The sequence below is a fragment of the Thermocatellispora tengchongensis genome (assembly GCF_014202315.1).
In the GTDB taxonomy this organism is placed as follows: domain Bacteria; phylum Actinomycetota; class Actinomycetes; order Streptosporangiales; family Streptosporangiaceae; genus Thermocatellispora; species Thermocatellispora tengchongensis.
This window is the reverse complement of the sequence record NZ_JACHGN010000017.1, coordinates 226,326-281,850: the sequence shown is the minus strand read 5'-3', so window position 1 is coordinate 281,850 and position 55,525 is coordinate 226,326. Positions and strand designations below refer to the sequence as shown.

Annotated in this window: 55 protein-coding genes, 2 pseudogenes and 1 CRISPR repeat array (2 of these 58 only partly in view); of the genes and pseudogenes, 31 read left to right on the top strand and 26 right to left on the bottom strand. The window is 70.9% G+C overall.

Features of this window, described 5'->3' with window-relative positions:
* The 5 genes in view from HNP84_RS35155 to kduI are tightly spaced (at most 35 nt apart) and all read right to left on the bottom strand, a layout consistent with a single transcriptional unit that may run on beyond the window.
* A protein-coding gene (locus tag HNP84_RS35155) for a sugar ABC transporter ATP-binding protein (RefSeq protein ID WP_185054354.1) crosses the window boundary here: on the bottom strand, positions 1–1,208 show its 5' portion. 274 nt of this gene lie to the left of the window's left edge; 1,208 of the gene's 1,482 nt are visible here — the first part of the coding sequence; it begins with the start codon at positions 1,206–1,208; its stop codon lies off the left edge, out of view.
* On the bottom strand, positions 1,205–2,158 hold the full coding sequence (locus HNP84_RS35150) for an ABC transporter permease (protein WP_185054353.1): 954 nt from the start codon (positions 2,156–2,158) through the stop codon (positions 1,205–1,207). The genes HNP84_RS35155 and HNP84_RS35150 overlap by 4 nt, the downstream gene beginning before the upstream one ends.
* Positions 2,151–3,239: a sugar ABC transporter substrate-binding protein gene (locus HNP84_RS35145; protein WP_185054352.1), complete on the bottom strand. Its 1,089-nt coding sequence runs from the start codon at positions 3,237–3,239 to the stop codon at positions 2,151–2,153. The genes HNP84_RS35150 and HNP84_RS35145 overlap by 8 nt, the downstream gene beginning before the upstream one ends.
* Positions 3,240–3,274: 35 nt before the next feature.
* Positions 3,275–4,033, bottom strand: coding sequence for an SDR family oxidoreductase (locus HNP84_RS35140; RefSeq protein ID WP_312926470.1), 759 nt, complete (start codon positions 4,031–4,033; stop codon positions 3,275–3,277).
* On the bottom strand, positions 4,030–4,842 hold the full coding sequence (gene kduI / locus HNP84_RS35135; protein ID WP_185054350.1) for a 5-dehydro-4-deoxy-D-glucuronate isomerase: 813 nt from the start codon (positions 4,840–4,842) through the stop codon (positions 4,030–4,032). Before kduI ends, HNP84_RS35140 begins: the two co-directional genes overlap by 4 nt.
* Positions 4,843–4,953: 111 nt before the next feature.
* Here kduI and HNP84_RS35130 point away from each other — a divergent pair, with 111 nt between their 5' ends.
* The 4 genes and pseudogenes from HNP84_RS35130 to HNP84_RS35115 form a co-directional block, all read left to right on the top strand.
* Positions 4,954–5,724: an IclR family transcriptional regulator gene (locus HNP84_RS35130; RefSeq protein WP_185054349.1), complete on the top strand. Its 771-nt coding sequence runs from the start codon at positions 4,954–4,956 to the stop codon at positions 5,722–5,724.
* A gap of 20 nt (positions 5,725–5,744) precedes the next feature.
* Entirely contained in the window at positions 5,745–5,969 is a 225-nt protein-coding gene (locus HNP84_RS35125) for a tautomerase family protein (RefSeq protein ID WP_185054348.1), read from the top strand.
* A gap of 285 nt (positions 5,970–6,254) precedes the next feature.
* Entirely contained in the window at positions 6,255–8,651 is a 2,397-nt protein-coding gene (locus tag HNP84_RS35120) for a galactose oxidase early set domain-containing protein (RefSeq protein ID WP_185054347.1), read from the top strand.
* A gap of 420 nt (positions 8,652–9,071) precedes the next feature.
* Positions 9,072–9,206 (top strand): annotated as a pseudogene (locus HNP84_RS35115) (transposase); the annotation flags it as partial.
* A gap of 1,392 nt (positions 9,207–10,598) precedes the next feature.
* Positions 10,599–11,237: a CRISPR direct-repeat array (repeat unit 29 nt; unit sequence CGGATCACCCCCACGGGCGTGGGGAGCAG).
* A 318-nt stretch (positions 11,238–11,555) separates the two neighbouring features.
* On the opposite strand, the gene HNP84_RS35110 reads toward HNP84_RS35115, so the two are convergent.
* Both HNP84_RS35110 and HNP84_RS35105 read right to left on the bottom strand, forming a co-directional pair.
* Positions 11,556–12,491 carry an NAD(P)/FAD-dependent oxidoreductase gene (locus HNP84_RS35110; protein ID WP_185054346.1) on the bottom strand — a complete coding sequence of 312 codons (936 nt, stop codon included), beginning with the start codon at positions 12,489–12,491 and terminating at the stop codon, positions 11,556–11,558.
* Between the two features lie 81 nt (positions 12,492–12,572).
* A complete protein-coding gene (locus HNP84_RS35105) occupies positions 12,573–12,905 on the bottom strand; it encodes a hypothetical protein (protein WP_185054345.1) in 333 nt (110 codons plus the stop codon).
* Positions 12,906–13,050: 145 nt separating this feature from the next.
* Here HNP84_RS35105 and HNP84_RS51530 point away from each other — a divergent pair, with 145 nt between their 5' ends.
* From HNP84_RS51530 to HNP84_RS35085, 5 genes are all read left to right on the top strand, one after another.
* Entirely contained in the window at positions 13,051–13,614 is a 564-nt protein-coding gene (locus HNP84_RS51530; protein ID WP_221337160.1) for an MFS transporter, read from the top strand.
* A gap of 14 nt (positions 13,615–13,628) precedes the next feature.
* Positions 13,629–14,102 carry an MFS transporter gene (locus HNP84_RS51525; protein ID WP_221337159.1) on the top strand — a complete coding sequence of 158 codons (474 nt, stop codon included), beginning with the start codon at positions 13,629–13,631 and terminating at the stop codon, positions 14,100–14,102.
* 22 nt (positions 14,103–14,124) lie between these two features.
* Positions 14,125–14,355, top strand: a complete 231-nt coding sequence (locus HNP84_RS35095; protein ID WP_185054344.1) for a hypothetical protein — start codon at positions 14,125–14,127, stop codon at positions 14,353–14,355.
* Complete coding sequence (locus HNP84_RS35090; protein ID WP_185054343.1) at positions 14,352–14,918, top strand: hypothetical protein; 567 nt, start codon at positions 14,352–14,354, stop codon at positions 14,916–14,918. Before HNP84_RS35095 ends, HNP84_RS35090 begins: the two co-directional genes overlap by 4 nt.
* Positions 14,919–14,988: 70 nt before the next feature.
* Entirely contained in the window at positions 14,989–15,507 is a 519-nt protein-coding gene (locus HNP84_RS35085; RefSeq protein WP_185054342.1) for a hypothetical protein, read from the top strand.
* A gap of 199 nt (positions 15,508–15,706) precedes the next feature.
* Here the strand turns inward: HNP84_RS35085 and HNP84_RS35080 are convergent, their stop codons facing one another.
* Positions 15,707–16,588 carry an SAM-dependent methyltransferase gene (locus HNP84_RS35080; RefSeq protein ID WP_185054341.1) on the bottom strand — a complete coding sequence of 294 codons (882 nt, stop codon included), beginning with the start codon at positions 16,586–16,588 and terminating at the stop codon, positions 15,707–15,709.
* 249 nt (positions 16,589–16,837) lie between these two features.
* Entirely contained in the window at positions 16,838–17,284 is a 447-nt protein-coding gene (locus HNP84_RS35075) for a GbsR/MarR family transcriptional regulator (protein ID WP_185054340.1), read from the bottom strand.
* Between the two features lie 288 nt (positions 17,285–17,572).
* Here HNP84_RS35075 and HNP84_RS55465 point away from each other — a divergent pair, with 288 nt between their 5' ends.
* The 6 genes from HNP84_RS55465 to HNP84_RS35045 all read left to right on the top strand — a co-directional run bounded on the left by HNP84_RS55465 (position 17,573) and on the right by HNP84_RS35045 (position 22,293).
* A complete protein-coding gene (locus HNP84_RS55465) occupies positions 17,573–18,016 on the top strand; it encodes a CBS domain-containing protein (RefSeq protein WP_185054339.1) in 444 nt (147 codons plus the stop codon).
* Positions 18,013–19,302: an ArsB/NhaD family transporter gene (locus HNP84_RS35065; RefSeq protein WP_185054338.1), complete on the top strand. Its 1,290-nt coding sequence runs from the start codon at positions 18,013–18,015 to the stop codon at positions 19,300–19,302. Before HNP84_RS55465 ends, HNP84_RS35065 begins: the two co-directional genes overlap by 4 nt.
* Positions 19,303–19,334: 32 nt before the next feature.
* Positions 19,335–19,865, top strand: coding sequence for a potassium transporter TrkG (locus HNP84_RS35060; protein WP_185054379.1), 531 nt, complete (start codon positions 19,335–19,337; stop codon positions 19,863–19,865).
* 156 nt (positions 19,866–20,021) lie between these two features.
* Positions 20,022–20,960, top strand: a complete 939-nt coding sequence (locus HNP84_RS35055) for an ABC transporter ATP-binding protein (RefSeq protein WP_185054337.1) — start codon at positions 20,022–20,024, stop codon at positions 20,958–20,960.
* A complete protein-coding gene (locus HNP84_RS35050; RefSeq protein WP_185054336.1) occupies positions 20,953–21,732 on the top strand; it encodes an ABC transporter permease in 780 nt (259 codons plus the stop codon). The genes HNP84_RS35055 and HNP84_RS35050 overlap by 8 nt, the downstream gene beginning before the upstream one ends.
* 63 nt (positions 21,733–21,795) lie before the next feature.
* A complete protein-coding gene (locus HNP84_RS35045; protein ID WP_185054335.1) occupies positions 21,796–22,293 on the top strand; it encodes a hypothetical protein in 498 nt (165 codons plus the stop codon).
* 15 nt (positions 22,294–22,308) lie between these two features.
* On the opposite strand, the gene HNP84_RS35040 is transcribed toward HNP84_RS35045, so the two are convergent.
* On the bottom strand, positions 22,309–22,968 hold the full coding sequence (locus HNP84_RS35040) for an arsenate reductase ArsC (protein WP_185054334.1): 660 nt from the start codon (positions 22,966–22,968) through the stop codon (positions 22,309–22,311).
* Positions 22,969–23,413: 445 nt separating this feature from the next.
* Here HNP84_RS35040 and HNP84_RS35035 point away from each other — a divergent pair, with 445 nt between their 5' ends.
* The 3 genes from HNP84_RS35035 to HNP84_RS35025 all read left to right on the top strand — a co-directional run bounded on the left by HNP84_RS35035 (position 23,414) and on the right by HNP84_RS35025 (position 26,900).
* Positions 23,414–24,211, top strand: a complete 798-nt coding sequence (locus HNP84_RS35035) for a hemerythrin domain-containing protein (protein ID WP_312926464.1) — start codon at positions 23,414–23,416, stop codon at positions 24,209–24,211.
* A gap of 96 nt (positions 24,212–24,307) precedes the next feature.
* Positions 24,308–25,594, top strand: a complete 1,287-nt coding sequence (locus HNP84_RS35030; RefSeq protein WP_185054333.1) for a flavin-dependent oxidoreductase — start codon at positions 24,308–24,310, stop codon at positions 25,592–25,594.
* Positions 25,595–25,691: 97 nt separating this feature from the next.
* Positions 25,692–26,900, top strand: a complete 1,209-nt coding sequence (locus tag HNP84_RS35025; protein WP_221337157.1) for a 2,5-dihydroxypyridine 5,6-dioxygenase NicX family protein — start codon at positions 25,692–25,694, stop codon at positions 26,898–26,900.
* Positions 26,901–27,104: 204 nt separating this feature from the next.
* On the opposite strand, the gene HNP84_RS35020 is transcribed toward HNP84_RS35025, so the two are convergent.
* The 3 genes and pseudogenes from HNP84_RS35020 to HNP84_RS35010 form a co-directional block, all read right to left on the bottom strand.
* Positions 27,105–28,091: an efflux permease Rv1217c-related protein gene (locus tag HNP84_RS35020; protein ID WP_185054332.1), complete on the bottom strand. Its 987-nt coding sequence runs from the start codon at positions 28,089–28,091 to the stop codon at positions 27,105–27,107.
* Positions 28,091–28,980 (bottom strand): annotated as a pseudogene (locus HNP84_RS35015) (ABC transporter ATP-binding protein). Before HNP84_RS35015 ends, HNP84_RS35020 begins: the two are co-directional and overlap by 1 nt.
* The gene (locus HNP84_RS35010; protein ID WP_185054331.1) at positions 28,973–29,638 is read right to left on the bottom strand and encodes a TetR/AcrR family transcriptional regulator; all 666 of its coding nucleotides are present in this window, start codon (positions 29,636–29,638) and stop codon (positions 28,973–28,975) included. The pseudogene HNP84_RS35015 and the gene HNP84_RS35010 overlap by 8 nt, the downstream one beginning before the upstream one ends.
* Before the next feature lie 101 nt (positions 29,639–29,739).
* Between HNP84_RS35010 and HNP84_RS35005 the strand changes: the two genes are divergently transcribed.
* Positions 29,740–30,621: an alpha/beta fold hydrolase gene (locus HNP84_RS35005; RefSeq protein ID WP_185054330.1), complete on the top strand. Its 882-nt coding sequence runs from the start codon at positions 29,740–29,742 to the stop codon at positions 30,619–30,621.
* Between the two features lie 144 nt (positions 30,622–30,765).
* Here HNP84_RS35005 and HNP84_RS35000 read toward each other — a convergent pair whose 3' ends face one another.
* The 3 genes from HNP84_RS35000 to HNP84_RS34990 all read right to left on the bottom strand — a co-directional run bounded on the left by HNP84_RS35000 (position 30,766) and on the right by HNP84_RS34990 (position 33,742).
* Positions 30,766–31,167, bottom strand: a complete 402-nt coding sequence (locus HNP84_RS35000; RefSeq protein ID WP_185054329.1) for a hypothetical protein — start codon at positions 31,165–31,167, stop codon at positions 30,766–30,768.
* 539 nt (positions 31,168–31,706) lie between these two features.
* Positions 31,707–32,759, bottom strand: coding sequence for a winged helix DNA-binding domain-containing protein (locus HNP84_RS34995; protein ID WP_185054328.1), 1,053 nt, complete (start codon positions 32,757–32,759; stop codon positions 31,707–31,709).
* Entirely contained in the window at positions 32,756–33,742 is a 987-nt protein-coding gene (locus HNP84_RS34990; RefSeq protein WP_185054376.1) for an MDR family NADP-dependent oxidoreductase, read from the bottom strand. Before HNP84_RS34990 ends, HNP84_RS34995 begins: the two co-directional genes overlap by 4 nt.
* Positions 33,743–33,806: 64 nt before the next feature.
* On the opposite strand from HNP84_RS34990, the gene HNP84_RS34985 reads away from it, so the two are divergent.
* Positions 33,807–34,802, top strand: coding sequence for a helix-turn-helix transcriptional regulator (locus tag HNP84_RS34985; protein WP_185054327.1), 996 nt, complete (start codon positions 33,807–33,809; stop codon positions 34,800–34,802).
* Positions 34,803–35,051: 249 nt separating this feature from the next.
* Here HNP84_RS34985 and HNP84_RS34980 read toward each other — a convergent pair whose 3' ends face one another.
* The 3 genes from HNP84_RS34980 to HNP84_RS34970 all read right to left on the bottom strand — a co-directional run bounded on the left by HNP84_RS34980 (position 35,052) and on the right by HNP84_RS34970 (position 38,107).
* On the bottom strand, positions 35,052–36,311 hold the full coding sequence (locus HNP84_RS34980; RefSeq protein WP_185054326.1) for a glycosyltransferase: 1,260 nt from the start codon (positions 36,309–36,311) through the stop codon (positions 35,052–35,054).
* On the bottom strand, positions 36,308–36,934 hold the full coding sequence (locus HNP84_RS55460) for a TetR/AcrR family transcriptional regulator (protein ID WP_185054325.1): 627 nt from the start codon (positions 36,932–36,934) through the stop codon (positions 36,308–36,310). The genes HNP84_RS34980 and HNP84_RS55460 overlap by 4 nt, the downstream gene beginning before the upstream one ends.
* Before the next feature lie 183 nt (positions 36,935–37,117).
* Positions 37,118–38,107 carry a helix-turn-helix transcriptional regulator gene (locus HNP84_RS34970; RefSeq protein WP_185054324.1) on the bottom strand — a complete coding sequence of 330 codons (990 nt, stop codon included), beginning with the start codon at positions 38,105–38,107 and terminating at the stop codon, positions 37,118–37,120.
* A gap of 93 nt (positions 38,108–38,200) precedes the next feature.
* Here HNP84_RS34970 and HNP84_RS34965 point away from each other — a divergent pair, with 93 nt between their 5' ends.
* The 5 genes from HNP84_RS34965 (at position 38,201) to HNP84_RS34945 (ending at position 42,750) form a co-directional block, all read left to right on the top strand.
* A complete protein-coding gene (locus tag HNP84_RS34965; protein WP_185054323.1) occupies positions 38,201–38,599 on the top strand; it encodes a VOC family protein in 399 nt (132 codons plus the stop codon).
* Positions 38,600–38,603: 4 nt separating this feature from the next.
* The gene (locus HNP84_RS34960) at positions 38,604–38,813 is read left to right on the top strand and encodes a helix-turn-helix domain-containing protein (RefSeq protein WP_185054322.1); all 210 of its coding nucleotides are present in this window, start codon (positions 38,604–38,606) and stop codon (positions 38,811–38,813) included.
* Positions 38,814–39,131: 318 nt separating this feature from the next.
* Positions 39,132–40,358, top strand: a complete 1,227-nt coding sequence (locus HNP84_RS34955; RefSeq protein WP_185054321.1) for a cation:proton antiporter — start codon at positions 39,132–39,134, stop codon at positions 40,356–40,358.
* A 238-nt stretch (positions 40,359–40,596) separates the two neighbouring features.
* Positions 40,597–41,967 carry an NfeD family protein gene (locus HNP84_RS56380; protein WP_221337155.1) on the top strand — a complete coding sequence of 457 codons (1,371 nt, stop codon included), beginning with the start codon at positions 40,597–40,599 and terminating at the stop codon, positions 41,965–41,967.
* A gap of 15 nt (positions 41,968–41,982) precedes the next feature.
* The gene (locus HNP84_RS34945; protein ID WP_185054320.1) at positions 41,983–42,750 is read left to right on the top strand and encodes a slipin family protein; all 768 of its coding nucleotides are present in this window, start codon (positions 41,983–41,985) and stop codon (positions 42,748–42,750) included.
* 185 nt (positions 42,751–42,935) lie between these two features.
* Here HNP84_RS34945 and nhaA read toward each other — a convergent pair whose 3' ends face one another.
* Together nhaA and HNP84_RS34935 are read right to left on the bottom strand one after the other, a co-directional pair.
* Positions 42,936–44,231, bottom strand: a complete 1,296-nt coding sequence (gene nhaA, locus HNP84_RS34940) for a Na+/H+ antiporter NhaA (RefSeq protein ID WP_185054319.1) — start codon at positions 44,229–44,231, stop codon at positions 42,936–42,938.
* 543 nt (positions 44,232–44,774) lie between these two features.
* On the bottom strand, positions 44,775–46,151 hold the full coding sequence (locus HNP84_RS34935; RefSeq protein WP_185054318.1) for a TrkH family potassium uptake protein: 1,377 nt from the start codon (positions 46,149–46,151) through the stop codon (positions 44,775–44,777).
* 211 nt (positions 46,152–46,362) lie between these two features.
* Between HNP84_RS34935 and HNP84_RS51520 the strand changes: the two genes are divergently transcribed.
* The gene (locus HNP84_RS51520) at positions 46,363–46,617 is read left to right on the top strand and encodes an amidohydrolase family protein (protein WP_221337154.1); all 255 of its coding nucleotides are present in this window, start codon (positions 46,363–46,365) and stop codon (positions 46,615–46,617) included.
* Entirely contained in the window at positions 46,593–46,862 is a 270-nt protein-coding gene (locus HNP84_RS51515; protein ID WP_221337153.1) for a hypothetical protein, read from the top strand. Before HNP84_RS51520 ends, HNP84_RS51515 begins: the two co-directional genes overlap by 25 nt.
* 200 nt (positions 46,863–47,062) lie before the next feature.
* Here the strand turns inward: HNP84_RS51515 and HNP84_RS34925 are convergent, their stop codons facing one another.
* Positions 47,063–48,175: a DUF1648 domain-containing protein gene (locus HNP84_RS34925; protein ID WP_221337152.1), complete on the bottom strand. Its 1,113-nt coding sequence runs from the start codon at positions 48,173–48,175 to the stop codon at positions 47,063–47,065.
* Positions 48,172–48,579, bottom strand: coding sequence for a GntR family transcriptional regulator (locus tag HNP84_RS34920; protein ID WP_185054317.1), 408 nt, complete (start codon positions 48,577–48,579; stop codon positions 48,172–48,174). The genes HNP84_RS34925 and HNP84_RS34920 overlap by 4 nt, the downstream gene beginning before the upstream one ends.
* Positions 48,580–48,655: 76 nt before the next feature.
* Between HNP84_RS34920 and HNP84_RS34915 the strand changes: the two genes are divergently transcribed.
* Positions 48,656–49,021 carry a hypothetical protein gene (locus tag HNP84_RS34915; RefSeq protein WP_185054316.1) on the top strand — a complete coding sequence of 122 codons (366 nt, stop codon included), beginning with the start codon at positions 48,656–48,658 and terminating at the stop codon, positions 49,019–49,021.
* 24 nt (positions 49,022–49,045) lie between these two features.
* A complete protein-coding gene (locus HNP84_RS34910; RefSeq protein ID WP_185054315.1) occupies positions 49,046–50,914 on the top strand; it encodes an alpha/beta fold hydrolase in 1,869 nt (622 codons plus the stop codon).
* A gap of 557 nt (positions 50,915–51,471) precedes the next feature.
* On the opposite strand, the gene HNP84_RS34905 is transcribed toward HNP84_RS34910, so the two are convergent.
* The 3 genes from HNP84_RS34905 to HNP84_RS34895 form a co-directional block, all read right to left on the bottom strand.
* Positions 51,472–51,822 (bottom strand): hypothetical protein, encoded by a 351-nt coding sequence (locus HNP84_RS34905; protein ID WP_185054314.1) that lies wholly within the window; start codon positions 51,820–51,822, stop codon positions 51,472–51,474.
* Positions 51,823–52,106: 284 nt separating this feature from the next.
* Positions 52,107–52,838 carry a hypothetical protein gene (locus tag HNP84_RS34900; protein ID WP_185054313.1) on the bottom strand — a complete coding sequence of 244 codons (732 nt, stop codon included), beginning with the start codon at positions 52,836–52,838 and terminating at the stop codon, positions 52,107–52,109.
* Between the two features lie 46 nt (positions 52,839–52,884).
* The gene (locus HNP84_RS34895; RefSeq protein ID WP_185054312.1) at positions 52,885–54,099 is read right to left on the bottom strand and encodes a pyridoxal phosphate-dependent aminotransferase; all 1,215 of its coding nucleotides are present in this window, start codon (positions 54,097–54,099) and stop codon (positions 52,885–52,887) included.
* Positions 54,100–54,191: 92 nt separating this feature from the next.
* Here HNP84_RS34895 and HNP84_RS34890 point away from each other — a divergent pair, with 92 nt between their 5' ends.
* Positions 54,192–54,887: a winged helix-turn-helix transcriptional regulator gene (locus tag HNP84_RS34890; protein ID WP_185054311.1), complete on the top strand. Its 696-nt coding sequence runs from the start codon at positions 54,192–54,194 to the stop codon at positions 54,885–54,887.
* A 62-nt stretch (positions 54,888–54,949) separates the two neighbouring features.
* Positions 54,950–55,525, top strand: the 5' portion of a protein-coding gene (locus HNP84_RS34885; protein WP_185054310.1) for an SAM-dependent methyltransferase. It continues 228 nt past the right edge of the window; only the first 576 of its 804 coding nucleotides appear in the window; it begins with the start codon at positions 54,950–54,952; its stop codon lies beyond the right edge, outside the window.

Here is a 55,525-nt window from a genome sequence, read left to right as displayed (position 1 = left end):
AGCACCACCTTCTGCTGGTTGCCGCCCGACAGCGTTCCGATGGCCGTGTGCCGGTCGGGCGTCTTGATGCGCAGCCGCTCGATCCACTCCTCCACCGCCTGCGCCTCGCGCGCCAGCGCGCCGGTGTGCGGCAGCGCCATGTTCTCGGCCACCGACATGGCGGCGACGATGCCCTCCACCTTGCGCTCGGACGGCACGTATCCCAGCCCCGCCCGTACGGCATCGCGCGGGCTGGACAGCCTGACCGTCTCCCCGTCGAGCTCGACCTGCCCGGCGGTGATGGCCCGGCCGCCGAACAGCGCGCGGCACAGCTCCTCGCGCCCGGAGCCGTGCACGCCCGCCACGGCCACCACCTCGCCCCTGGCCAGGTCGAAGGAGACGTCGGAGAAGCCGTCGCCGCACAGGCCGCGCACGCTCAGCCGTACCGACTCACGCTCGGGCGGCGTGTGCAGGTCGTCGTGGTAATGGCTGCCGGTGGCCTCGGTGCCGATCATCATCCGGTGCAGGTCGGCGGCGTCGGCGGTGGCCGGGTCGATCTCTCCCGCGACCTGTCCGCCGCGCAGCACGTAGACCCGGTCGCAGACCTGGAGCACCTCGTCCAGCCGGTGGGAGACGAAGACCACCGAGGCGTGCTTGCGCAGCCGCTCGATCTGCGCGAACAGGGTCTCGATCTCCTCGGTCTCCAGCACCGAGGTGGGCTCGTCGAGCAGCACCACGGGCGGCTCCTTGGTGCGCTCCTCGATGGCCAGCACCTTGGCGATCTCCACCATCTGCCGCTCGGCGAAGCTCAGCGTCTCGGTGCGGGCCATCGGGTCCACGCGTGATCCGATCTTGTCGAGCTGCGCCTGGGCCAGCTCGCGCAGCCGCCGCCACCGGTAGACCCCCAGCCGTACGCCCGAGCCCTCGCAGCCGAGCAGGATGTTCTCGGCGGCGGTGAGGTTGGGCACCAGCGACTGCTCCTGGAAGACCATGCCGATGCCGTGGGCCGCGGCCTCGGCCACACCGCGCAGCCGTACCTGGCGCCCGCGAACCGAGATGGTGCCCTCGTCGGGCCGCACCAGCCCGACCAGCGCTTTGAGCAGCGTGGACTTGCCGGCGCCGTTCTCCCCGGCCAGGCCCACGACCTCGCCGGGGCGGATCTGCAGGCTCACGCCGTCCAGGGCCACCACGCCCGGGTATGCCTTGCGCAGCCCGCTCACCTCGATCACTTGACCACCTCCAGGCGGTGGCGCAACGGCCAGAGGGTGGCACCCACCGCGAAGACCACGATCACGCCCTGGACGGCCCGCTGGGCGTAAGGGCTGACGCCGATGAGGACCAGGCCGTTGGCCAGTACGGTGAGGATGAGCACGCCGACCATGGAGTGGGCGACACCGCCCCGGCCCCCGGCCAGTTGGGTGCCGCCGACCACGGCGGCGGTGATCGCGGCGAAGCTCAGCCCTGCCCCGGCCTGCACGATGCCGGAGCCGAGCTGGGCGGTGATCATCACGGCGGCCAGGCCGTAGCAGGCGCCGGCCAGGGTGAAGGCCGCCACCTTGTACCTGCCGACCCGGATGCCCGACAGGCGCAGGATGTCCTCGCCGCCGCCGATCGCCAGGGCGTAGCGGCCCAGCCGCGTGTAGCGCTGCACGAGCCAGGCCAGCGCCACCGTGGCCAGCGCCAGGTAGGTGAGGCGGGTGAAGCCCAGCCAGCGCCCGCTGGCCCACTGCAGCAGCCACGGGTCGGAGACGGTCGGCTGCACGCCCGCGAACAGCACGGTCGCGACGCCGAGCCCGATCGCCGAGACGCCCAGCGTGGTCATGAACGAGGGCACCTTCAGCCCGACCGACAGCACGCCGCTGAGGCAGCCGAACGCCGCGCCGAGTGCCACGACCAGCAGGACGCCGAGCGGGCCCAGATCCAGGGCGGTGCGGCTGTTGGCCACCAGCAGCGACACCGCCAGCGCGCAGGCGCCCATCACTCCCGCCGCCGACAGGTCGATGCAGCCCAGGATCAGTACGTAGGTGGCGCCGATGGTCACCACCGCCAGCACCGCGCCCGCGTCGAGCAGGTTCTGCAGGTTGCCCAGCGTCCGGAACTGCGGCGACAGGACCGCGAACACGGCGACCAGCGCGAGCAGCGCGGCTGCCGGGCCGTAAGTCTGGATGCGCTCAGCCATCGGCGACCGGCCCGGTGACCCGGCTGAACAGGTTGGCGCACTCGAACTCGGCCGGGTCCACCTTGGGCGTGGCGAACTGCGGGGCGTTGTCCTTGGTGACGAGGAACTGCTTGGCGTAGAAGGCGCGGGGCTGGACCGAGGCGACGTTCAACTGTCCGGTGGCCGCGCAGTAGCCCATGGCCAGGCCGATGCCGCCCTGCCAGGGTCCGTCGCTGGAGATGGTGGCGGTCATGGTGCCGTCCTGAACGGCCTTGACGGCGTCGGGTACGGCGTCGATGCCGACGACCGCCACCTTGCCGCTCTTGCCCGCCGCCTCCAGCGCCTGCAGCGCCCCGAGCGCCATGTCGTCGTTGGCGGCCCAGACGCCCTTGATGGCGTCGCCGTGCTTGGTCAGCAGCGTCTTGGTCAGGGTGAGGGCCTTGGCCCGGTCGAAGTCGGCCGTCTGCTGGTCCAGCAGGCTGACCTCGGGGTGCTCGGCCAGCGCGGCCTGGAGTCCCGCGAAGCGGTCCTTGGCGGCGGCGGTGTCCAGGATGCCCTGCAGGGCGACGATGCCGCCGCTGCCGCCGATCGCCTTGATCAGCGCTTCGGCGATCTGCTTGCCGGAGTCCTTGCCGTCATAGGTGATGTGCGCGATCCAACGGTCGTAGTCGGCCGGTTTGAGGTCGGCGGGCTTGTTCCACTGGGTGACCAGGTAGGCTCCGGCGGCCTGGGCCTGCTTGACGATGGGAGTGGTGTCGGAGTCGCCGTTGGGCAGCACGTTCAGCACGGTGCACCGGGCGTCACCGGAGGCCAGCACCTGGCGGATCTGCTCCTGCTGTTTGGCGGACTCGCCGTCGTAGGTCAGCCGCTGCTGGGTCAGGTTGACCTTCTTGGCGAATTCGTCGCCGCCCTGCAGCCAGGCCGCCTCGTACGGATTGGTCTGGTTGCGGACCTGGCCGATCAGTTTGATCTGCTCCGGCTTGCACGCGCCGTCAGGCTTCTGGGTGTCCCCGCCGGACGCTGTGGAGTCGGTGCCCCCGCACGCGGCGAGAAGCAGTGTGCCTGCGGCGAGCAGAGCGAAGGTGGCGCGTATGGTGGTCATGGAGTAGTCGCCTCATCTCGGGGGGTGTGCGGGGGTCAGCGGGCGGTCCAGCCACCGTCGACGACGAGAACGTGTCCGGTGACGTAGGCGGAGGCGCCGGAGGCCAGGAAGACGGCGGCGCCGACGAGGTCGTCGGGCTCGCCCCAGCGTCCGGCCGGGATGCGGTCGGTGATGGCGTGCAGCCGGTTGGGATCTTCGCGCAGCGGCTGGGTGTTGTCGGTGACGATGTAACCGGGCGCGATGGCGTTGACCTGGACCCCGTGCCCGGCCCACTCGTTGGACAGGGCGCGGGTCAGCCCGGCGATGGCGTGCTTGGTCGCGGCGTAGGAGGCCACGTTGAGCCCGCCCTGGAACGACATCAGGCTCGCGACGTTGATCACCTTGCCGGAGCCACGGGAGACCATCGGACCGGCCAGTTGCTGGGTGAGGAAGAACAGGCTGTTGAGGTTGACGTCGAGGACGTGGGACCAGTCGGCCGGGCGGATTTCGGCCGCCCGCCGCCGGTCGATGATGCCGGCGTTGTTGACCAGCACGTCCACGTGCTCCTCGGTGGCCAGGCGCGCGGCGGTGGCGCGTACCTGGGCGGGGTCGGACAGGTCGAGGTCGACGACGCGGACCCGGCGGCCGAGCGCCGAGACCGTGGCGGCGGTGGCCTTCTGACTGTGGGGCCGGCCGAGCAGCACCAGGTCGGCGCCCGCCCTGGCCAGGCCGAGCGCCAGCGCGCGCCCGATGCCGCGGCCGGCGCCGGTGACCAGCGCGGTCTTGCCGTCCAGCGAGAACAGGGCAGCCGTCACAGCTGCTCCAGCGTGACGGTTTGGAGGTCGCCGTAGTCGGTGTTCTCGCCCGCCATGGCCCATACGAAGGCGTAGGGACCGGTGCCGGCCCCCGCGTGTACCGACCAGGCCGGGCTGATCACCGCCTGCCGGTCGGCGACCAGCAGGTGGCGGGTGGCGCCGGGGCGGCCGAGCAGGTGGATCACCCGGTCGCCCGGTGCCAGTCCGGTGTAGAGGTAGATCTCGGTGCGGCGGTCGTGCAGGTGGGGTGGCATCGTGTTCCACACCGAGCCGTCGTGCACGACCGTGACACCGAACTGGAGGCGGCAGGAGGGGTGACCGCCGCCCCACACGTAGCGGTACAGGTCGCGCCGGCTGGCGCGCGAGTCCTCGCCGAGCGCCAGCGGTTCGACGGTGTCGCGGCTGAAGCGGGCGGTGGGGTGGGTCGCGTCGGCGGGCGCGGATACCAGCAGATAGCAGGCTCCTTCCCCGGACAACCGGATGTCCGACCCCTTGCCCACATACAGCCCGTCGAGGGTGCCGAGCTTGTGCGCGCTGCCGTCCACGATCACGTCGCCCGGGTCGCCGAGGTTGACCACGCCCAGCTCGCGCCGGTCCAGGTGCGCCGGTGTGCCGACCGCCTCCCAGGCGGGGATGGCCAGTGGCTGGTCGGCGGGCATCGCGCCGGCGATCACCATCCGGTCCTCATGGGTGTAAAGTCCGCACACCTCGCCGGGGGCGAAGAGGTCTGTCACCAGGTATCGATCGCGGAGTTCGGCCGCGGTGGCCGTTTCCACCGACTCGGGGTCAGTCGCGTGCCGGATCTCCATGGCCGGTTCTCCTTGGACACATTCATATTCGTGGACGAGATTCAAGGATCAGGATGGCCGTTTATGGGGGAAGGTGTCAAGCATGTGGATGCCATCCTCTATCCTGAACGCATGGCGGACAACCCTACGGGAACCCAGCCGGTCAAGTCGGCGGCCAGGGCCCTGGACATCCTCGAAGACCTCGCCGCCCACGGACCTGCGTCCCTGCACGTCCTGGCCAAACGCATGGGCCTGCCCAAGAGCAGCCTCCACGCCCTGCTGCGCACGATGCAGGGCCGCGGCTGGATCGAGACCGACCCCACCGGCACCGTTTACTCCCTGGGCATCCACGCGCTGCTGGTCGGCTCGGCCTATCTCGACGGCGACCTCGTCGTGGCGCGCACCGCCCCACTGCTGGACGAGCTCGCGCGGGCCACCGGCGAGACCGTGCACCTTGCCCGGCTCGAAGGAAGCCATGTGGTATACACGGCCAAGCGGGAGTCGGTCCATCCGCTGCGGATGTTCTCCGCCGTGGGTCGTCGCCTGCCGGTCTACTCCACGGCGCTGGGCCGGGCGATCCTCGCCCAGATGGAGGACGAGCAGGCCAGGAGCATGCTCCCACCGGTGCTCGAACCCGTCACGCAGTACACCACCACCGACCCCGAACGGGTCATCGGCCTGCTGGCCGAGGTCCGCCGCGACGGCTATGCGCTTGAGCACGAGGAGTCCTGCCTCGGGCTGGCCTGCATCGCCGTGGCGCTGCCCTTCACTCAGCCGGGCCGCTATGCCATCAGCATCTCGGTGCCCCTGGTCCGGCTCGACGAGGAGGCGCAAAAGAACATCGTCGAGCAGTTGCTGGCGGCCCGGCAGAGCCTGGAACAGCCGTTCTCCCGCAAGTCCTGATCCCGGAAAGGAAGACATCCATGCCCAACATCACCGTCGAGTTACTGCGTGGCCGCACCCTCGACCAGCGCCGGCAGTTCGTCGAGGCCGTGACCCAGCAAGCCGTGGCCATCCTCGGTGCGCGGCGACAGGACGTCCGCATCGTCTTCACCGAGATCGGCGGCGACGACGTCGCCAACGGCGGCGTGCTGGCCGTGGACGACACCTCCCGCGCGGAGGTCCTGGCTCGCCACGGTCAAGCCTGAGCGACCCAGCCCGCCCCGTTACCGGGTAAGCCCCTTCCGGCGTACGCCCGTTCACGCACCTGAACGCAAATCACATCCTTGACCGCAGCTTTGTGCGACCTTAGGGTGCGTTCAGAATTTCAAACCTCGTTCACAGTTAGGAAAGGAGCGGGGGTTGTGAAGCGTCTCGGAAGGGGTGCGGCCCTGTTGTGCCTTGTGGCCGCCTCCGTAGTGATCCCGGCGTCGGCGGCGCATGCCGACTTAGACGCCACCGGCCAGTGGGGATCGGTGCTCCCCTGGCCGGTAATGCCCATCAACAGCGCGCTGACCGCCGACGGCAAGGTCATGACGTTCGGCACCGACACCGCCGGCAACCAGGGCGGCGAGTGGAACTTCGACATCTGGGACCCGGCGACCGGCACGCACGAACTGACCGACAACACCACGTTCACCGACCTGTTCTGCTCGGTGCAGGTCTACGACCCCATTCGTGACGTCATCTTCACCGCGGGCGGGGACGACGGCCGCAGTCCCGGCTCCAATTGGGGGCCGGTGGGCTTCACCAGCTTCTCGGCGGCCGACGGCCTGCGCAACGAGGCGCCGATGAACTTCCCCCGCTGGTACCCCACCGCGACCGTGATGCCCAACGGCGAGATCGTCGTCGAGGGCGGCTCCTCGGAAGGCGTCGGGGGGCCGGGTGTGCTGACTCCGGAGCGGTACACGCCGGGCGTCGGCTGGACCTCGCTCACCGCCGCGAGCAGCGCCTACGCCTATGGCAACGACCAGAATCGCTGGTGGTACCCCCGCAGCTGGGTCGCACCCAACGGCAAGATCTTCGGCGTGTCCGGCTCGAACATGTACTACCTCGATCCGGCCGGGGCCGGCTCCATCACTCCCGCGGGAACGTTCCCAGGCGGCAACATCGGCGCGACCTCGACCGCGGTGATGTACCGCCCCGGCAAGATCCTCCAGGTCGGCGGCGGTGGCTACTCCAACGGCGGCGGCGGCGACGGCTCGAAGGCCGCCAGCGTCATCGACATCAACGGCGCCACCCCCGCGGTGACGCCGGCCGCGCCGATGACCTTCGGCCGCCACTGGGCCGACGCCACCGTGCTACCGACCGGCGACGTCCTGGTCAACGGCGGCTCCCTGCCCAACAACGGCGACACCGGCGTGGCCTACCAGCCCGAGCTGTGGAACCCCGACACCAACACCTGGACCACGCTGCCCGCCGAGGAGCGGATGCGCCTCTACCACTCCACCTCGATCCTGCTCCCCGACGGCCGGGTCCTGGTCGGCGGTGGCGGTGCGCCTGGTCCGCAGAGCAACCTCAACGCGCAGATCTACTCCCCGCCCTATCTGTTCGACGGCAACAGCCCCGCCCCCCGCCCGGCCATCACCTCAGCCCCGGACACCATCACCCACGGCACCCCGTTCTCCATCGAGGTGTCCGGCTCGGTCAGCCGGGCCACCCTGGTACGCGCCGGAGCCGTCACCCACTCCTTCAACGGCGGCCAGCGCTTCATGGACCTGCCCATCAGCGGATCCGGCAGCAGCCGCACCCTCACCGCACCCGCCAACGGCAACATCGCCCCACCCGGCCTGTACCTGCTGTTCGTCCTCGACTCCGAAGGCACCCCCTCGGTCGCCAAGCTGGTGCAGATCGACCCGCCCGGCAACCGCCCCGCCGTGCTCGCCGACGGCTTCGAGGACGGAGCGGTCGCCGCTCCCGGCGGCTGGATCGACTACTCGGCCGGGCAGAGCCTCGGCCCCTGGTCGGTGACCGCACCGATCACCAAGGACCAGGCCGGCCACCACGGCGGCCTGGGCGAGACCGGCCACCACCTCGACCTCGACGACGACGGCCAGGTGCGGCGCACCATCACCGGGCTGACACCCGGCGCGACCTACCAGCTGTCCCTGCGATACGCCCGGCACCGCGGCACCGACGGCCCCGTGTCGGCCACCGTCTCGATCGCCGGGCTGAACCACACCTGGTCGGCCTCCAACACCTCCTCAGGCACCTTCTCCACCCTCGACCAGACCTTCACCGCCACCGCGACCTCGCACACACTCACCCTCACCGGCGCCGGCAGCACCTCGGGCTGCTGCGGCATGGTCATCGACGACGTCGCGATCTGGCGCACCGGCACCGTGCCGGTCACGCCCACCCTCGTCGACAGCTTCGAGGAGGGGCCGCCGGCACCAGTGAAGGGCTGGATCGACTACAGCGCCGGTCAGAGCTTCGGTCCCTGGTCGGTGACCGCACCGGTCTCCCGGGACCAGGCCGGCAGCCATTTCGGGCTCGGATTCGTAGGCCACCATCTCGACCTCGACGACGACGGCCAGGTCACGCGCACGGTGACCGGGCTGACCCCCGGCCGGCCCCACACGATCACCCTGCGCTACGCCCGGCACTTCGCATTGGGCGGCTCGGTCTCGGCGAACGTCTCGATCGCCGGGCTGGACCACACCTGGTCGGCCTCCAACACCTCCGCGGCCGAATTCGGAGTACTCAAGCAGACCTTCACGCCAACGGAGACCTCGCACACACTCACCCTGCGCGGAGTGTCGAGCGCGTCCGGCTGTTGCGGGATGGTCGTGGACAACGTGGTGATCTGGCAGAACGCCCCAGGCGGAGGCGGCCCGCTGACGGCTCCCGCTCGCCGGGCCGGTCCTGAAGACCACAGCAAACACCACTGATGCGTTAAGCGGCCCGTCCGGTGCGCACAACGCCGGAGTTCTTCGGCCAAGGCCGTTCTCGCGGCACCGAAGTCGCAGCAGCAGGCCGAAGGGGCACTCGACGATCCAGCAGTGCCGGCTGAAGCCTTGGTCAAGGCCAGCTCATGACCCTGGCGGCGGTTCCGCTGCCGGATGGAAAGACGCCAAGGCCGGCGGCATCCGATCTCCGGACTTCCCTGATGTTCCTCGGAGCTCTCCTGACCGTGCTCCGGCGTTCACACAGGAACGTATGACCGGGAGAAGATCCGTGTTCCTTGGCTGATCGTACAGTCTCAGGTTAGCGGGTATGGGAGACCAGCGGCTCCTTAATGGACAGACTGGTCTCCCTGACCCGCTCGACACACATCGGGACGCGGCGCCAGCGGCTTGCGTCCACGGGCGGCCGAGGCCGACATCCTGTGCGGCGCCGGCTACGGCGAGCGCAGCGAGGAGCGGACCAACCGGCGCAACGGCTACCGCACTCGCGGGTGCGACACCCGCACCGCGCCAGTGCCGACAGCCTCACCAGGGGTCCGCCACCCGGCCATCCGCCTCCAGCCCATACCGGAGGAGGTCGGACCACTGATCATCCGTCCCCTCCTTCTCCCGCTTCTCGGCCAGGACCCACAGCTCGGAGGCGTCGCCGGCGTCGGCGGCGGCAAGCGGGCCGACAGGCGTCGTCCTCGTCCGCAGTCTGTGCCGTGTGAGCCTCGCCTGGCCGCCGATCGCCTCCGTCCGAATCCTCCCCAGCACCGGGCCCAAGCGCCGCACTGGTCCTGCGTCCGGTGTTCGGCTACACCACACGCGCCTCGTTCGCCGGACAGCGCCTGTCGTGGACCACCGTCCGCTCCCCCGGCCAGGCAAGACCGCCGGGACACCAAGGGCTGGGCCAGGCGGAAATGGGGCCACATCTCGGATCCGGCACCTGCCAGCGAGGGGATGGGGGGCGGACATCGCATCGAGCGCAACTCTTGACTCGGCCCGCCAGACCGCCCGCCGCGAGAGTTACGCCGGAGCCCGCCGGCCCAAGCACGTCGGCCCCGATGGCCGGGAAAAGCCCATCCGACATCGGTTCCCTGCTCATCTGGCAGCAACCCCACCCTCTCTACTTGCTCGAACTGCTCTGCCGCAGCCACCCGGCGCCCGAGCTGGTGACCCGCTTCGCCGAGCTGGTGAAACAGACGGCGGCGTTCATGGCCTCCTTCGCCGAGGAGCGCGACGGCCGCTACCACCTGCCCGCCCCGGTGATGCCCGTGCAGGAGTTCTATGACGCCAAGGCCGGACCCCACGTTCGGGCTGGCCTACTGGTGGTGGGGGCTGGAGATCGCGCAACGCTTGCGCGAACGCCTCGGCCTCAAGCGGCACGAGACCTGGCAGCACATCCAGGACAACCTGGTCAGACCGCATCAGCGCGAGGGCTCGTACACCACCATCGCCACCGAGCCCTACCTGCGCCGCGACGACCACCCCGCGTTGCTGTGCGCGCTCGGCGTCGTCCCGGCCACCCCGCTCATCGACCCGGCCGTCATGGAGTCCACCCTCCTCGACGTCCGCGACAACTGGCAGTGGGACACCGCCTGGGGCTGGGACTTCCCCGTCATGGCCATGACCGCCACCCGCCTCGGCCGCCCCGACCTGGCCATCGACGCCCTGCTCATGGACACCCCCAAGAACACCTACCTGCCCACCGGGCACAGCCCCTGGATCGGCAGCCTCCTGCCGCTCTACCTGCCGGCCAACGGCGGCCTGCTCGCCGCCGTCTCCCTCATGGCCGCCGGCTGGGACGGCGACGACAGCGACTGTCCTGGCTTCCCCACGATGGCACGTGGGTGGTCCGGCAGGAGGGTTTCACCCCGTGGCCGTGACGCCCGATCTGCCCCGCCGCCAATGGGGCCGCACAACATCAGCGACCTGCGGTTCTTCTCATTTCGGATCACCCCCACGGGCGTGGGGAGCAGGCCACCCACAGGTCCAGTACGCCGGGCTGTGTCGGATCACCCCCACGGGCGTGGGGAGCAGGGCGGTGAGCGTGGTCGCGCTCAGGTGGCCGGCGGATCACCCCCACGGGCGTGGGGAGCAGCAACTCCTGCGCGGCCACCCCGGCAAAGGCGTCGGATCACCCCCACGGGCGTGGGGAGCAGCGCAGCACCCGCGCGAGCGTGAAGTGAATGTCCGGATCACCCCCACGGGCGTGGGGAGCAGAACACGAGCTTCCGCGCCACCCGGGTGCCGATCGGATCACCCCCACGGGCGTGGGGAGCAGCCCAGTTCCGTACCTCGGGCATGAACCGAGGACGGATCACCCCCACGGGCGTGGGGAGCAGCCCAGTTCCGTACCTCGGGCATGAACCGAGGACGGATCACCCCCACGGGCGTGGGGAGCAGCTCGTTGGCGTGTCGGCACTGTGGGCGCCGCGCGGATCACCCCCACGGGCGTGGGGAGCAGTATGCAGACGACCAGCGGGGCGGGGAATGCCGAGGATCACCCCCACGGGCGTGGGGAGCAGAGGGCCCGCGTCATGGGAAGGACGATCTCCCGCGGATCACCCCCACGGGCGTGGGGAGCAGACTTCCTGAGCAGCCAGGATAACCGTGAGCTGCAGTGACGTGTATGTCGGTGTTTGTCGGTGATTTTCTTCTGTTCGGCTCCACCCTCGCCAGCTAGGTCTCAGTTTCGTCTCTCACGTGCAGGCCGCAGCCGTCCGCCGCGCGATCGGCGAACGGATGTCCGCGATCGCCCAGGCGCCGGGCTGGCCACCGACATGAGACTCGACGCGCAGCGGCCGTCCTCCGTGACCGGGCGAGGACGCCATCCTCACCCTCGCCGAATGAGTCACCGGTCGATCGGGATTCAGGAGAGACCGGCAAGCCGATTCAGATGCGTATTCAGCGTAGCGGGTCGCAGGCGGTGAGTTCGGGAAGGGAGGTGCCGCCGGTGATCTGCCTGGCGAGTAGGCGGCCGGTCTGTGGCCCCAGGGTGATCCCAATCCCCCACATGCCGTGGCCGCCCGCGACGTGTACGTTCGGGTGTCGTGTGGCGCCGATGAGCGGGAGGCCGTCGACCGTGCACGGGCGGCTCCCGACCCATTCGTCCTTTCTGTGGGCCACATCGACGTCCAGAAGCGCGCGTGCCGCCCTGGCCATGGCCTCGATGCGGCGTCGCCGCATCGGCGCCTCCGGCCGGTCGAATTCCATGAGGCCGGCGATCCGGAGTCCGCCCGTCGTCGGCGTGCAGGCGAGCCGGGCGCCCGGCAGGTATATGGGTGTCGGCGACGGGGTCGCCGTACCCGCGGTGAAGGAGTATCCGCGGCCGGCCTGGACGAGCGCGCGTACGCCGTAAGAGCCGGCCAGCGCGGGCAGGTGCGCCCCGGTTGCGATCACGACGTGATCGAACTCGGCGACGTCTTCTGCGGCCCCCACCGTGATGCCGATGCGGGCGGTGCTCGCGACCGCGGAGAGCTCCCGTACGGCCGCGCCTTCGACGACGGTGCCGCCCCGCCGCGTGATCGACGCCGCCAACGCCGCGCACAGGTCGAACGGCTCGGCGTATTCCTGATCGTGCACGAGCACACCCGCGCGCACCGCCTTGGAAAGCAGCGGGGCCGCTGCCCGGGCGGCGTCTCCGTCCACCGCGTCCAGGCGCACCGGCACGCCGAACGAGGCCAGGTGCCGCAGCTTCTCGGCGAACGCGTCGCGGGGCGCCGCGGAGTGCCACGCCGCCACGAGTGGGGCGGCCTTTCGCCGGGGGAGGGCGACTCCGCCCACGGCGAGGGCGTCGAAGGCGTCGATCGCGCCGGCGCTGAGCCTGGCAAGGCCCGTCATGCCGTGCCGCCAGGCGGAGGCCGTGGCGTGCCGGGCGAAACAGGAAGCGACGCTTGCCGAGGTCGAGGCTCGGCGGGATCGTCACGGGGGAGTCTCGGTCGAGAACGAGCCGGGGCGCGTGTGCTCGCGCGCCTGTACACCGGAGCCGAGGATCGTGAGCACCGTGGCGTCCGGATCCGACAGTTCGGTGACGGCCAGCGCGCTGGCCGCGGCGGTCCACCGGGTGGTGATCGTGGTTCCGTCGAGGATCGCCGCCGTGCGTCCCGTGCCGGGGTCGAGGGCGACGACGACGGCGGAGATCAGAGGCAGTCCCGCCGCCGTGTTCGCCGGGTACACCGAGGTGAACTTCATCACCGGTCCGGTCTCCCGCGACATCTGCGCCGTGTAGGTGAGGGTCAGCGATTCGCCGTCCAAGCAGGGCATCGTGGCCTTCGCGGCGGATGATCGCCCACCTGTTCACCCGGAAAGGCAGTCCACTTCGTTCCTCCTGAACTCCTGAAGGGTTCCGCCATGACCGTTCCCACCCCCCCTCCCGAGCCGCTCCCGGGCCGTCCTCGCGGTGCTCGTGCGCGCGACTTTCGCGTACAACGGTCTCGAAACCGTGCTCGCCCCGGCCGTGCCGTTGATCCAGAAAGCGGTCGGCGCGTCGACTCCCGCGATCGCGTGGGTCTTCACCGGTGTCCTTCTCGCGGGCGCGGTGGCGACCCCGGTCGTCGGCAGGCTGGCCGACATCCGGGACAAACGCCGTATTCTGCTCTGGGTGCTCGCCATCGTCGGTGTGGGCACGATCGTGGCCGCACTGGCGAAATCGGTGCTGGTGCTCGCCATCGGCCAACTGCTGCAAGGCGCCGGGCTGGGACTGATCCTCGTGGGGCTGGACGTCCGGGAGGTTCCTCGGTCTGGTGGCCGCGTCGCTTGTGGCGCTCGGCGTGTTCGCCGTCGTCGAAGTACGCACCGAAACGCCGCTGGTGGATCTTCGCATGCTGGCGAGCCGGTCGGTGCTGCTGGTGTGCGTGGTCTCGTTCGTGGTCGGGTTCGGCAGCTTCACCATCTTCGTGCTGGTGCCGATACTGGTCCAGTTGCCGGTCAGCCGGATACGGGCTGGGCGGGTCGGCGACACTGACCGGCCTGTCCCTGGTGCCGCTCGGGCTCGGCGGCACCCTGGTCGCGCCGCTGACCGGACGTCTGGAACGCGCCATCGGCGCCCGCGCGGTGATGGCGCTGGGTGCGGCGCTGCTGACCGCCGCGAACCTCGCCCTGCTCGGCGCCTCCCAGGCGTGGGTGCTGTTCCTCGCGACGGCGGTGGCCGGAGCGGGCATCGGCCTGGCGCTCACCCAGTCGATGAACATCGTCCTGGCCACCGTCCCGGGCGAGCGCACCGCGAGCGTCAGCGGCATGACCTTCGTGATCAAGGCCGTCGGTGGAGCGCTGGGCGCTCAGGTCGGCGCGGGGATGCTCGCCGCGGGAGGGGCAGCGGTGCCGGCATGGAGCGACTTCCGTACCGCTTTCGTGGTCGGTGCCGCCGTGGTCGTCGTGGCCGTGCTGTCGAGCTTTGCCCTACCGGCCAGGATCGAGACCACGGCAAAGGATGTAATGGCCCTCACCCGATGAGGAAAATGACCGTGAACCCGCGATGCTGAACGAGGTCCTCCCGGACGCCTGCCCCCAGCAGGCGGTCGCCGCCGCCTGCGTGCTCGAGGACGGTCACGCGCCCGAGGCGGTGGCCGGCCCCGCCGGCACCGCCCCGGCGTTCGCCTTCGGCTCGGTGACCAAGGTGCTCACCGCGACGATGGTGGCCGGCCGGACGCCTCGCCGGCTGCATGCCGCCCTGCGGGTGCTGCGCCGGGAAGCACAGGTGGAATGACCCGGTTCCACCACGAAGCCGTCGTCGCCGACGCCCACAACGATCTACCGATGCCGCTCGTGCGGCGCCCGCGATCGGTGTGGGCGTCGTACTTCTCCGAGCGCTGGTACCCGCACCTGCTACGCGGTGATGTGGCGTCGGTGCGAGGCCGTCGCGCGGGAAGCGCGCTGTTGGAAGCGGGCATCACCGCGTTGCGCGACGTCCTGAGGCCCGATCATGAGAAAGCCGGCCGCCGCTCCGGTCAACCTCGGCGTCTTTCTCGCCAGATTCAACGGCCGGATGAGGCGCTCGCGCGCCTGAGCGATGCCGAGCTGCGTACGAAGCTGGATCGCGTGACGGCCCGTAGGCCGGTGACCCCAGGGCGGCAAACGAGCGGGCGGCTGCAGTCCGGCGGCCCATCGGCCCGGATTCCCGGCATACGGACACCCGTGTCGCCGACCGCCAAACCGGATTCGAAGAGTGATCAAGGAAGTCCAGCGGCGGGCGCCATGACCGTCATCGCATTCTCAGGCAGAGCAGTCCGCCGCCAAGCATTGAAATGTGCCCGGGTGGCCTGTCCGTGAGGAGCGTGCGGGGATCGGACGGTCACATTGGCTGCCGTTCTGATCACCCTCATCGGACAGGAGCTCGTCCATGTTCGCTCGCATCGCCCTGCTGTGCGGCGTCGCCGCGGCCATCGCGATCCCGGCGTCCGCCAGCGCGGCACCCGCCACCGGCTGGGAGGACGCCAACGAGTACGGCAGCGTGCAAATCTCCGAGGACCGCAAGTACATCACGGTGTGCGACAACGCCGCCGACCATGTGTTCGTCGAGGCCGAGTACGCCACCTCGTTCCTCGCGATCCACAAGCTAAAGGACGAGAACGGGGCGGCCCCCGGCTGTTCCCGAGACCGGGTCTTCTTCGGCCGGATCGACGTGTTCAAGCTGTGCGCCGGTTTGGATCCCGTCAACCGCAGGTGCTTCGACTCGGTGGGGGGTCAGCAAGCGGTAGAGCGCAGAACTGGCGCGTGCGTGCTTTCGGCTGACCGCGCCACCGGTCCGCCGTCACGGTCACACCTCGGTGTGAACCGCAACCCACCTCGCCTGGTGACACCGGAAACTCAATACCGGCTCACCAGAGGAGGAGCGCCATGCCGGGAGCTTGAAGGCTGAACGTTGACAGGCATCTCCTCAGCTTCCCGGGGAGGGCTGGGAGATGCCCGTACCCCTCACTTTTCACGCCTTGCCGGACGAGGGCAAGGGCAGCGACCGGCAGGCATCAGCCCTCGAAGCTGCCGAGCGCTGGCAACTACGCCCCCTTTTCGCGCCCTGCCGGCCCGATCAGCGCCTCATGCGCTGGGCCGCGGGGTGTTCAGGTGTCCTTCTCGGCGTAGACGAAGCGCTCGATCTCACTGACGGCCAGGTCGCGGCCCGAGGGCTTGACGTATCGGGCGAGGTATTCCGCCGCGCCCACCTGCTCGCGTTCGGCCCAGCCGTACTCCGCGAGCAGGTCGGCCACCTCGCCCGGCGCGAGGCCTAAGCGCCAGATGCCGCGCTTGGCGACGAACTCGCGGTGTGCCTTCTCCGCGCCGTAGAAGCGCACGCCGTCCAGGAAGTCCCGCAGCACATAGGTGAAGATGAATCGGCTGCCGGGTGCCGCCCCGGCCAGCGCGGACAGCGTCCGGCGCACCCCGTCCTCGGTGAGGTACTGCGTCACGGCCTCCCAGACCAGGATCATCGGCAGCTCGGGCCGCAACCCGTTCGTGGTGAGCGCGTGGCCGAGGTCGTGGGTCTCGAAGTCCAGCGGGACCAGGGTGACGCCGCCGGGGGTGCCCCCATAGATCTCGCGCAGGCGTTCGCCCTTCATGGCGATGTTGGCCGGCAGGTCCACCTCGAAGGCGGCGGCGCCGGCCGGCGCGACCAGCCGGTACGCCCGTGTGTCCAGACCCGTGCCCAGGAAGACGAACTGGCGCAGGCCCGCCTTGATCGCTCGCTCCACCTGGTCGTCGGCGTACCGCTTGCGGCACAGCATGCCGCCCCATAACCCTCGCCCTCTGCTTTCGGTCATTTTGATCAGCAGCGTGCGTACGAACGGCCATCGGGACGCGTGCACGGCCAGACGCATGCCGGGGGGCAGGAACCGCACCGCCAGGTCGTCCTCGAACAGCCGTTGCTCGGGCGGCACCATCTGCTCGGCGGCCGCGATCACGATCGGCCCGAACGCCGTCTGCGCCTCCGCAGGCCGTCTGGTCATCCCATGCCCCCGTTCAGTAAAAGCTAGCTGTTTCATTCTCTACTGAAACAGGCAGGCGTGCAAGACGAGCGGATCGCGTGCACCCGGTACGTGGATTCCATGGTGGCGCCGGATCGTCCTGCTCGCCGCAGCCGGGTGGATCACCGCTCGCTCTCATGCGGCCCTCAGCGGCGCCCCGCCAGGCCCGGCCATGTGGCCGCGCCGTACGAACGAGCGGGGCGTCGTGGTGAACAGGAAGGCGTCGCGCCCTTACGCCGACGGAGGTGGCGCGTGGTCGAAGATCTTGGCCATCCACTCGAAGGTGGCGTGCGCCTGCCTGATGCGTGCGGCGCGGCCGTCGTCGGGGCCGACCAGGTCCAGGCCCTCTTGGGTGATGTCGAGGAACGAGGTGATCCCGGCGACCTGCCGGCGCACCACGACCGCCCAGGCATCATCGGCCATTCGGTAGTAGACGGTGCGCTCACCCGGCCGGGTCCGCCAGGTCAGGAACCCCATGCCCGACAGCAGCCGCAGGTTCGAGGTGAGGGAGGCGCGGCTGGCGCCGATGGCCGCGCTGATCTGCCCGGCACTCTGCTCCGGCGGATCGCAGACCATCAACCAGCCCAGCACCCGGCCCGCGATCGGCGGCACGCCATCACGGGCCAGATACATGGCGACCCGCTCCACCCACTCCAGCAGCCGCTCCTGCTCGGTCACGCCGGGTCACTCCTCTTGGACTCGTTTCAGTATCCGCTAAAGGCCCTGTATCGATGATGAAGGATACGTCCATACACCGCGGCACCGGAGAACCCGGAGTCGGGCCGACACGCGAGCTCGACGAAGAGGACGCGAACCGTCAGGGTGGTCCGCTCCGGGCGCCACATCTCCTCTGGGAGCCCCTGCCCCTCCCCGTCGTGATCTGGGCGGCTGTTGATACGTTAGGGGCAGGTGCGCCGGGAAGTCTGGTCGGCATGTCCCATCCCCGTCGTCTGAAGGATGTGCCGCGTGCGCGCCCGAGACCTTCTTGCCCCCTTCCCCATCCTCGGCCTCGATGCCCCCGTGGCGGACGCCGCCCGGCTGCTGGCCCGCCAGGCCCTGCCCGGCGTCATCGTGCTCGGGGATGACGGAGCACCGTTCACCATCCTGCCCGGGACCGAAGTGCTTCGCCTGGCCGTGCCCGGCTACTGCCAGGACGACCCCGCGCTGGCGCGGGTGGTCGACGAGGCGCATGCGGACCTGTTCCTGCGGGACCTGGACGGACGCACCGTGCGTGAGGCGCTCCCCCACCGTCCGCGTGAGTTGCCGATCGCCGACCCCGGCGCAACCGTGCTGGAAGTGGCCGCGCTGATGGCCCGCACCCGCAGCCCGCTCGTCGCCATCGTCGAGGATGGGCGGCTGCTGGGCGCGGTCACGCTGCAGGCTCTGCTGGACCGGATGCTGCCCGCATGAGCGTGCTCGCCTGGGTGAGCGTGGCGGTGTTCCTGGCCGCGTACACGCTGATCGCCACCGAAAAGGTCCACCGTGTCGCCGCCGCCTTGGGCGCGGCGGGGATCATGTTGCTGATCCACGCCACCGATGCGGAGGCCGCGTTCTTCTCCGAGCACGCCGGCATCGACTGGAACGTCATCTTCCTGCTGCTCGGGATGATGATCATCGTCGGGGTGCTCAAGGAGACCGGTGTCTTCGAGTACTTGGCGATCTGGGCCGCGAAACGGGCCGGCGGGCGGCCGTTCCGGCTCATGGTCCTGCTGGTGCTCATCACCGCCGTCGCCTCGGCGCTGCTGGACAACGTCACCACCGTGCTGCTGATCGCGCCGGTGACGTTCCTGGTGTGCGAGCGGCTGGCGCTGCCGGCGGCGCCATTCCTGATCGCCGAGGCGCTGGCCTCCAATATCGGCGGCGCGGCCACGCTTGTGGGTGATCCGCCGAACATCATCATCGCCAGCCGCGGGGGCTTGAGCTTCAACGATTTCCTGGTGCACATGGCGCCGATGGTCGTCGTGCTGATGGCGGTGTTCATCGGGCTGTGTTACCTGATGTTCGGCCGCCACTTCCGGTACGACCCGGAGCGGGCGGCGGAGATCATGGCGCTGGACGAGCGTGAGGCCATCGCGGACCGGCGGTTGCTGTGGCAGAGCCTGTCCGTGCTCGCCCTGGTGATGGCCGCGTTCGTGCTCCACCCGGTGCTGCACTACGAGCCGTCGGTCGTGGCGCTGCTGGGCGCGGGCATCCTGGTCGCCGCCACGAAGGTGACCACCGAGCAGGCCCTGGCCGAGGTGGAGTGGCCCACGCTGGTGTTCTTCGCCGGCCTGTTCGTCATGGTCGGCGCCCTGGTGGAGACCGGCGTCATCGGGCAGTTGTCCCAGGCCGCGGTCGAGGTGACCGCCGGGCGGCTGGAGCTGACCGCCATGGGCCTGCTGGGTGCATCGGCCGTGCTGTCGGCGATCGTGGACAACATCCCGTATGTGGCGACCATGAGCCCGATCGTGGCCGAACTGGTCAACGCCGGCGGCGGCAACGGGCCGGCGCAGGTGCTGTGGTGGGCGCTGGCGTTCGGCGCGGACCTCGGCGGCAACGCCACCGCGGTCGGCGCGGCCGCCAACGTGGTGGTCCTGGGCATCGCCGCCCGCAACCGCACCCCGATCAGTTTCTGGCAGTTCACCAAATACGGGCTGATCGTCACGGTCGTCACGGTCGCGTTGGTGGCACCGTACCTGTGGCTGCGCTACCTGTGAAGGCACCCCGGCTAGGGAGGTTACCCGTGACGATGCGCCTCCACTGGACGGCGGCCCTGCTCGGCCGGTTCCAGCATCCGGCGCAGGTCATCGCCACCGCCTTCGGCGCCGCCATCATGCTCGGCACGCTGCTGCTGGCATTGCCGGTCGCCACCACGTCCGGCACGTCGGCGCGATGGGCGACCGCGCTGTTCACCGCGACCTCGGCGGTGTGCGTCACCGGATTGGTCGTGGTGGACACCGCGGCGCACTGGTCGGTGTTCGGCGAGGTGGTGATCGCCGCCTTGATCCAGGTCGGCGGGCTGGGCATCATGACGCTGGCCACACTGTTCACCGTGCCGGTGGCCGGGCGGCTGGGGTTGCGGGCCCGCCTGTTCGCCCAGGCCGAGACCAAGACCCTGAGCACCTCCGATGTGCGGCAGGTGGTGCGCAACGTGGTGGTGTTCAGCCTGGCCTGCGAGGCCGTGGTGGCAATGGTGCTCACCGCGCGGTTCAGGTGGCCGAGCGCTTCGTCCCACTCTCCGGTCGGGGTTCAACGCCGAACCGGCCTCCCTGACTGGTGAGCTCGCCTGTTCAACCGTCGACAGTTCGGTGGATCGGCCGGGGAGGTGATGAGCGTGCGTGGTCGCCAGGGGCATAGCCTCGCCCATCCATGGAGGTCGTGGCGCGGGCCTGTTTCGCGCCGCGGCCATGACGCCACCCTGGCGGAGATCAGCGAAATGGGGGACAGTGAGCGGGTGCCCACGATCGAGGCGGCCGGCCTGACCAAACGCTACGGCGAGGTCGTGGCGGTCGATGAGGTCGGCCTGCAGGTCGCGTCCGGCGACATCTACGCCCTGGTCGGGCTGAACGGCGCGGGCAAGACCACGCTGATCCGCATGCTGCTCGGCATGATCGCCCCCACGCGCGGGACGGTGCGGGTGCTGGGGGCCGAGGTCAGCGCCGGCGACCGCTCGGCCTGGGCGCGCACCGGGTACCTCATCGACACCCCGGCCGCCTACTCCGAGCTGACCGTACGGGAGAACCTGCACCTCATCGCCCGTCTGCGCCGCCTGCCCGGCCCGGCCGCACGCGTCGGCGAGGTCATCCACCGGCTGGCCCTCACCCCGTACGCCGACCGCAGGGCGCGGACCCTGTCCATGGGCAACGCCCAGCGCCTGGCCTTGGCGAAGGCGCTCATCCACCGCCCCGACCTGCTCATCCTGGATGAACCGGTCAACGGCCTGGACCCGGCCGGAGTGGTGGAGATCCGCAACCTGCTGTCCGGCCTGGCCCGCGAGCACGGCACCACCGTACTGCTGTCCAGCCACCTGCTGGGCGAGGTGACCCGCCTGGCCACCCGCATCGCCGTCATCCACAACGGCCGCCTGCTGACCGAGATCGACCCCCACCGCCTGCACGGGCAGACGCGCCGCCTGGAGGTGGCCACGCGTGACGACGCGCGCGCCGCCCGCGTCCTGGCCGAACGCGGCCTGTCCCCCGCACCGGCCCCGGCGCCCGGCGACGGCCTCGTGCTCGCCGAGGAGCACGCGGTGGAACATCCCGATCGGATCGCCACCGCGCTGGTGGAGGCCGGCTGCCCGCCGACCCGGCTGGTGGTGCGGGAAGAGGACCTGGAGCAGTACTTCCTGCGCCTGGTGGGACAGGCCGATGCGTGAGGCGCTGCTCGCCGAGCTGCTGAAAGTGCGGCGCAGCCTGATGCCCTGGCTCACCGCGGGAACCTTCACGTTCGTCGCCGCGGTGTGCGCGATTTTCATGTTCATCCTCGCCGACCCCGCCCGAGCCCGAGCGCTGGGCCTGCTCGGCGACAAGGCGCAGCTCAGCGGCGCCGCCGCCGACTGGCCCGGCTACCTGGCCCTGCTGGCCCAGGCGACCGGCGTGGGGGGCCTGATCATCTTCGGCACCGTCGTCACGTGGCTGTTCGGGCGCGAGTTCAGCGACCGTACCGCCAAGGACCTGCTCGCGCTGCCCACCTCCCGCGGCGCCGTCGTGGCCGCCAAGTTCGCGGTCGCGGCGGGATGGGCTGTCCTGCTGGCCCTGTGGACGGCCGTGCTGGGCCTGCTGGCGGGGATACCGCTGGACCTGCCCGGCGCCTCGTCGGCCGTCGTGGCCGGCGGAGTCGCCCGGATCGTGGTCACGGCGCTGCTGACCCTCGTCCTCACCACGCCGTTCGCACTGGCCGCCAGTGCCGGGCGTGGCTACCTGCCGGCCGTCGGCGCCATGTTCGCGGCCATGTTCAGCGCGCAGGTCATCGCCGCGCTCGGGTACGGCGCCTTCTTCCCCTACTCCGTGCCCGGCCTGTACGCCGGCATCGCCGGCCCCGGCCACGATCCACCGGGCCCGCTGGGCCATCTGCTGGTCCTCGCCGTCGGAGTCGCCGGGGTGGCGGCCACCACGATCTGGTGGAAACGCGCCGACCACGACCGCTGAGCCCCGTCCGCCGCCCTGACAGGTCGTGCATCGCTTTCAGCGCGTTCGTCAGGGAGTGCCCTGTTGCTGCGCGATCCTGAACGGGACGCCGCCACCTACCTGCCCGGCGAGATGAGCAGGCTGCGCCGCCTGCGGTTCGAGCGGCACATGCTGGAATGCCGCCCATGCTGGAGCGAGACCATCGCCGGACGCAAGGGCCGTCTGCCGGCCGAGTCACTGCGCCAGGGGCCCCAGGTCGGGGAGCGGATCCGCGCGGTGATCGATCTGGCCGCTGCACCGGGGGCGAACCATGCGCGCCGGCCCTACGTGCTGGCAGCGGGCGCGGCGGCGCTGGTGCTGGTGCTGGCCATCACGCTCATCCCGCGGGCGGCCGAGACCGGCCAGCCCGCCGGGATCGCCGCGGCGGCCGGCCTGCATCGCGCCGAGCATCCGGAGGTGGCCGACCGGCCGGCGCCTCCGGTGCAGCGCATCGGATCCTACGGCTCCGCCACCGTCTACAGCTACACCGAACCTCGACCCCCGTCGGCATGCGCGGGCACGCGACTCCGACGAATCCGGTAGGGATGAGGATTGAGGTCAACTCCTGGGCGTGGAGGCCAGCAGGTCGGCCAGCAGAAGCAGGGCGCGGCGGTCGAGGTCGTCGAAGAGGGTGCGGGCCTGGTCATATGTCGGGTCGCCCGGATCGGGGATGTCCCAGCGCAGGATGCGGGCACCGGGCGCCGCGGAGGGCTGCGGGGCGGGAACATCACCCAGGAGGATGATCACATCGGCGGCGCGTACGGCGTCGTCGGTGAGGGGTTTGGGGAACAGCTCCTGTTCGGGCAGGCGGGCCTCGGCCAGGATCTGGCCGAGGAGCGGGTGGACTGCCGCGTCCGGGTGGTGGCCGGCGGTGGTGACGTTGAGGCGGCCCCGGGCGTAGGTCGCCAGCGCGGTGGCGGCCATCGGCGCGGCGAGGCTGTCGCGGGAGTCGATGAACAGCACCTCCGGCACTGCGGGGGCCAGGCGGTGCTGCACGATGCCCAGATGGCGCAGCCGGTCGATGCTCCAGCGTTCGGCGAGCGGGACCAGGTGGTGGGTGAGCTTGGCCCCGGCGGCCAGCAGGTCGTAGGACTCCTGGGTGATGCGCCGGCACTCGGTGAGAGGGATGGCGCCGTGGTAGAAGTCGAAGGCGTGGTCGGCGGCCCGCCGCAGCTGGGAGGCCGTGTTGAGCAGGGCGAAGTCTTCCAGGCTGCGCATCGGATCTGCTCCCTGGTCGTGTGGTGGCCGGCGGCGGGCACATGCACTATCGCCCCACGATATCGGGTGCCGATACAACGCCGGATGGCGCCCAGGTGAACGGTCCCGGCCCTCAGGCGGTAGCACCCGAGGCCGATATCGGGATATGTCACCTTGTGGGGCGGTGCTTCCCGGTTGGCGGTGCGGCCCTGGAAGAGGAGCGCGAGACGCCGGCGCGTGAGGTCCTCACCGACGACCCGCCGAGCCGAGGGCCCTGAGCCGTCCTCGCCATCCCCTTGGTTCGGCACCGCCCCCTGCGAAGAGAGCCCGGATCACGATCCCGCCACACACTGCCCTGGGGCAAGCATTACCCAGGCGATCCGTCTGCGATCAGTGGCCCGGGGAAGAACGCGGAAGGCGAACCGAAAGGCATGGTCGGCTTCAGGCGGCGGGACAGGTGGTAGTGGTGAGGGACGAGGGCACAAGCACGCACCGGGTGCCGGCGCTGCGCCGGCGTGAGCTGCTGGGGCTGCCCGCCGCCCTGGCGGGGGCCGCGGCCGTGGTGGGCTGCGCGAGCGCGGCGGGCACGCGGGCGGTGACGAGCGCCGCTCCGGCCGCGACACCGACCGCCGCCTCACCGGCCGGGTCGCCGACGGCTGCGATGGAGCAGGAGGTGCCGGTCACACCGCCGGAGGATCTGATGCGCGAGCACGGGGTGCTCAAACGCGTGCTGCTGATCTACCGGGAGGGCATCCGGCGGATCGAGGCCGGCGAACCCGTCCCGGCGCGGGCCCTGCACGCCGGAGCGCACATCATCCGCACCTTCATCGAGGACTACCACGAGCGTCTGGAAGAGCGTTACGTCTTCCCGCCCCTGGTCAAGGCGGGCAAGCTCACCGACACCGTCACGGTGCTGATCCGGCAGCACCAGCGCGGACGCCTGCTCACCGCGCGCATCCTGAACGCCACCGGCACGCCGGCGACCGCGACACCCGGCGCGCAGGCCCGCCGCGATCTGGCCGCGGACATGGCCGCGTTCATCCGGATGTACGAACCGCACGAGGCCCGCGAGGACACCGTCGTCTTCCCCGCCCTGCGCCAGGTCGTCCCACCCCAACGGTTCACCGAGATGGCCGAGATCTTCGAAGATGAGGAGCACCGCCGCTTCGGCGCGGCCGGCTTCACCGGCGTCGTCGGCCAGGTCGCCGACATCGAAAAGACCCTCGGCATCTACGATCTGGCCCAATTCACCCCGCGAGGGTGAACCGTTGCCCCCCAGGAGTGGCCCATCACCCGATCGTGGCGCACCGATGACCACCGATCGGCCTTGCCCCACGCCGGGGCGGGGCATCGAACCGGCATGCACGTACTCGTCATCGGCGCCGGGATCGGCGGCCTGACCACCGCGCTGAGCCTGCACGCGGCCGGGATCGGCTGCACGATCGCCGAATCGGCGACCCGGCTGAAGCCGCTGGGGGTCGGCATCAACCTGCAACCGCACGCCGTGCGCGAGCTGACCGAGCTCGGCCTCGGCGACGCGCTCGCGGCGACCGGAATTGAGACCAGCGGCCTTGCCTACGCCAACCGGCACGGTGATGTCATCACCACACTGCCGCGCGGGCGAAACGCCGGATACCGGTGGCCGCAGTACTCCATCCACCGCGGCCGGCTGCAGATGATCCTGGCCGAGGCGGTCCGGGACCGGCTGGGACCGCACGCGCTGCGCCTCGGGCTGGCCTTCGACGACTTCCAGGACGACCCACAGCACGGCGGCGCCGGGCAGGTGGCGGTGCGGCTACGCGACAGGCGCACCGGCCAGGAGGTGCTGGAGCGGGCCGATGCGTTGGTCGGGGCCGACGGCGTGCACTCCGCGGTGCGTGCCCGGCTGTACCCGCACGGCGACCCGCTGCGCTGGAGCGGGATCACCATGTGGCGGGGCATCACCGAGACCGATCCCTACCTGGACGGGGCCTCGATGGTGGTCGCCGGGGCCGACGACGGGGCCAAGATCGTGGCCTACCCGATCTGTCCGAAGACCCGCGCGCGCGGCAGGGCGTCGGTGAACTGGGTGGCCGAGGTGCGCCTGGCCGGCCCCGGGCCTGCGGCCGGCGAGGCCGACTGGCGGCGCCAGGGCGGGCTGGAGGACGTCCTGCCCCACTTCGCCGGTTGGCGCCTGCCGTTCATGGACGTGCCCGCGATGCTCGCCGGCGCCGGGCGGATCCTGCAGTACCCGATGGTGGACCGTGACCCGTTGCCGGCCTGGGGGGCAGGGCGGGTGAGCCTGCTCGGCGACGCCGCCCACCCGATGTACCCGGTCGGCTCCAACGGCGGCTCCCAGGCGATCCTGGACGCCCGCTACCTGGCCCTGGCGCTCGCCGGCGCCGGCGACGCGATCGACGGGCTGGCCGCCTATGAGGACGTGCGCCGGCCCGAGACCAGCGACCTGGTCCTGGCCAGTCGCCGCTTCCCGGTGGATGAGACGGTCAAGCTCGTCGAACAGCGCGCCCCCGGCGGCTTCGCCGACATCCACCAGGTGCTCACCCCGCAGGAGCTGGCGGCGATGGCCGAAGCTCAACGAGCGATCGCCGACATGGACGTCGAGGCGCTCAACGAGCGCCCGTCCTGGAGCGTGCCGACGCCACGGTGACGGCTCCGCTCCGTCTGGCCGGCCTGGCCAAGGCGGCCACGCCCATACCGGCACGCCCGCGCCATGAGTAGTGAGCAAACGAACGGAGTGCGACCACATGGCTGCGTATCGATCCAGGCTGCGGCCGGCCTTCACCACCGGCCGTGGCTCGGCCGACCCTGGAGGCTCCATGATGCTGATCAATCCGTACGCGGGATCGCCTGTCGGCTACGTCGCCGCGTCGGCGGCGGCGCCGTACTCGATCGTCGAGTTGATGCCCGGGGTGCGCAACCTGTGCGAGTACGTACGGCTGGCGGCGGGGGAACGGGTGCTGCTGCTGATGGAGCACACCGTCGACCCCGTCGTCGTCCAGGCGATCGCCGCGGCGGCCGCGTACCAGGACGCGGACGTGCGCATCCTGTCGGTGGCGCCGTTCAGCCCCGGCGGGTGGGACACGGAGGCGTCGCTCGCCATCGAGACGGCCGCGTTCGGTGAGGCCGACGTCGTGATAAGCGGCACCTGGTGGGGAGAGGTGCACACCGCCCCGCTCTTCTTCGACCAGATCAAGTCCCGCACCTCCCGCTTCCTGTCCCTGCACATGACCGCCACGGCGGCGGCGTTGCTGACCGGCGCCCGCCTGCCCGCCGAGGTCTTCTACGCGCTCCTTCGCCGTGCGCTGCGGCAGCTCTCGCAGGCCAAGACGATCCGGGTGACGTCCGCGAGGGGAACCGATGTGACCTTCTCCGGTCTGACCTTCGACCCGGACCCGGGCGCGATGCGGCCGGGCGACTGGCGGCCCTTCCCGTACGGGGGCGCCAACTTCTGGCCGACCGACACCGAGGGCGTCCTCGTGATCGAGGACAGCACCGTCACGGGGGTGCCCGAAGATCCGGTGCGCCTCACCCTCGAAGGCAACCTGGTCCGCAGGATCGAGGGCGGGGCCGCGGCCGAGCAACTGCGCCGGTACGCGCCCGGCGGCTACTACATGCGGCACGGCCTGTTCGGCCTGAACCCGAAGGTACGACTGGCCGGCGGGACGCAGTTCGAGCGCGAGAAGCACGCCGGGGCCTTCTACTGCGGCATCGACGCGCTGACCGACGGCGCGCCGGTCACGACAAGACCGGGATTCGCGCACTGCGACTGCCAGATCGACCGGCCCACCGTGCTGGTGGACGAGGAGCCGTTCGTCGAGCGGGGGCGGCTGCTGATGCTGGAGGAGCCGGAGATCCGGGAGGTCGCCGCCCAGTTCGGGCCGCCCGAGGTGATCCTCGACGACAACCCCGTTTTGATCCTGCCCCGCCGCTACACCGGTGCTCGCCCCCGCTGAGCTACGCGACGCGACGTCGAGAACCACTTCCACGAACCGAGCGAGCTGCTCGCCTTCGTCGAACCGGTGGATGGCGTCAACCTCCGGGAGAGGGGCGAATTCGCGGAGCCCCCGACGAGTACGGCCTGACCAATGGCACCCGCGGCCGACCGCCGGCGGCCCAGCAGTACCCGCCACCCCGGTCGGATCCGGCGTGCCGCTCAGCTAGCACCGGCAAGGCATCGCGTGAACCGGCCGCGCGCTCTGCCCGCCCAAGCCCATGGCCAGGCCGAATGCCGCGGCGGCGGCGAGCCAGCCGGCGACGGCGCCGCGTTCGCGGCGCCAGGCCAGGGCGAGCGGGCTGCGCAGGCGCCGCGGCGCGCGGGCGGGGCCGGGCCGCTCGGTGGCCACTCCCGCGCCGAGGTCGCGCCGCGCCGCCAGCGCGTACGCGGCGGCGACCAGCGCCGCGCACAGCGCCAGGACGGGGGCGAACACCCACCAGCGTTCGTCTCCGAACGGGCGGGCCCGCAACAGCCACCCGTTGGGCACGGTCCAGCCCAGCCAGGACAGGCCCGGCCCGGCCAGGTCGCTCACGCCGCGCACGAGGTACATGGCGAAGAACAGGCCCAGCGCGGCGGTGGCCGCGGCCCGCGCGGTGCGGGTGAGCTGCGCCGCGACGGCGGCGATAGCCGCGGCGACCCACGCGGCCCCGGTCGCGATCATCCCCCAGGCGGCGGACCCGTCGAGCGGCATGCCGGCACCTGCGAGCGCGGCCGTGATCAGTGCGCCCTGCAGCGCCCCGGCCGCGCCCACCACGGTCAGGGCGGCGGTGAGCGGCGCGTGCCGTCCCACCGGGGCCGCGCCGATGAGCTCGCCGCGGCCGGCGTGCTCCTCGGCGCGGGTGTGCCGGATCAGGAGCAGCACGGCGGCGAGCGCGGCGAAGACGGTGGTGGCGGCGGCGCGCTGCTGGGCGGCGAGGCCGCCCACGCTCAGGTCGTAGGCCGGGCCCTGCATGAGCAGGACCGCCGGGTTGGCCGCGGCGTCCTCGGCGTAGGCGCGGCGGGATTCGGCCGTGGGCAGCAGAGCGCCGATCGTGGCCACGGGGCCGGAGACGAAGGCGGCCACCAGCACCGGCCACAGCGGCAGCCAGAGGCGGTCGGGGCGCAGGATCAGCCGGATGAGCGGTCCCGTCCCGCTCAGCGCGCCGCCCATCACGCCGCCGTGGTCTGGTAGTGGCGGATGAACAGCTCCTCCAAGGTGGGCGGCTGCACGGTCATGTCCCGCACGCCCAGCTCGACCAGGCGCGCCAGGAGCCCGCTCAGGTCGGCCGGGTCCACCTGGCAGCGCACCCGTCCGCCGTCGATGACCAGGTCGTGCGCGCCGGGCAGATCGCCGGGCCCGGCCGGGGCGACCGCGAGCTCCGCGGTGAGCGAGACCCGGGTCAGGTGACGCAGCTCGGCCAGGGTGCCGCTTTCGACGGTACGTCCGTCGCGGACGATGGAGACGCGGTCGCACAGCGACTCCACCTCGCTGAGGATGTGGCTGGAGAGCAGGATCGTGCGCCCCCGGCGTTTCTCCTCCGCGACGCACTCGCGGAAGACCGCCTCCATCAGCGGGTCCAGGCCGGAGGTCGGCTCGTCCAGCACCAGCAGCTCGGTGTCGGCGGCCAGTGCCGCGATCAGCGCGACTTCTGCCGGTTGCCCTTGGAGTAGGCGCGGGACCGCTTGCGCGCGTCCAGGGCGAAGCGTTCGACGAGCGCGTCGCGGCGGGCGGGGTCCAGGCCGCCGCGCAGCCGTCCGAGCAGGTCGATCACCTCGCCGCCGGTGAGGCCGGGCCACAGGGTGACGTCGCCGGGAACGTAGGCGAGCCGGCGGTGCAGCTCGACCGCGTCGTGCCAGGGGTCGCCGCCGAGCAGGCGCACCCGGCCGGCGTCGGGGCGTTGCAGGCCGAGCAGGATCCTGATGGTGGTGGTCTTGCCCGCGCCGTTGGGGCCGAGGAAGCCGTGCACCTCACCCGCGCGTACGGTGAGGTCCAGGCCGTCAAGGGCGCGGGTGGTGCCGAAGGTCTTGACCAGGCCGCTGATCTGGATCGGGTCAGTCATGCTCGTGCTCCTGCCGGTGGTGGGCGGCGGCGGCCTCGGTCATGCGCTTGCCGGCCTCGGAGCGGGTGAACTCGCCCATGGCGGTGTAGACGTCGGCCATGGCGGTGACGATGGCGGCGGCGTGCTCGCGGGCCAGCACGTCGCGGCCCATCAGCCGGGTCAGGTACTCGTGCAGGACGATCGTGCCGGCGTGCATGGCGCTCATCACCGCCGCCGCGTCCCGGGCTCGGGGCGAGCCGGGCGGGAAGCGGTCGGGCCAGGTGCCGGTGAGGAACTCCTCGGTGGTGCGCACCGCGCCGTCGAAGAAGGCCGCGGCGGCGGGGGAACCGTCCACCAGGGCGCGGGCGAGGTAGCGCACGCTGCGCTCGCTGCCCGCGAGCATCCCGGCGACGACGGCGGCGGGCTCGGCGGCCTCGTCCTTGGACCGGTGGACGAGGGAGGCCATGACGTGTTCGTCGCACGCTTCCCGCAGGGCGTCCTTGGAGCGGAAGTGGTGCTGGACCAGCCCGACCGAGACGCCGGCGGCCTCGGCGATGTCCTTCAGCGTGGCGCTTTTGACGCCGCGCCGGGCGAACTGGTCCAGAGCGGCATCGCGGATGCGGGCGCGCGCGGTCAGGTCTTCGGGCGGGCGATCCTCCGCGCCCTGGGGTCTCGACATACCGGAGACAATATCTCCATATTGGAAACCATATCAAAATATTGCCCGCCGAGCAGGAGCCTCTGGACCGGACAGGATCACTGTGTGAAGATGACGGCCTCATGCCCCGATTCGAACGCCCCACCCGCATCGCCGAACTGCCCGCCGGCCCGGTCGAGTACCGCCTGGAGCAGCCCGACGCCGGCCCCGGCACGGCCAGAGGCACGGTCCTGGTGTGCCACGGCGGGCACATGCGCGCCGGGCTGCCACTCGGCGAGGAGGTCTTCACCCAGGCCGGATACCAGGTGCTGGTGCCCTCCCGGCCCGGCTACGGCCGCACCCCGCCGCGCAGCGGGGGCGCCTCCGCCGACGCCTTCGCCGACGTCGCCGCCGACCTGTGCGACCACCTCGGCATCGAGCACCTGGCCGCGGTGGCGGGCATCTCGGCCGGCGGCCGGGTGGCGGTCACCATGGCCGCCCGCCACCCCGACCTGGTACGGCGGCTGATCCTGCAGAGCGCCGTCGGATTCCTGCCCTACCCCGACCGGCGTACGCGGATCGGGGCCGGGATCGTGTTCCGGGCCGGGGCCGAGGCGGTGACCTGGGCCGCGGTACGGCTGCTGATGCGCCTGGCCCCCTCGGCCGGGCTGCGCCTGATGCTCGGGAGCCTGTCGGCGCGACCGGGCGCCGAGGTCGTCGCCGGACTGGCGGAACAGGACCGGGCGACGCTGGTCCAGTTGTTCCGCCACATGCGCTCGGGGCGGGGCTTCCTGGCCGACCTGCGCCCGGTGCCCCCGCCGGCGGTGCGGATCGCCCAGCCGGCGCTGGTCATCGCGAGCCGCCACGACGCGTCCGTGCCGCTCGCGCACGCCGAGTCGCTGGCCGAGACGATTCCGGGCGCGCGGCTGATCGTGACCGAGGCCGACAGCCACTTCCTGTGGTTCGGCGCCGGCTATTCCGACGTCGCCGCGCAGATCCGGGAATTCCTGGCCCAGGGTGAGTGAGCGCAGAGGCGCCGGAGAACCCCTATGACCATGCCTTCGCGGCCGGTCTGCGCCGCGTCCTCGCCCCAGGACGCGGCGGCACCTGGGGCCCGCCGCGGGGGGCTGGGCCGTGGCCGGAATCGTGCCCGCTGACCCGGCGCTGGGCTACCCGCCCGGTGAGCCGGAGACGGTCACGGTCGCCGGGCGTGTCCATCGGGGGCGGACCAAGTACGAGAGAAAGGGGCGGTGGAGCGCTGAGCCGCAGGCCAGAGGGCATGGGAAGAACAGGTGGTCGTCGGCGTCGTAGACGCGGAGGGTGACGTCCGTACGGTGGGCGAGGCCCGCCTGCCGGTCGGCGAGGTCGCCGGCGACGCTCACCTGGTAGTCGCGGCCGCCCTGCGGGATGAGCATCGGCTTGTCCAGCGCGACCGGGTCATAGCCGCGCAGGTCGAGCCAGTACGACCCGGAGTAGCCGAACGGCAGCTCCGCGGCGGGTGTCTCGGCCGACAGATGTGGGCTGCCGACACGTGCCGCCTGCCGCGTGATCGTCTCGACTGCGGCCAGCACCGCCACGCCGCGGCTGGCCAGCCCCCAGGCCAGGTCCTTGAGGGCTTGTTGGGGCCGCTGGTGGCGTCCCGGTCGAACGGCCCGCCGCCGCTGAGCAGCACCACTGCGGGCCACGGGTCGTGCCCGCGCGGCAGGTTCAACGTGCCGGGCACGGCCAGCACGCGGGAGCCCACGGTGACCTCGTGCTCGTCGAATCTCTTGCGACGGGCGTACGACGGCGGCGTCCACGGCTCGGTGAGCGGAGGTGCGAGCTGCAGGTCCTGCAGCAGGCCGGTCTCGCCGACCGCCATGACCACCGTCAGTCCGCCACGCTCGTACGTCACCGGGACGCTCACCTTGACCAGCTCGGCCTTGCCCGTTGCGGTCACCCAGCTCTCGGGGCCGGCTCGCTGATCGGCGTCCCGACCGTGGAGATCGCCCCGATCCTGGAGAGCTGACTCTCCCAGCCAAGACCACGACGGCGCGGGGTTGGCTTGCGGGGCCCGGCCGGTGATCGCGGTGTATCCGGTGAAGTTCTGGGCGTGAGTTGCTCGTCGTGTTCAGCGGTGCGACAGGAACGGCAGCAGTTGGTTGATCTCGTGGTCGACTGCATGCTGTTCGGTTGCCGACAGGGGCCGGAACAGCGTCAGCCGTACCTCGCCCGCGGTGAAGGACCAGGTGCCGCGGACATAGCCGTCGACGACCAACGTCGGCAGGACTCTGGCCTGGCCGGGGGCGACCTGCTTGCGGTCGGCTTCGGCGATGATGCGGCTGCGATCGGCGTGACCTAGGAGGGCGTTGTCGTAGGCGGGCAGCAGCCGCACCGGGGCGGGGGTATCAGGGTCGGGAAGCGGGGCGTCGGGCAGGTCGAGCAGGCGCCGGCCGTCAGGGCCGGCGTAATGGCGCAGGTCGGCGCCCATCTCCGACATGATCTGGTCCAGCCGGGTCAACCCGCACCACGCCTGGATGTCCGCCACGGTGGCGGGGCCGAAGGCGGCCAAGTAGCGGAGAATCAGATCACGGAGTGTGCCGGGGTGAAGGGCGTCGGTCGCGGCGGCGGTGACGGTGACCGACGAGCGGGTGCCCCAGCCGCCCCAGGACGCGGTGGCCGGATCGTGGATGAGCGGGGTGCGCAGCTCGATCTCACCGGCCAGGATTCGGCTGTCACGGCCCGGATGGAGGGTCGCGAGGTGCCTGGCGAGGTCTCTTCTGGGCAGCGGCCCGGTCTGCAGGAGGGCGTGTCCCTCGGCGAGCAGGGTTTCGGTGTCGAGTCCGGCGTTGTTGCGCCGGAAGTGGGCCGAGTCGGCGGTGCGGTCCAGCACGGGCTGCAGCACCGGCCGCAGCCGACGGAAGTCGTCGGCCGCAGTGAGGTGCATCGTGCTGCGCAGGAAGCCGGAACGCACCACCCGCCCCTGGGTGAGCAGGGTGGTGAGGTCGGCGTGGGTGAAGTCGCGGATCCGGGTCCACAGGCCGACGTAGGGCCAGTTCGGCTCTTGTGCCTGTACGGCGACCAGGTGGCCGATCACCTCCAGAGCCGGCAGGCCGGTCCGTTCCAGCAAGAACTGCCGCTGAAGCAGAGCCCGGTTGAGCGCTCGGCGGGACAGAGCGGTCATGCCAGCCGTACCGAGACGTTGCCTCGGTATTCGCCGTGCAGCATGGCCAGGAACGTGCCGGGCACGCCGTCGATGCCGGTCTCGACGACGGTTCGCGGGTAGACGAAGCGGCCCTGGTCGAGCGCGGTGCGGAAGTGGTGGTGCCAGGCAGCGATCTGGCCGGGGGTGTGGTGGCAGGAGAACGGTATCAGCTCGACTCCCCTGGCCAGGGCGGCGTCGCGGTCGGGCTCGGGGAAGCGGTCTGCGGCGGCGCCGAGCTGGGTGGACAACGAGCCGCACAGGGCGAACCTGGCGCCCGGTGCGGCGGCTTCGAGCGCGGCGTCGTACAGCGTGCCGCCCACGGTGTCGAAGAAGACGGTGATGCCCTCGGGGGCCAGTTCCTTGAGCGCGGCGACCGGGTCGTGGTGGTAGTCGAAGGCGGCGTCGAAGCCGAGTTCGTTCACGAGGTAGTCGGCCTTGGCCTGGCTGCCCGCGCTGCCGATCACCTTCTTGGCGCCCAGGTTGCGGGCGATCTGTCCGGCCAGTGAGCCGACACCGCCGGCCGCGCCGGAGACGAACACGACGTCGCCCTCGCCGGCCTTGGCCACGTCGGCCACGCCGTAGTAGGCGGTCGGGCCCTGGCCCAGGTAGTAGCCGGCGTCGGGGTAGGCGTCCGGGTCCAGCTTGATGTAAGAGGCGGCCGGTCCCGCCGAATGGGTGCTCCAACCGGTCATCGACTGCACCAAGTCGCCCTCGTGCAGGTCGGGGCTGGCCGAGCTCAGCACGGTGCCGATCGCCATGACGCCCACCCGCCGGCCGGGCTGCCAGGCCGGGATCGGGAGGTGGCAGTCGGCGCGCATCAGTTCGAGGTAGGTGGCGGCCAGGCCCAGGTAGTCGGTACGGACCACGACCTCGCCCTCGATCTCCGTCTGGACGACGGTGAAGTGCTCGGGGGCGGGGGCGGCGTCGATCTGGGCGGTCAACTGGATCTCGTGAGTCATCATCACGGGATCACGCTATCGAGGCTTCCGGCCAGTTTTTGACCGGAAGTGCCACGATAATGATGACATGGCCAACACGAGTTCCCGGACGCTCACCCTGCTGTCGTTGCTGCAGACACACCGCCACTGGCCGGGCGCGGATCTGGCCGCTCGTCTCGGGGTGTCGGAACGCACGCTGCGCCGGGACGTCGATCGCCTGCGCGAGCTGGGGTATCCGGTACACGCCTCCCGGGGCACCGACGGCGGCTATCGACTGGAGCCCGGGGCCGTGCTGCCCCCGTTGCTCCTGGATGACGAGGAAGGGGTCGCGCTGGCGGTCGGCATGGGAGACGCGGCGCAGAGCGGCATCGCCGGGCTGGACGAGGCGGCGGTGCGCGTGCTGACCAAGGTGGTGCAGGTCCTGCCACCCCGGCTGCGTGCCAGAGTGAACGCGCTGCGCGCGATGACCGTCTCTGCGGCCTCCTCCGGGCCGGTCATCCCGGCGGAGGTGCTGACGATGATCGCCCAGGCGTGCCGGGACCAGGAACGGCTGCGCTTCCACTACACCACCCGGGGTGGCGTGCAAACAGAACGCGAGGTGGAACCCCATCGCCTCGTCGCGCTCGGGGGCCGCTGGTATCTGGTGGCCTACGACCTGACCAGACACGACTGGCGCAGCTTCCGCCTCGACCGGCTGGCCCAGCCACGCGACACCGGCTCCCACTTCCCGCCACGGCCACTGCCCGGCGGGGACGCCGCCGCGTTCGTCCGCACCGCGACCCAGGTCCCGACCGCTCACACCGTCGTCGTGCTGGTTCACGCGCCCGCAGAGCAGGTGCGCCGGATGGTCGGCCAATGGGGCGAGATCGAACCGGTCGACCACCATCGCTGCCGGCTGACGATGATCTCCACCAGCCTGGACTGGCCCACGCAAGCGCTGGGCAATCTCGGCGCCGAATTCGAGGTGCTCCGACCGCCGGAATTCGTCGATCACCTGAGAGATTGGGGCACACGCTTTCTCCATGCCGTCGGCAGATCGGCAGGCCCGGCCAGTCCTGCACTCCCGGACATGCCCCCGGTGTAGGTTGATCCGCCCCTCTCGCGGGCTGGCGGGATTGGAGGTTCCCGACAGGCCGCCGAAGTGGTGCTCGACGGCCCGGAAAATCGGACATCAGCGGATCAATCGCTGCTCACGCGGCAGCCCGGCGAGCAGGTCGTCGGTGATCCGCCGGATGCGGGGACGCAGCCGCTCCACGCGGCGGGCGGCTGCGTCGGTCAGCGCCGTGAGGCTTTCCGGGTAGCCGGTGACCAGCCAGATCGGTGAGAGAGATGCTCACAGCGACTCCAGGATGGTGACGGCCCGTACGGCGCCGTTCTCGGCGCGGACCCGCTCACCGAGCGCCGTGGCGGTGCGGGCCATGCCCTCGTCGGTGACGGCCCGGACGATGGCGGCGGCGAGCCCTTCGGGAGACAGGCGGCGCTGCGGTTGTGGGGGCGGCGCGATGCCGGCGGCGTGCGCGCGGGCGGCCCAGAACGGCTGGTCGGCGACGAACGGGCAGATGACCTGAGGGCGTCCGGCGGCCAGGGCCGCGCCGGTGGTGCCGCTGCCGCCGTGGTGGACGATCGCGGCCATGCGGGGGAACAGCCAGTCGTGCGGGGCCTGTTCGAGCTGGAACACGCCGTCGGGCAGATCGCTGACGTGCATGCCGCCCCAGCCGGAGGCCAGCACCGCCCGCACTCCGGCCAGGCGTACCGCCTCGGCCACGATGCGGCCGACCCGGGCCGGGTCGGTGCCCGCCATGCTGCCGAACCCGATGTACACCGGCGCGTCACCGGCGGCCAGGAACGCGGCCAGTTCCGGGGAGGGCGCCCAGTCCGGCGGGGCCGGCAGGTACCAGAAGCCGGTGGTGTGCACCCAGGACGGATAGTCCAGACGGCCGGGCAGCAGATGGCGGCTGAAGCCGTGCAGCACGGTGGCCGGGCCGCCGTCCGGGCGGCGCAGGATGTCGTGCCTGCCGCGCCGGCGCGGCAGGGACAGCCGCCGTTCGCGCAAGGTGTCGGCGATGCCGCCGAAGGAGCGCAGCATGAGCTTGATCGGCAGGTAGGAGGCCCGGTTGAGCGCCGGGGGCAGCGGCAGGGGGACCATCGGGTTGCGGAAGGCGCCGGTGGGCACCCACACCGGCTGCAGCGCGGCGGGCACGGCGGGCACGCCCAGCCACTCGGCCAGATGCTGCCCCGGAATGCCGGGCGCGTGCACCACCACATCGGCACCCGCCTGGGCGACCTCGGCCATGTCCTCGAACACCTGGGCCATCAGCGGCTTGGTGCGCCGCATCACCTCCAGCGCGATCTTTTTGCCGCGAAGGCCGCGGTAGTTGGTCTCGATCGCCTGCCGGATGTGCGGATCGTCCATGAGCGTGTTCGGCCCGTCGTGCACCGGCGCGAAGGTGATGCCGTGCGGCCGGGCCAGGCCGGCCATGGCGGCGGGGGCGGCCAGCACCGCCTGGTGTCCGGCCCGCAGCAGCGCCAGGGCCAGGGCGGCGTACGGCTGGACGTCGCCGCGGGTGCCGTGGGTCAGGATGAGGACCTTCATCGTGATCCCCGCTCCTTGCGGATCGCGTCCCAGGCGTCCAGGGCGTCTTCGCCGGCGAACACGCCGCGGGTGAACATCTCGATGCCGGCCCGCGAGAAGCGCAGCATCGCCTCCATGTCGTGCACGTCGGGCACGTCCAGCGCCCGCGCCAGGTGCTCACCGAAGGCCAGCGGCGCCAGCAGCCAGGTCACGTACAACGCGGCGCGGGCACGCGGGTCCTGGCTGGGGTGGACGCGGCCCTCGCGTACGCCCTGCTCCAGCCACCGCTGCGTGGCCTCGACGATCTCGTCGAACAACGCCGCCGCCTGCGGGGTGCCGTCCAGGAAGGCCCGCCCGAGGTAGCGCCGCACCGCGGCCCCGGCCTCCAGCATGGCGGCCAGCCCCGCGGTGTCGCCCAGGTCGGCCTCGGGGCCTCCGCGCACCAGCGAGACCACGTACTCATCGCACGCCTGGCGCAGGCCCTCCTTGGACGCGAAGTGGTGCAGGACCAGGGCGTGGGACACCCCGGCCCGCGTCGCCACGGCCCGCAGGCTGACCCGGCCGACCCCCTCGGCGCCGAACAGCTCCAGTGCGGCATTCCTGATCCGGGCCCGTGCGGTGAGATCGTCTTCGGCTGATCGCATGGTCAACATGCTAACCATTTGGTCAGGCATGGCGAAAGTGAGATCCGGCCCGGGGCTGAACCTGCTGAACGACACCGCTCTCGCGACGGCGGAGGTGAGGCCGGTCGAACGTGGCCTCAAGCGCCTTTGGATCGCCCGAGACCGGACCTACCTGTGCCATCTCATGACGGTGGTTCCTCGCCTTCAGGCTTGGCGGGCGTGGGACGCGAGGCGTTGGGCGAGTGCGATGACGAGCCGGCGCAGTTCATCGGGGCGCTCGATGACGAACGGACGGTCGAGCGAGGCGAGTACCGGAGGCAACCAGTCGAGCCGTTCCACCCGCAGCTCGACGCGCAGCCAGCGCTCGGTCGCCCGGTCCTCGCCTGCCACGGGCGCGTACTCCTCCAGGCTCGCGACGCTGGCGGGAAGGCGGGCGCGGATCTGCCCGACCGTCCCGTGGATCCGCAAGGTCACCTCATGCCGGTACTCGGCCGTGGCGAACGCTGACAACACACGCTGTGCCGGATCGGGACCCACGGGCGCTTCGAACGAGCCGGGCAGGGCCCTGGCGTCTGCGATGCGATCGAGCCGGAAGGTTCGGTCCTCGCCGATCCGGGCGTCCTTGCCCGTGACGTACCAACGGCCGGAATGGGCGACGATCCCGTACGCGTGCAGCGTGCGCTCGCTGCGCCGTCCGTCGCGGTCGGTGTAGCGGATCGCGACCGGCCGGCGGTGGCGCACCGCATCGGCGATGGTGAGCAGGACCTCGGCGTCCGGGGTGTCGAACTCGCCGGGCTGATCCGTGAAGGCGAGAGCTTCCAGGAGTGTGTCGAGCCGACGGGCGATGTGCTCGGGCAGCACCCGCCGGATCTTCACCGATGCCGTCTCGCTTGCCGTGTGCTCCGTCGTCGTCAACCCTGCCCGGCGGCCGGCGACCAGGCCGAGCAGCACGGCCAGCGCCTCGTCGTCGCTCAGCATGAGCGGAGGCAAGCGGTACCCGGGGGCGAGCCGGTACCCGCCGTAGCGGCCGCGCACCGATTCCACGGGCACGTCCAGGTCGATCAGCTGGTCCACATACCGCCGCACGGTGCGCCCTTCGACGCCGAGCCGGTCGGCGAGTTCGGCCACCGTCCGGGTGCCGCCCGACTGCAGCAGCTCCAGGAGTGTCAGCACGCGGGCGGTCGGTCGAGGCATGTTCGCAGCCTAACGCGAATACTGGACCGATTCTGTCCAGTATTTCTCCTAGTCTGCGACGTGCACGCCTCCAGCACAGCCAAGGAGATTTCCATGGACTTCGTCTCGATCCGCATCATTACCGGCGACGTAGCGCGCCTGGTCGAGTTCTACGAGCGAGCCACCGGGGCGCAGGCGACGTGGGCCACCGAGGACTTCGCCGAACTCAAGACCCCCAACGCCACCCTCGCGATCGCCGGCACCCGCACCGTCCCACTGTTCGCCCCGGGCTCCGCCCGCCCGGCCGACAACCAGAGCGTGATCATCGAGTTCCTCGTCGACGACGTGGACCGCATTCACCAGAACCTGACCGGCTTCGTCACCGACTTCGTCACCGAGCCCACCACGATGCCGTGGGGCAACCGGTCGCTGCTGTTCCGCGACCCCGACGGCAACCTCGTCAACTTCTTCACCCCCGTCACCCCGGCAGCCATCGAAAAGTTCGCACGTTGACGCCATGCACGGCCGCTCACGCGGGAGCCCTGAGATCCTCCGGTCCTACTGGCTGCAGCCGGGCGACGCCGGCCGGCCGATCGCGCACATCGCTGCCGATGCCGGGCTGTCGCGCCGCTGCCTGGCCAAGTGGTACGCCCGCCGGCGCGCGGACGGCGAGAACGGCCTGCTTGACCACTCCCCCGCCCCGACGAGGACATCGCTGACCTGGTAGAGGCATTGCGGCGAGCCGCGCAGACCAAGCATGGGCCCGCGCGGCTCGCCGCCGACCTTCAGCGGCCGCACGGCGTCACGGTCGCGCCGGCGACCGTGACGCCGCATCCCGGTGAGGCGAGGACTCGACCGGCTCCGTGACCTCGGCCCGCCGACCGGCGAGCTGCTGCGCGAGGTAGCTGACCAGCGAGGACCTCGTGGAACCAACATCCTGAGACACCACACCTAACCGTCAATGGTGATGCTGCTACCGTATGGCGCGGTGCGCCGGGAAGTCTGGTCGGCAAGGTCATGACGCCGACGTACCTGGAGGCACTCGATGTCCCTTCTCACCGCGTTCGCCTCCGTGCTGCTGCTCGCGGTGCTGCTCTCCAGCCTGGCCCACCGGACCATCCTCTCGACGGCGGCATTGTTCCTGGTGGCCGGTTTCGTGCTCGGCGACGGGGTGCTCGGCGTGGTCTCGGCCACCGCAGGCGACGACGTGGTCGGCACCCTGGCGGAACTCGCCCTGTTCGCGGTGCTGTTCACCGACGGCATGCGCGTGGGATGGGCCGACCTGCGCACGGCGTGGCGGCTGCCCGGCCGCGCGCTCGGCTGGGGCCTGCCCCTCACCCTGGTCATCACCGCGCTGGGAGCCCACTACCTGGTCGGGCTGGGCTGGATCGAGTCGCTGCTGATCGGCGCGATCCTCGCCCCCACCGACCCGGTGTTCGCCGCCGCGCTGGTCGGCAACGAGAAGGTGCCGCCGCGCCTGCGCCAGTTGCTCAACGTGGAGTCGGGCGTCAACGACGGTCTGGCCCTGCCGTTCGTGATGGTCTTCCTGGCCGTCACGGCCGGTTCGGCAGACCTCCACCTGGGTGAGCTCGCCGCGGAACTCGGTCTCGGCATCGTGATCGGCGTGGTCGTGCCCTGGGTGGCGATCAAGCTGGAGCGGACCCGCTGGTTCGCCGCCTCCACCCAGTACGAGCCGCTCAATGCCCTGGCCATCGGCCTGCTCGTGCTCGCCCTCGGCAAGATCACCCATGGCAACCTGTTCCTGGCGGCGTTCGCCGCCGGCATCACCGTGGCCACCTTCGGGCAGCGGCAGCGCGAATCGTTCGAGCATTTCGGCGAGCTGATCGCCGAAATGCTGAAGCTGGCCGCGCTGCTGGTCTTCGGCGCCTTGATCACCCCGGCTCTGCTGGGCGCGGTCGGCTGGCGAGGATGGCTGTTCGCGCTGCTCGCTCTGGTGATCGCCCGGCCCGTCGCGATCTGGATCTCCTTCCTCGGCTCTGGTCTGTCCGTGCGCGAGCAGGCCGCGGTGGCCTGGTTCGGCCCCAAGGGGTTCGCGTCGGTGGTCTACGGCCTCATCGTGCTCGGCTCGGGCATCGCCACCGCCCAGGAGGTGTTCCAACTGGTCGCCGTGGCCATCGTGCTGTCGATCCTGCTGCACTCCTCCACCGATGTCGTGGTGGCCCGCTGGTTCGACGACGAGCGGGAGGTCCCCGCCTGGTACGGCACCGCCCGGCGCCTGAGCGAGCGCGCCCGCAAGCGAGCACCATCTTGATCCGGCTCGCGACACAGCACGGCGAGCACGATCGGCAGTTCGTTATTTCGCCGGTCGGCGTGGTGAAGGGGTGAGGGCCGGCGAGATGGTGATCGGCGAGTGGGCGCACGACGGGCGCGCCGGGGTCAAGGTCCTGGAGCCGGTGAAGTGGCCCTGGTGAGGGGCCGTGTGGCCACGTGAGCTCCCGGCCTTCACGGGTAGGCGCCGTCTGTAAGACGAGTCGGGGGGAAGTACGGACGTGCGGTCTCGTAGCCGCGGTCTCCTCCGGGCCACCACGGTGGGCTGCCATCTGATCGCGTTCGTGGTGCTGTCCGCGGTCATCGCGTTGTCCGGAGGCATGACGGCGATGCAGGAAGGGGTCGCCGAGACCCGCGTGGAACGCGTCCTGGTGACCACGGTGGCGACGGAGATCACACCTGTGGTGGCGGACCATGTCGAGGAGACGCTGGGCCGGGCGCAGCGGGAGGGGCATGCCGCGTACGTGATCGAGCTGGACACGCCCGGTGGGTTGGCGGAGTCGATGCGGGCGATCGTGCAGGACATTCTGGCGAGTGAGACGCCGGTGATCGTCTACGTGTCGCCGCAGGGAGCCCGGGCGGCGTCCGCGGGAGCGGTGATCACGCTGGCGGCGCACGCGGCGGTGATGGCGCCCGGTACCTCCATCGGCGCGGCCACGCCGGTGGGCATGCAGGGCGAGGACCTGGGCGCCAAGGTGATCAATGACGCCGCCGCCCATGCCGAGTCGCTGGCCCGGCTGCGTGGCCGCGACGTCGAGTTCGCCGGGGCCATGGTGCGCGAGGGCCGCTCGCTCGACGTGAGCCAGGCCGTGCGGACGGGGGTGGTGGACGCCCAGGCGTCCTCGCTGCGGGAGGCGCTGAGCGCGGTGGACGGGCGGCAGGTACGGGTGGCGGGCGACCGTACGGTCACGCTGCGCACCGCCGTGGCGCGGGCCGATCGCGCGGAGTGGGGATGGCTGCGTCAGGTGCAGCAGTTCCTCGCCAGCCCCAACATCGCCTACATCCTGTTCACGCTGGGCCTGCTCGGCCTGCTGTACGAGCTGGCCTCTCCCGGCATCGGCGTGGCCGGGATCGTGGGTGCGGTCTCCCTGGTGCTCGCGCTGTTCGGCATGGCCGTCCTGCCGGTGAACGCGGCCGGGGTCGTGCTGCTTCTCATCGCGGCGGGCCTGTTCCTGGCCGAGTTGTTCGCGCCGGGCATCGCCGGGTTCGCGATAGGCGGCGGCGTCGTGCTCGTCCTGGCGGGGGTGTTCCTGTTCGACGAGGCGCAGGGCGTGCGCGTGGACCCCATGGTCGCCCTGCCGACGGCCGTGGTCATCGTGGTCCTGGCCGTCATCGCGGGCCGGATCGTCTACCGGACCAGGCACGGCAGCGCGGCCACCGGGACGTCGGCGCTCGTCGGCCGGACGGCCCAGGTGGGCGAGAGCGAGGGCGACCGCGGCCGGATCTTCATGGACGGCGCCTGGTGGGCGGCGCGCAGCACCGGAGGGCCGCTGAGCCCGGGGCAGGACGTCCGCGTCACGGATGTGGACGGACTCACGCTGGTGGTGGAGCCGCTGCGCGAGGACCCGTCGGCGTCTGACGGTGACGCGTGAGCGAGGGAGCGCATCGTGAACGGAACCTTGATCGGAATCGGCATCGCCGCGCTTGTGCTGCTGTTCATCATCGGCAACGCGGTCAAGATAGTCCCGGAGTACGAGCGGGGCGTGATCTTCCGCCTGGGCCGGGTCCAGGCGGCCAAAGGGCCGGGGTTGTTCCTCATCATCCCGATCGTCGATCGGATGGTCCGGGTCGATCTGCGCATCCAGACCGCCGACGTCCCGCCGCAGGAGATCATCACCTCCGACAACGTGACCGTGAGGGTGGACGCGGTGACGTACTTCCAGGTGCTCGATCCGGTCAGGTCGGTGATCGCGATCGAGGACTACCGGGTCGCCACCTCCAAGATCGCCCAGACGACCCTGCGCAGCATCCTCGGCCAGCGCAGCCTGGACGATCTGCTGATGAAACGCGAGGAGATCAACCAGCAGCTCGCCCGGGTCATCGACGACCTCACCAACCCGTGGGGGGTGAAGGTGTCCCTGGTCGAGGTGCGGGACGTGTCGCTGCCCGAGACGATGCGCCGGGCCATGGCCCGGCAGGCCGAGGCCGAGCGGGACCGCCGGGCGCGGGTGATCCACTCGCTGGGAGAGAAGGAGGCCGCCCGGAACCTGGGCGACGCGGCGGGGATCCTGGAGGAGCACCCGGCGGCGATGCAGTTGCGCACTCTCGGCTCCATGGTGGACGCGGCGGCCCAGCCTGGTTCGACCGTCGCCTTCCCGGTGCCGATGGAACTCATCCGGCTCTTCCGGCCCGACGCCGGTCCCGATCGCCCCTGACGTGCGAGCGGAGACGACCTGCTCGCCCGCATGATTCCGGCGACGGCGGCAAGGTATTCCCGCAGCCGCAGGGAGGGCACGCCCCGGCGCCGGCACGGGCGGCTATGTCCGCCAGGTCGAAGCGGTCGCCGGGCCGGGCGGCCCGGCCGGCGGTTCTGCGTGCGCCTGCCTGCACCGGCTCCCGCTTACCGGCCACCGGCGGTCGCCGACACCTCGGAGGCCGCGGTTTCGGCCTCGTGGAGCCGCCGGTAGACACGGTCGCGCAGCCGCAGGATCACCGCCGCCAGGAGCGCCGCCACGACGGAACCGGTCAGCACGCCCATCGTGACGTACTCGCCCCGGCCACTCCCGGTGTCGAAGGCGAGCCCTCCGATGAGCAGCGACACCGTGAACCCGATGCCGGACAGGACCGCCAGGCCCAGCACGTCGATCCAGCTCAGCCCCTCATCGAGATGAGCCCGGGTGAAGCGGGCCACGAGCCAGGTGGCGGCCATGATCCCGAGCGGCTTGCCGACGACCAGGCCGGCGATGACGCCCACCGCGACCGGGTCGGTCAGCGCCGCGGTGACGCCGTCCAGACCGCCCACGGGCACCCCGGCCGCCAGCAGCGCGAAGACGGGCACCGCGATCCCGGCCGAGATCGGCCGGAAGCGGTGCTCGAAGTGCTCGGCCAGGCCAGAGCCCGCCTCAGGGCCGCCGGCCCGCTCGCTCCGGTGCACCGGCACGGCGAAGGCCAGCAGTACGCCGGCGACGGTGGCGTGCACGCCGGACGCGTGCACCAGCGCCCAGACCGCGACCGCCGCCGGCAGCAGCAGCCACCCCGAGCGCACCCCACGCCGCACCAGCACCGCGAAGATCGCAAGCGGCGCCACGGCGGCCAGCAGCGGGACCGGCGCCAGGTCGCCGGTGTAGAAGACGGCGATGATCACGATGGCCAGCAGGTCGTCCACCACGGCCAGGGTGAGCAGGAACGTACGCAGCGCGGCGGGCAGGTAGCGGCCGATGACCGCCAGCACCGCCAGGGCGAAGGCGATGTCGGTCGCGGTGGGGATCGCCCAGCCCGCGGCGGCGCCGTCGGCGTCCCGGGTGAGCAGCAGGTACAGCGCGGCCGGGATGACGACACCGCCGACGGCGGCGCAGACCGGCACCGCCGCGCGGCGCGGCTGCCGCAGATCCCCCGCGACGAACTCCCGCTTGAGCTCCAGGCCGGCGACGAAGAAGAAGACGGCCAGCAGCCCATCGGCCGCCCAGGTCGCGAGGTCGAGGTTCAGATGCAGCGACGCGGGACCGATCGTGTAGGCGCGCACCGCCTCGTACGTACCCGCCCACGGAGAGTTCGCCCACGCCATCGCCACCGCGGCGCCGCCCAGCAGCAGAGCGCCGCCGATGGTCTCCTTGCGCAGGATGTCGGCGATACGGCGGGACTCGGCCCAGGAGAGCCGGTCGAACAGGCGAAAGGCACGACGCGAAGCGCCGGTCATGAACACTCCAATCACGATCGGGAACGGCGGCCGGCCCGCGGCAGGGCATGCCCATGACACGCACGAGCGCCGCCAGGCGCGGGAACCGGCGGGATCGGACGCGGTGCCGCGTCCCGGCCACCTGACGATTCGCGGCGACTTCGCCCAGCACGGACGTCACCTTCGGGCGGTGGCCCTCCCGCATCGAGGATGTCCCGTCCACGGCGCACGCGACAAGGGCGTCCGGCCGCAGACTCCGCGGACCGGTCCTTGCCGGAGAACGGCAACATCAGGCCACGGGAGGAGCGCCGATACGAACAGCGAGAGGGAGTCGACAGCCGACGTTGACGGGCATCTCCGCAGCTTCCCGGGGAGGGCCGGGAGATGCCCGCGTCCTCACTCTTCACCGTCCGCCACAGACGGGCAAGGTCGGCGAACGGCAAAGATGATGCTGCGGAATCTGCCGGAGACCAGCAGCGGCTCCCCCGGCACCAAGGTCAGCGAGAGCGTCCTTCTCGTGCGACGACCACGAGATCGACGAGCGCGATGGGCGCACGGCTTGAGTCAGCCGACGATCAGGTATTCCTTGGGCAGTTCATAGCGACGGTCGCGTTCGCGCAGGGCCAGCGCCGAGCCGAGGGTGAGCGGTCCCGTCCTGCCGACGAACATCAACACGATCAGCAGCAGGTGCCCGGCCGGGGGAAGGGCTGCGGTGATGCCCAGCGACATGCCCACCGTGCCGAACGCCGAGATGGCCTCGAACAGGACTTGGTCCAGCATGTGCGGGCTGATCACCACCAGGAGGTAGGCCGAGACCGCGACCAGGCTCACCCCCATCAGGGTGATGGCGATGGCCTGGCGCTGCGCCGTGGCGGGAATCTGCCGGGGGCCGATGTTCACATCGGCGTACCCGCGCATCTCGGTCCACACCATGAAGACCATCAGGCCGAGGACGGTCACCTTGATGCCACCCGCGGTACCTGCGCTGCCGCCGCCGATGAACATCAGCAGGTCGCTGAGCAGCCAACTGGACGGATTCAACTGGGACAGGTCGACGGTGTTGAACCCGCCGGTGCGCATCACGGTCAGGAAGAAGCTGGCCAGCAGCTTGTCGCTGTCGGACATCGGCCCCATGGTGCGCGGGTTGTTCCATTCGGTGATCAGGAAGATCAGCGTGCCGGCCACGAGCAGGACGACGGTGACGCCCACGGTGATGCGAGTCAGGACCGACCAGCGCCTCGGGTGGCGCCACTGCCGCCACAGCTCGAACACGACGGGAAAGCCGAGCGCGCCCGTCAGGACGGTCATCGCGATGGTCAGGCAGATCCAGGGATCGGTGGCGAATCGCGTCAGGCTGTCGGGCCACAGCGCGAAACCGGCGTTGTTGAAGGCGGACATCGAGTGGAAGACGCCGAGATACAGCGCGCGTCCGAAGTCGTGGTCGTAGGCGGCGGAGAACCGGACGGTCAGCACGATGGCCGCGAGCGCCTCGACCGTCAGGGTGAACAACACCACGTTGCGAACCACGCGGCGCAGGTTCGGCGCACCGAGCGCCTTGCGTTCGGCTTGGGCCAGCAGCCGGGCGCGCAGCCCCAGGCGGCCGGAGATGAGCAGGGCGAACAGGGTGCCCAGGGTCATGATGCCGAGCCCACCCGCTTGGAACAGCAGCGCGATCACCACTTCGCCGAAGGCCGACCAGGTCGAGGCGGTATCGACGACGACCAGGCCGGTCACGCAGACGGCCGAGGTCGCGGTGAACAGCGCGGTCAGCCAGTCGACCGAGCCGGGCGCGGAGGTGGCCATCGGCGTCTTGAGCAGCAGCGTGCCGATGCCGATGGTCAGGGCGAACACACCGACCACGACTTGCGCGGGGTGCTGGAACCGGCCGAACAGCCCGCTGAAGCCGAGAGCCGGCCCGCCCCGCCGCCTCGATGCCTTCATGCTCCGCCTCACCCGCGTCCGGAACCGCTGAGCGCAGGTTGATACCCCGACGGGGGTCCTGCGAACGGTGGTCCCACAGCAGGTCCGGGCACCGGCGCACACACCTGGCCGCCCAGAGGGATCAGGCAAGCGCACATGGTCAGCTATGCGACCACAAACGCCCCGCAGCCGCAACGACCACACCTCCGATCGGCGGCGTGGACAACGGCACATGGCCGTGACGCGAGCAGGGGCGAGGCTGCGGACCACGGCGGGCTGGGAGCCGCCGAACCACCGGCCGACGCCGGCCGTGGAGCTGCTCACCGTCCGGGAAGTGCTGCAGTACGCGACCATCAACGGCGCCAAGCACCTCGGGCTCGACGGCAGGACCGGCACGCTGCCGCCCGGCAAGCAGGCCGACATCGCGACGTCACCGCGCTCAACGTGGCCCCGCTCAACAATGTGCCCGGGGCGGTCGTCTCGCTGATGGGCCGCACCAACGTCGAGACCGTGATCGTGGCCCGCAAGGTGCGCAAGTGGCGCGGACGCCTGCTCGACTCCGATCTCAGCCGGCTGCGGCGCGAGCTCGAAGCCTCGCGGGCCAGGCCGAGGCGACGGCTGCGCATCCGGGCCGGTGCCGCAGAGCAGGCCTTGCGACTGCTGGATGTGATGGACCCGGCGGTCATGAACGGCACCGACCTGGAGACCAGGTCGCCGCCTGCCTACGCGTGATGTGCACGGAGCCGAGCGCAGCAGCGACCAGCCAGGACGTGGCGGTCATGGTCGAGAACTTCCAGGCGGCCAACCGTGTCCAGGCCCAAGTAGCCATGGAGGTGATCGAGTCCGGCAAACGGATACGCCGCCCGGAACGTGCTCACACACCGCAACCCCTTACCTGGCGTTTTCAGATGCGGACCGCAGTGCCAGTCGCCTCAACTGGTGGATGGCAGGTCGATTATGCCGAGAAGTTGCAGCAGCGCGAGCGAGGCGAGGACGGCCAGCACGGTCCAGGCGACGGGGTTACCGAGATTGAGTGTCCATCGGCTGCCGACGCGCTGGTGGACGAGGATCGCGGGGTCGTGGCGGTTTATGTAAACGGTTCCGGCCAGATGCCAGTACCGGTCATCATCGCGTTGCACGTAGCCGGAACCGGATTCCCCGGGCTGGGCCGGGAGACGGTGGCCTGCTTCGCCGACCCGGACGCCGAAGATCAGGAAGGCGGCCACGACGGCCGCCATGGGCGCCCAGGTCGCCGCCGTTGTCAGCGGCGAGGGCGTGAGGAGATCCCACTGCTGAAGGCCCAGCAGAAGCAGGGTGAGGTTGGCGCAGGCCACGCCGGCCAGCAGGAGGGTGGCGATGCCGCGCACGTATACGCGGTAGCGTCGAGCCGAGCTCGCCGGGTGCTCGGCGTCCGTCTCGGGTCTGGCTCGGACGATGACGGCCACAAGCAGTGGGGCGAGGATGGTGATCGCGGTCTGGGACAGGACCGGGGCGAAGGCGGTCACGGGGGTGGTGGCGACGCGATGGTGGACGTCGACGCCTAGCCCGCGCAGGGCGGCCAGCGTGTCGGGCAGGCTGCCGTATCGCGCGAGCCCGATGGCGGCGGTGCCGGTCAGCAGGGCGAGCGAGGGAATCAGCAGCGGCCATGGTGGCCGTACCGGGTGGGTACGCCAGGTGGTGTCGGCGGTGATGGCCTGTCGTGTGTCGGCGTACCAGTTGCCGTGCCGTTTGGCGGCGTGGATCGCGCGGTGCGCGGTCGCGTAGAGCGCGATGTCGGCGGCGCCCAGGAGCACGGCGGTGGCCGTGAGCACGCCGGGGGTGCCGCGTATGACGGCGGCGGCCGACACGAGGGCGGCCAGTACGCCGAGGGTCACCACCGCCCGTGAGTAGCGGCGGCGTTGCGCGGTGATGGCCGGGTCGGTCACACGGGCCGCCGGCACCCGTACGCCGAAGGGCAGCGTTGGACGGGCCAGCACCGGCAAGGACCAGGCGGCAACGGTGAGCAGTGCGGCCTGGGCAAGGCAGGCGAGGGCGAGCATGGTCATGCTGGTTCCTTCGTGGTCGGCTCGGTGTGGAACGAGGCGAGGGTGTCGCCGCACCGCTGGAGCACCTCGTCGGCGGTCATGCCCTGCACGGTGGCCTCGGCCAGGAGCGTGCGCAGCCGCGCCTGCCAGTCGTCGGCGTAGCCGGGCTGCGGGGGCCCAGAGGAAGGGTCGCGGCGGACCATGGCTCCGCTCTTGCGGTTGATGCGGATGATCCCCTCTTGGCGCAGCAGGTCGTAGGCCTTATTCACGGTGTGGAAGTTGATCGCCAGGTCGGCGGCCAGCTGCCTGATGGAAGGCAGGGCAGACCCCTCCGCCAGATCACCACCGGCGATGGCTTCCACAACCCGGTCGCGGATCTGCTGGTAAAGCGGCACCTCGCTGCCGAGGTCGATCGTCAGGAGCACAACCACAATCTTATCTGATATAGATGAGCTATAACAGATAGAGGAGACGTATCCCGGTGTGCGAAAGGAAGACAACATGGCCTCAGTGACCCTCCACCGTGATGCCCTGAGCGTCCGGTTCACCTTCTGGGAGCGCCCTTTCGCCCTGCGCGGCGCGCTCACCATCCCGTTGACCACCGTGCGCCACGTCACCGACGTCGAGCGGCCACTACGGAAGACCCGAGGAATGCGCCGCGCCGGCGTGCTCGTCACCGGGCTTCTCAAGATCGGTTCCTGGGGGCCGCCGGCCGGAGCCCGGCAGTTCGTCTGCGCGCGGCGCGGCGTGCCCGCCCTGCACATCGCCCTCGACCCCGGCACATCAAAGCTCGGCTACGACGAACTGCTCATCAGCACCACCGGTGCCGCCCAGGTGGCTGCCGCCATCTCGGAGGCAAAGCGATGACCCCCCCCAGAAAGGACCGCCACCATGCGCTCAAGCCCTGAGCTGCAAGCCGCCGATACGCGGGAGGGTCTCCGCGGCTTTCGCCGACGTGAGCTGACCGTTTTCCTGCTCCTGGCCTTCACGGTCCCGTGGCTGCTGTGGCTGTTGCGGATGCTCACCGGCGTCGACCTCGTCGCTGGCGGCGGCATGCTCGGTGTCGGCGTGGCGACATTCGTGGTCGTACGCTGGATCCGCCGGCCCGGCGACATCCCGCGCGACACTGCCATGGCGCCGCTGCCCCCGAAGGGGCGGCTCGTGCGCCTGTGCGTGATCGGGCTGGCGGCCCCGCTCGTGTTCGCCTTCCTGGCCGTGGCGATCGGCGCGCTGGCCGGGGTGTATCCGGCCGACCTCACGGGGTTTTCGGGGCTGCGCGGCGTCTACGCGCCGGAGACGGTCGGACAGGACGACGTGCCCATCGGGCCGATCCTGTCCGCCTTGGCCGTCAACCTCGGGCTGTTCGTCCTGCTGCTGCCGCTGGCCTTCTGCGAGGAATGGGCCTGGCGGGGCTTCCTGCTGCCTCGGCTGCGGCCACTCGGGCTGTGGCCTGCACTGCTGCTCGGCGGCCTGATCTGGGGGCTGTGGCACCTGCCCGGATACGTCGGCACCGGCACCGCCCATCGGCTGGTCCCCTTCCTGGTGACCGTGATGCTCTTCAACGTGCTGCTCGGCTGGCTACGCCTGGCCTCCGGGCTCATCTGGCCCTGCGTGGTCGCCCACGCCGCGAACAACACGCTGGTCATCGGCTTCGTCAACGTCCTGTTCGCCTCCGACGACCCCAGGGCGCTGAGCAATCCCTGGACCATCGGGCTCAGCGGGTGGCCGGGCTGGCTGGTCATGCTCGCAGCCATCGCCGCCCTCGTGGGCAGCGGTGCGTTCCGCCGCGCGGCCGAACGCGAGCCGGTGCCGGCCCGCGTGACAGCGCGCGCAGGCTGGATGCGGCGCGTGCGGACAGGGTTCCTCGGCACCCTGCTGGTGGCCTGCTTGACCGGCGCGGCCGTCGAGCAGTCACTCGCGCCCACCGACCCACAGCGCCATGCATCCCCCGGGCGCCTGGTCGACCTGGGCACACACCAACTCCACCTGCGCTGCCTGGGATCCCAGGGGCCCACGGTGGTCTTCGCGTCCGGATGGGGCGACTCCGCCACCACGTGGGCGGATCTCCAGGACACGCTCGCCGCCTCCGGTCGGCGCTCCTGCGCCTACGACCGCGCCGGCTATGCCTGGAGCAGCCAAGGACCTGGGGAGCAGGACGTCACCACCCAGGCCGCCGATCTCGCCGCGTTACTTTCCCGGGCGGGCGAACCCGGACCGTTCGTGCTCGTCGGGCACTCGTGGGGCGGACACATCGCGCGCCTGTTCCACGCCCGATGGCCGGACCGTGTTGCCGGCATCGTCCTGCTTGACCCCGCCGACGAGTACAGCAAGGACGATCTCGCCCTCCTGGCCACGATTCAGGCCAAGGCGTGGTCCGCGGCGACCGCTGTGGGTCTGCTTCGTACAGGCGCATGGATGGTGGACCCGCGAGAACCCCGGCTCACCCGCGACAACGTCCCCGTGGTGTTCGGCCCGTCCACCTGGACAGCCGCCGCCGCGGAGATGCGCACCTACGACACCAGCACCCAAGCCCTCCGCAAGCTGCCCCGAACCGCCGGATCGTGGGGCTCGCTGCCTGTGGCCGTCATCAGCGCTCGCCCCGACCAGCAGATCATCGCCCATCACCGGCAGATCGCGGCCCTATCAACACGTGGACGCCACATCGTCGCACCCACTGGCGACCACTACGTGCACCTTGCCGAACCGGCGCTGGTCCTGCACCACATTCGCCAAATGGCCGCATCGGGGCACCGGCAATAAACGCGTCTTCGCGATCGGGACCGGCCGTTGGCGGCTGGACCTGGAGCCGGCCGGGATCAGGCATCTGACGGGCCCGGCCGACGCCGTCCGAGCTCGCGACCCCGACGGCTTCACCACGGCCGGGCAGGCCGGACTACGGCTCGGCTGGACGGCCGGCTGGGTGGAGACGGTCCTCGGCGAGTGCGTGGCCGTTCTGCCGGCCTGGCACGGCGGCATGGTTGCCGAGGTGACCAGCGAGTTGGTGGACGCCTTCGAGGCCGCGATCGCCTGGACCAGGACCATCCCGGCAAGCTCGCGCCGCGCTCACCGCAACCGGATCGATGGTTTCCGGCAGATCTCGTTCGAGTCCCGCATGATCGACACTCCGCCCCGACGACGCCCCCTGGGCGCGCCCCCTGGAGCAGCGTTTCTCCCAAGTGCCGATGGCGGCGGCGTGGGCGGTAGGCCAGTGCCGGGCGCCCTGCAGAGTCTCGCGCTTGAGCGTGGCGTTGAACGCCTCGGCCGCGGCGGTTGTGTCCACTGGATGCCCCCTGTCACTTCACCACGGAGACGATCCGTTACAACCGCCACAGAGCTTTCGCTATGTGACGGACTCCGATCCCCGCAGCCTTAGAACGAGTCGCCCTCGCCGCGGGCGGGATGTTCTCCCAGGACGGCACCGAGGTTATTGCAGATAAGTACCGTTTCCGCTCGCGTCCGGCTTTCCCCATGACCGCCGCCGCGGCGAGGACGATGCCGATATACGCGAGCACGAGGACGATCCCTGACGCGGACATGGCCAGCATCACAGCCAGAGGACCTGACTCCTGAACAGCCGTGGTGATCTGGTACATGACGAACGATTGGAACGCGAGCCAGCAGACGGTGAAGATCACAAACCCAGGTCCGACGCTCGGCCGATCTGCCATGCACGGATTGTCCCCCCGCATGGGCCGGCAGACCACAACGGCGGCGCAACAAGACGAGGCTTCGGCTCGGTGGCGTGGGCGTGGCGTAGCGGGTGGATGTCGATGTCGACGCCGGTGGCGGCGCAGCAGCCTTCCAGCGGTGGTGGGCGGTGCCGTAGGGGGCAATCAAGTAACCCTGAAATGCGCACGCCGCAGGTCGGGAACCGAGCGCCTCGCTTCGCCCCGGCGCCAGCACTGACCATTGCCGCGCGACGCGCAATAGGCGGAACGCCGCATCAACAAGATCAAAGAGCGGACGCTCTACCTTGCGGCTCATCGCACGGATCGGAGGGGCGGGCCTTGGGGCCGTACAGCTTGTCGTAGGCGCGGCTGACGTGCTTCGCGGACAGCCGCGCAATACCTGACCCGCCCAGGTACGGGCCCAGCTTCTGGGCGAGGTCCTCGTTCGCCTGAACCAATTCGAACAGTGCGATGAACACCACGGCGAAGCCGGCATGGGCGAGGGGTTCGGCGCCGGCCGCCACCAGGGCCGCGGCGCTCGATGAACTCCCACTCCTCGTCCGTGAGTATGCCCGGTTCAGGTCCCCGCCGGTACGCGGTGCGGCTTCCTGCTGGTCCCCGAACGGCGCGGCGTGCCCGGAAGCAGGACGATCAAGGTGGGGTTCGCGGTGCGCCGATCGACGGCCCCCGACCGCAAGCCCGACCCCGTCGTGTACACCAGCGGCGGGCCCGGCTCGGGATCGATCCAGCTCACCGGCTACTTGTCGCAGATGACCCTCGGCCGCGACCGCGACGCGATCGTCCTTGAGCAGCGCGGCAGCCGGTGGCCCGAGCCCGCGCTCGAATGCCCCGAGATCGCCCGCGGCGTCCTGGACGCGCTCGCCCGGCCCGGCCCGCGTCCCGGCGAGCATCGCCGTCCATTCCGTCCCGCTCGTCGTGGCGCTGGTGCTGAACGGATGGCGCCGGCGCGGCGAGCGGTTGTGGCCGCGCCTGCTCGCGGTGGTGGCGTTCGGCACCCTGGTGTGGTGGTTCCAAATCGCGAAACCGGCTCACCGGCCGGGCTCACACCTGCCGGTATCCGTCGAGGAAGCGGCCGATGCGGCTGATCGCGGCGTCGAGCTCGTCGGCGTAGGGCAGGGTCAGGATGCGGAAGTGGTCGGGGTACGGCCAGTTGAAGCCGGTGCCCTGCACGACCTGGATCTTCTCGCGCAGCAGCAGGTCCAGCACGAACCGCTCGTCGTCGACGATCTTGTGCACGGCCGGGTCCAGCCGGGGGAACGCGTACACCGCCCCTCTGGGCTTGACGCAGGAGACCCCCGGAATCTCGTTGAGCCGCTCCCAGGCGCGCGTACGCTGCTCCTCCAGACGTCCGCCGGGCAGCACCAGGTCCTCGATGGACTGCCGGCCGCCAAGGGCGGCCTGGATGGCGTGCTGGCCGGGGGCGTTGGCGCACAAGCGCATCGAGGCGAGCATGGTCAGGCCTTCGAGGTAGTTCTCCGCGTGTTGCCGGGGACCGGTGACGGCCAGCCAGCCGGCGCGGAAACCGGCCACGCGGTACGACTTGGACAGCCCGGAGAAGGTCAGGCAGACCAGGTCGGGGGCGAGGGCCGCGACGTGATGGTGCACCGCGTCGTCGTACAGGATCTTGTCGTACACCTCGTCGGCGAAGACCATCAGCCCGTGCCGCCGCGCCAGGTCGAGAATGCCCTCCAGCAGTTCGCGGGGGTAGACGGCGCCGGTGGGGTTGTTCGGGTTGATGATGACGACGCCTTTGGTGCGGCCGGTGACCTTGGCGGCCATGTCGTCGAGGTCGGGGTACCAGTCGGCGGACTCATCGCACCTGTAGTGCACCGCCTTGCCGCCCGCCAGCTTGGTGACGGCCGTCCACAGCGGGAAGTCCGGTGACGGGATCAGGATCTCGTCGCCGTCGTCCACCAGCGCCTGCACGGCCATCGTGACGAGTTCGGAGACGCCGTTGCCGAGGTAGACGTCGTCCACTCCGACCCGCTCGATGCCGCGCTGCTCGTAGTACTGGGCGACGGCGCGGCGGGCGGGCAGGATGCCGCGCGAGTCGGTGTAGCCGTGGGCGCGCGGCAGGTTCCGGATCATGTCCTGGAGGATCTCGTCGGGCGCCTGGAACCCGAACAGCGCCGGGTTCCCGGTGTTGAGCCGCAGCACGCTGTGCCCCGCCTCCTCCAGGGCGTTGGCGTGCTCGATCACCGGCCCGCGGATCTCGTAGCAGACGCCGTTCAGTTTGCTGGACTGCCGAAACTCCATGTGCTGGTCTCCATCGCGGGGCGCGCTTCGCCGAAAGGACACTTGGTTCTACCAAGTAGCCACTTGGAAAGTCCAACCTTTAAGGTGTCGGCATGGCACGGCGGAGCTACGACCACTTCTGCGCGGCGGCGCGCGCTCTGGACGTCATCGGCGACCGATGGGCCCTGCTCATCGTGCGCGAGCTGCTGGCCGGCCGCCGGCGCTACACCGACCTGCACGCCGACCTGCCGGGGATCAGCACCGACATGCTCGCCGCCCGGCTCAAGGAGCTGGAGCAGGACGGGGTGGTCACGCGCCGCAAGCTGCCGCCGCCGGGCGCCGCCACGGTGTACGAGCTCACGCCCCGCGGCCGGGATCTCCTGCCGGTCCTGGCCGCCCTGTCGGCGTGGGGCGCGTCCGAGCTCGCCGACCGGCGGCCCACGGACGCGGTGCGGGCGCACTGGTTCGCCATCCCCCTGATCGAGCGGCTGCGGGAGTGCGCGCCGGACCTTGACGGAGTGGTGGAGATCAGGCTGGACGAGGGCGTCTTCCACGTCCACCTTGGCGGCCCGTCCTATGGTGACGGGGCGGCCGACGATCCCGACCTTCGGCTGACGATGAGCAGCGAGACCTGCCGCGCCCTCGTCCAGGGCGCGATCACGCCGGCGGAGGCGTACGACGCGGGCACGCTGACCGTCATCGGCGACGGCCCTCTCGCCGACGCGTTCCGCGGGAAACCCGACGGCCATCCGCCCGAGGACGGTGTTGATCGAGGCACGGGGACGTACGGCCGTCCATATGGATCTTGAGGGTGCTACCGGCGCTAGGCTTGTCGCCTCCCGATCGCGTCACTTGATGGAGTAGACCCCCGATGAGCGATGACGTGCCATCCAGCAGACTTCAGACCGACATCGCGCACTCCGCGCGGGTGTGGAACTACATCCTGGGCGGCAAGGACAACTATCCCGCCGACAGAGAGGCCGGCGACCTGATCTTGCGGATGTTCCCCGACTTCGCGCGGGTAGCCCGGTTGCAGCGGCACTTCCTCAAACGTGCCGTCCGCTTCCTGGCCGCCGAGGCCGGCATCCGCCAGTTCCTGGACATCGGCACCGGGCTGCCGACCGCCGACAACACCCACGAGGTCGCGCAGCGGATCGCACCGGAATCGCGGATCGTCTACGTCGACAACGACCCGCTCGTACTGGTCCACGCCCAGGCTCTGCTGGTCAGCGCCCCGGAAGGGGTCACCGACTACATCGAGGCCGATGTGCGCGAGCCTGAGGTGATCCTGCGCGGCGCGGCGTCCAGTCTGGACTTCGACCAGCCGATCGCGCTGATGATGCTGGGCATCATGGGGCAGATCTCCGACGAGGAGGACCCCAAGGGGCTGATCGACCGGCTGATGGCGGCTCTGCCGCCGGGGAGTTATCTGGCGCTCAGCGACGGT

Bases quoted from the DNA above. Each gene is read 5' to 3' on its own strand.
- HNP84_RS35150 (WP_185054353.1), bottom strand. From the start codon at position 2,158: ATGGCTGAGCGCATCCAGACTTACGGCCCGGCAGCCGCGCTGCTCGCG.
- HNP84_RS35145 (WP_185054352.1), bottom strand. From the start codon at position 3,239: ATGACCACCATACGCGCCACCTTCGCTCTGCTCGCCGCAGGCACACTG.
- kduI (WP_185054350.1), bottom strand. From the start codon at position 4,842: ATGGAGATCCGGCACGCGACTGACCCCGAGTCGGTGGAAACGGCCACC.
- HNP84_RS35130 (WP_185054349.1), top strand. From the start codon at position 4,954: ATGGCGGACAACCCTACGGGAACCCAGCCGGTCAAGTCGGCGGCCAGG.
- HNP84_RS35125 (WP_185054348.1), top strand. From the start codon at position 5,745: ATGCCCAACATCACCGTCGAGTTACTGCGTGGCCGCACCCTCGACCAG.
- HNP84_RS35120 (WP_185054347.1), top strand. From the start codon at position 6,255: ATGCCCATCAACAGCGCGCTGACCGCCGACGGCAAGGTCATGACGTTC.
- HNP84_RS35110 (WP_185054346.1), bottom strand. From the start codon at position 12,491: ATGACGGGCCTTGCCAGGCTCAGCGCCGGCGCGATCGACGCCTTCGAC.
- HNP84_RS35095 (WP_185054344.1), top strand. From the start codon at position 14,125: ATGCTGAACGAGGTCCTCCCGGACGCCTGCCCCCAGCAGGCGGTCGCC.
- HNP84_RS35090 (WP_185054343.1), top strand. From the start codon at position 14,352: ATGACCCGGTTCCACCACGAAGCCGTCGTCGCCGACGCCCACAACGAT.
- HNP84_RS35085 (WP_185054342.1), top strand. From the start codon at position 14,989: ATGTTCGCTCGCATCGCCCTGCTGTGCGGCGTCGCCGCGGCCATCGCG.
- HNP84_RS35080 (WP_185054341.1), bottom strand. From the start codon at position 16,588: ATGACCAGACGGCCTGCGGAGGCGCAGACGGCGTTCGGGCCGATCGTG.
- HNP84_RS35065 (WP_185054338.1), top strand. From the start codon at position 18,013: ATGAGCGTGCTCGCCTGGGTGAGCGTGGCGGTGTTCCTGGCCGCGTAC.
- HNP84_RS35060 (WP_185054379.1), top strand. From the start codon at position 19,335: ATGCGCCTCCACTGGACGGCGGCCCTGCTCGGCCGGTTCCAGCATCCG.
- HNP84_RS35055 (WP_185054337.1), top strand. From the start codon at position 20,022: ATGGGGGACAGTGAGCGGGTGCCCACGATCGAGGCGGCCGGCCTGACC.
- HNP84_RS35050 (WP_185054336.1), top strand. From the start codon at position 20,953: ATGCGTGAGGCGCTGCTCGCCGAGCTGCTGAAAGTGCGGCGCAGCCTG.
- HNP84_RS35040 (WP_185054334.1), bottom strand. From the start codon at position 22,968: ATGCGCAGCCTGGAAGACTTCGCCCTGCTCAACACGGCCTCCCAGCTG.
- HNP84_RS35030 (WP_185054333.1), top strand. From the start codon at position 24,308: ATGCACGTACTCGTCATCGGCGCCGGGATCGGCGGCCTGACCACCGCG.
- HNP84_RS35025 (WP_221337157.1), top strand. From the start codon at position 25,692: ATGGCTGCGTATCGATCCAGGCTGCGGCCGGCCTTCACCACCGGCCGT.
- HNP84_RS35020 (WP_185054332.1), bottom strand. From the start codon at position 28,091: ATGGGCGGCGCGCTGAGCGGGACGGGACCGCTCATCCGGCTGATCCTG.
- HNP84_RS35010 (WP_185054331.1), bottom strand. From the start codon at position 29,638: ATGTCGAGACCCCAGGGCGCGGAGGATCGCCCGCCCGAAGACCTGACC.
- HNP84_RS35005 (WP_185054330.1), top strand. From the start codon at position 29,740: ATGCCCCGATTCGAACGCCCCACCCGCATCGCCGAACTGCCCGCCGGC.
- HNP84_RS34995 (WP_185054328.1), bottom strand. From the start codon at position 32,759: ATGACCGCTCTGTCCCGCCGAGCGCTCAACCGGGCTCTGCTTCAGCGG.
- HNP84_RS34990 (WP_185054376.1), bottom strand. From the start codon at position 33,742: ATGATGACTCACGAGATCCAGTTGACCGCCCAGATCGACGCCGCCCCC.
- HNP84_RS34985 (WP_185054327.1), top strand. From the start codon at position 33,807: ATGGCCAACACGAGTTCCCGGACGCTCACCCTGCTGTCGTTGCTGCAG.
- HNP84_RS34980 (WP_185054326.1), bottom strand. From the start codon at position 36,311: ATGAAGGTCCTCATCCTGACCCACGGCACCCGCGGCGACGTCCAGCCG.
- HNP84_RS55460 (WP_185054325.1), bottom strand. From the start codon at position 36,934: ATGCGATCAGCCGAAGACGATCTCACCGCACGGGCCCGGATCAGGAAT.
- HNP84_RS34970 (WP_185054324.1), bottom strand. From the start codon at position 38,107: ATGCCTCGACCGACCGCCCGCGTGCTGACACTCCTGGAGCTGCTGCAG.
- HNP84_RS34965 (WP_185054323.1), top strand. From the start codon at position 38,201: ATGGACTTCGTCTCGATCCGCATCATTACCGGCGACGTAGCGCGCCTG.
- HNP84_RS34960 (WP_185054322.1), top strand. From the start codon at position 38,604: ATGCACGGCCGCTCACGCGGGAGCCCTGAGATCCTCCGGTCCTACTGG.
- HNP84_RS34955 (WP_185054321.1), top strand. From the start codon at position 39,132: ATGTCCCTTCTCACCGCGTTCGCCTCCGTGCTGCTGCTCGCGGTGCTG.
- nhaA (WP_185054319.1), bottom strand. From the start codon at position 44,231: ATGACCGGCGCTTCGCGTCGTGCCTTTCGCCTGTTCGACCGGCTCTCC.
- HNP84_RS34935 (WP_185054318.1), bottom strand. From the start codon at position 46,151: ATGAAGGCATCGAGGCGGCGGGGCGGGCCGGCTCTCGGCTTCAGCGGG.
- HNP84_RS51520 (WP_221337154.1), top strand. From the start codon at position 46,363: ATGGCCGTGACGCGAGCAGGGGCGAGGCTGCGGACCACGGCGGGCTGG.
- HNP84_RS34925 (WP_221337152.1), bottom strand. From the start codon at position 48,175: ATGACCATGCTCGCCCTCGCCTGCCTTGCCCAGGCCGCACTGCTCACC.
- HNP84_RS34915 (WP_185054316.1), top strand. From the start codon at position 48,656: ATGGCCTCAGTGACCCTCCACCGTGATGCCCTGAGCGTCCGGTTCACC.
- HNP84_RS34910 (WP_185054315.1), top strand. From the start codon at position 49,046: ATGCGCTCAAGCCCTGAGCTGCAAGCCGCCGATACGCGGGAGGGTCTC.
- HNP84_RS34905 (WP_185054314.1), bottom strand. From the start codon at position 51,822: ATGGCAGATCGGCCGAGCGTCGGACCTGGGTTTGTGATCTTCACCGTC.
- HNP84_RS34895 (WP_185054312.1), bottom strand. From the start codon at position 54,099: ATGGAGTTTCGGCAGTCCAGCAAACTGAACGGCGTCTGCTACGAGATC.
- HNP84_RS34890 (WP_185054311.1), top strand. From the start codon at position 54,192: ATGGCACGGCGGAGCTACGACCACTTCTGCGCGGCGGCGCGCGCTCTG.